Origin of the sequence: Hymenobacter segetis (assembly GCF_038448715.1) — a bacterium.
Classification (GTDB): Bacteria; Bacteroidota; Bacteroidia; order Cytophagales; family Hymenobacteraceae; genus Hymenobacter; species Hymenobacter segetis.
On record NZ_JBCEVZ010000029.1, the window covers coordinates 1 to 56744 of the forward strand.

Annotated in this window: 48 protein-coding genes (1 of these 48 running past the window's edge); 25 read left to right on the forward strand and 23 right to left on the reverse strand. The window is 61.3% G+C overall.

What is annotated here, in order from left to right:
- The first annotated feature begins 245 nt into the window (after positions 1-245).
- Positions 246-863, forward strand: a complete 618-nt coding sequence (gene rsmG, locus AAFH49_RS12730) for a 16S rRNA (guanine(527)-N(7))-methyltransferase RsmG (protein WP_342298606.1) — start codon at positions 246-248, stop codon at positions 861-863.
- Positions 864-875: 12 nt separating this feature from the next.
- Here the strand turns inward: rsmG and AAFH49_RS12735 are convergent, their stop codons facing one another.
- Together AAFH49_RS12735 and AAFH49_RS12740 are read right to left on the reverse strand one after the other, a co-directional pair.
- Positions 876-2633 (reverse strand): hypothetical protein, encoded by a 1758-nt coding sequence (locus AAFH49_RS12735; protein WP_342298607.1) that lies wholly within the window; start codon positions 2631-2633, stop codon positions 876-878.
- A gap of 145 nt (positions 2634-2778) precedes the next feature.
- A complete protein-coding gene (locus AAFH49_RS12740; protein WP_342298610.1) occupies positions 2779-3759 on the reverse strand; it encodes a YheT family hydrolase in 981 nt (326 codons plus the stop codon).
- A 286-nt stretch (positions 3760-4045) separates the two neighbouring features.
- Here AAFH49_RS12740 and rpsT point away from each other — a divergent pair, with 286 nt between their 5' ends.
- A complete protein-coding gene (gene rpsT, locus AAFH49_RS12745) occupies positions 4046-4297 on the forward strand; it encodes a 30S ribosomal protein S20 (RefSeq protein ID WP_168674786.1) in 252 nt (83 codons plus the stop codon).
- Positions 4298-4498: 201 nt separating this feature from the next.
- On the forward strand, positions 4499-6034 hold the full coding sequence (locus AAFH49_RS12750) for a hypothetical protein (RefSeq protein WP_342298613.1): 1536 nt from the start codon (positions 4499-4501) through the stop codon (positions 6032-6034).
- A gap of 82 nt (positions 6035-6116) precedes the next feature.
- Here AAFH49_RS12750 and pyk read toward each other — a convergent pair whose 3' ends face one another.
- The gene (gene pyk, locus AAFH49_RS12755) at positions 6117-7556 is read right to left on the reverse strand and encodes a pyruvate kinase (protein WP_342298614.1); all 1440 of its coding nucleotides are present in this window, start codon (positions 7554-7556) and stop codon (positions 6117-6119) included.
- Between the two features lie 268 nt (positions 7557-7824).
- Positions 7825-8253 carry an IPExxxVDY family protein gene (locus tag AAFH49_RS12760; protein WP_342298616.1) on the reverse strand — a complete coding sequence of 143 codons (429 nt, stop codon included), beginning with the start codon at positions 8251-8253 and terminating at the stop codon, positions 7825-7827.
- A gap of 162 nt (positions 8254-8415) precedes the next feature.
- Between AAFH49_RS12760 and AAFH49_RS12765 the strand changes: the two genes are divergently transcribed.
- The 7 genes from AAFH49_RS12765 (at position 8416) to lgt (ending at position 15342) form a co-directional block, all read left to right on the forward strand.
- The gene (locus AAFH49_RS12765; protein ID WP_019948606.1) at positions 8416-8652 is read left to right on the forward strand and encodes an acyl carrier protein; all 237 of its coding nucleotides are present in this window, start codon (positions 8416-8418) and stop codon (positions 8650-8652) included.
- A gap of 168 nt (positions 8653-8820) precedes the next feature.
- Positions 8821-10071, forward strand: coding sequence for a beta-ketoacyl-ACP synthase II (fabF, locus tag AAFH49_RS12770; protein WP_342298632.1), 1251 nt, complete (start codon positions 8821-8823; stop codon positions 10069-10071).
- A 177-nt stretch (positions 10072-10248) separates the two neighbouring features.
- Entirely contained in the window at positions 10249-10974 is a 726-nt protein-coding gene (gene rnc / locus AAFH49_RS12775; protein WP_342298634.1) for a ribonuclease III, read from the forward strand.
- Between the two features lie 214 nt (positions 10975-11188).
- Positions 11189-13105, forward strand: a complete 1917-nt coding sequence (gene nadE, locus AAFH49_RS12780; protein WP_342298637.1) for an NAD(+) synthase — start codon at positions 11189-11191, stop codon at positions 13103-13105.
- A gap of 212 nt (positions 13106-13317) precedes the next feature.
- On the forward strand, positions 13318-13959 hold the full coding sequence (locus tag AAFH49_RS12785; RefSeq protein ID WP_342298639.1) for an RNA polymerase sigma factor: 642 nt from the start codon (positions 13318-13320) through the stop codon (positions 13957-13959).
- Entirely contained in the window at positions 13952-14233 is a 282-nt protein-coding gene (locus AAFH49_RS12790) for a hypothetical protein (RefSeq protein ID WP_342298641.1), read from the forward strand. Before AAFH49_RS12785 ends, AAFH49_RS12790 begins: the two co-directional genes overlap by 8 nt.
- Positions 14234-14331: 98 nt before the next feature.
- Entirely contained in the window at positions 14332-15342 is a 1011-nt protein-coding gene (lgt, locus tag AAFH49_RS12795) for a prolipoprotein diacylglyceryl transferase (protein ID WP_342298644.1), read from the forward strand.
- Between the two features lie 101 nt (positions 15343-15443).
- Here the strand turns inward: lgt and AAFH49_RS12800 are convergent, their stop codons facing one another.
- Genes AAFH49_RS12800 through AAFH49_RS12810 form a run of 3 tightly spaced genes read right to left on the reverse strand, consistent with a single transcriptional unit; the run spans position 15444 to position 17373 of the window.
- On the reverse strand, positions 15444-16349 hold the full coding sequence (locus tag AAFH49_RS12800; RefSeq protein ID WP_342298645.1) for a hypothetical protein: 906 nt from the start codon (positions 16347-16349) through the stop codon (positions 15444-15446).
- Between the two features lie 44 nt (positions 16350-16393).
- Positions 16394-16618, reverse strand: a complete 225-nt coding sequence (gene yidD / locus AAFH49_RS12805) for a membrane protein insertion efficiency factor YidD (RefSeq protein WP_198066967.1) — start codon at positions 16616-16618, stop codon at positions 16394-16396.
- Between the two features lie 20 nt (positions 16619-16638).
- Positions 16639-17373 carry a M48 family metallopeptidase gene (locus AAFH49_RS12810; protein ID WP_342298648.1) on the reverse strand — a complete coding sequence of 245 codons (735 nt, stop codon included), beginning with the start codon at positions 17371-17373 and terminating at the stop codon, positions 16639-16641.
- Positions 17374-17479: 106 nt separating this feature from the next.
- Here AAFH49_RS12810 and AAFH49_RS12815 point away from each other — a divergent pair, with 106 nt between their 5' ends.
- The 3 genes from AAFH49_RS12815 (at position 17480) to AAFH49_RS12825 (ending at position 24641) form a co-directional block, all read left to right on the forward strand.
- The gene (locus AAFH49_RS12815; RefSeq protein ID WP_342298649.1) at positions 17480-18430 is read left to right on the forward strand and encodes a PorV/PorQ family protein; all 951 of its coding nucleotides are present in this window, start codon (positions 17480-17482) and stop codon (positions 18428-18430) included.
- Positions 18431-18501: 71 nt separating this feature from the next.
- Positions 18502-20595, forward strand: coding sequence for a ComEA family DNA-binding protein (locus tag AAFH49_RS12820; RefSeq protein ID WP_342298651.1), 2094 nt, complete (start codon positions 18502-18504; stop codon positions 20593-20595).
- 554 nt (positions 20596-21149) lie between these two features.
- Positions 21150-24641 carry a T9SS type A sorting domain-containing protein gene (locus tag AAFH49_RS12825; RefSeq protein ID WP_342298652.1) on the forward strand — a complete coding sequence of 1164 codons (3492 nt, stop codon included), beginning with the start codon at positions 21150-21152 and terminating at the stop codon, positions 24639-24641.
- A gap of 103 nt (positions 24642-24744) precedes the next feature.
- On the opposite strand, the gene AAFH49_RS12830 is transcribed toward AAFH49_RS12825, so the two are convergent.
- The 9 genes from AAFH49_RS12830 to AAFH49_RS12870 all read right to left on the reverse strand — a co-directional run bounded on the left by AAFH49_RS12830 (position 24745) and on the right by AAFH49_RS12870 (position 36563).
- Entirely contained in the window at positions 24745-26685 is a 1941-nt protein-coding gene (locus tag AAFH49_RS12830) for a DUF3857 domain-containing protein (protein WP_342298654.1), read from the reverse strand.
- A gap of 45 nt (positions 26686-26730) precedes the next feature.
- A complete protein-coding gene (locus tag AAFH49_RS12835) occupies positions 26731-28707 on the reverse strand; it encodes a DUF3857 domain-containing protein (protein ID WP_342298656.1) in 1977 nt (658 codons plus the stop codon).
- A 68-nt stretch (positions 28708-28775) separates the two neighbouring features.
- Positions 28776-30827: a DUF3857 domain-containing protein gene (locus tag AAFH49_RS12840; RefSeq protein WP_342298657.1), complete on the reverse strand. Its 2052-nt coding sequence runs from the start codon at positions 30825-30827 to the stop codon at positions 28776-28778.
- A gap of 56 nt (positions 30828-30883) precedes the next feature.
- On the reverse strand, positions 30884-32944 hold the full coding sequence (locus tag AAFH49_RS12845) for a DUF3857 domain-containing protein (protein ID WP_342298660.1): 2061 nt from the start codon (positions 32942-32944) through the stop codon (positions 30884-30886).
- A gap of 141 nt (positions 32945-33085) precedes the next feature.
- A complete protein-coding gene (locus AAFH49_RS12850) occupies positions 33086-34330 on the reverse strand; it encodes an MFS transporter (protein WP_342298662.1) in 1245 nt (414 codons plus the stop codon).
- Positions 34331-34415: 85 nt separating this feature from the next.
- Positions 34416-34649, reverse strand: coding sequence for a GDCCVxC domain-containing (seleno)protein (locus tag AAFH49_RS12855; RefSeq protein ID WP_425293331.1), 234 nt, complete (start codon positions 34647-34649; stop codon positions 34416-34418).
- A gap of 10 nt (positions 34650-34659) precedes the next feature.
- On the reverse strand, positions 34660-35283 hold the full coding sequence (gene merTP, locus AAFH49_RS12860; RefSeq protein WP_342298664.1) for a mercuric transport protein MerTP: 624 nt from the start codon (positions 35281-35283) through the stop codon (positions 34660-34662).
- 68 nt (positions 35284-35351) lie between these two features.
- Positions 35352-35741, reverse strand: coding sequence for an eCIS core domain-containing protein (locus AAFH49_RS12865; protein WP_342298666.1), 390 nt, complete (start codon positions 35739-35741; stop codon positions 35352-35354).
- Positions 35742-35756: 15 nt separating this feature from the next.
- Complete coding sequence (locus tag AAFH49_RS12870; protein WP_342298668.1) at positions 35757-36563, reverse strand: DUF4468 domain-containing protein; 807 nt, start codon at positions 36561-36563, stop codon at positions 35757-35759.
- Positions 36564-37051: 488 nt separating this feature from the next.
- On the opposite strand from AAFH49_RS12870, the gene AAFH49_RS12875 reads away from it, so the two are divergent.
- Positions 37052-37633, forward strand: a complete 582-nt coding sequence (locus AAFH49_RS12875; protein WP_342298669.1) for a phage tail protein — start codon at positions 37052-37054, stop codon at positions 37631-37633.
- 186 nt (positions 37634-37819) lie between these two features.
- On the opposite strand, the gene AAFH49_RS12880 is transcribed toward AAFH49_RS12875, so the two are convergent.
- Together AAFH49_RS12880 and AAFH49_RS12885 are read right to left on the reverse strand one after the other, a co-directional pair.
- Complete coding sequence (locus tag AAFH49_RS12880) at positions 37820-38239, reverse strand: hypothetical protein (RefSeq protein ID WP_342298670.1); 420 nt, start codon at positions 38237-38239, stop codon at positions 37820-37822.
- A gap of 124 nt (positions 38240-38363) precedes the next feature.
- Entirely contained in the window at positions 38364-38936 is a 573-nt protein-coding gene (locus AAFH49_RS12885; protein ID WP_342298671.1) for a helix-turn-helix domain-containing protein, read from the reverse strand.
- A gap of 528 nt (positions 38937-39464) precedes the next feature.
- Here AAFH49_RS12885 and AAFH49_RS12890 point away from each other — a divergent pair.
- Positions 39465-39743 carry a DUF1294 domain-containing protein gene (locus AAFH49_RS12890; protein WP_342298673.1) on the forward strand — a complete coding sequence of 93 codons (279 nt, stop codon included), beginning with the start codon at positions 39465-39467 and terminating at the stop codon, positions 39741-39743.
- A gap of 211 nt (positions 39744-39954) precedes the next feature.
- On the opposite strand, the gene AAFH49_RS12895 is transcribed toward AAFH49_RS12890, so the two are convergent.
- Positions 39955-40455, reverse strand: a complete 501-nt coding sequence (locus tag AAFH49_RS12895; protein ID WP_342298675.1) for a hypothetical protein — start codon at positions 40453-40455, stop codon at positions 39955-39957.
- A 140-nt stretch (positions 40456-40595) separates the two neighbouring features.
- Here AAFH49_RS12895 and AAFH49_RS12900 point away from each other — a divergent pair, with 140 nt between their 5' ends.
- From AAFH49_RS12900 to AAFH49_RS12910, 3 genes are all read left to right on the forward strand, one after another.
- Complete coding sequence (locus tag AAFH49_RS12900; protein ID WP_342298678.1) at positions 40596-42479, forward strand: ABC transporter ATP-binding protein; 1884 nt, start codon at positions 40596-40598, stop codon at positions 42477-42479.
- A 221-nt stretch (positions 42480-42700) separates the two neighbouring features.
- The gene (locus AAFH49_RS12905; RefSeq protein ID WP_342298680.1) at positions 42701-43297 is read left to right on the forward strand and encodes a histidine phosphatase family protein; all 597 of its coding nucleotides are present in this window, start codon (positions 42701-42703) and stop codon (positions 43295-43297) included.
- Positions 43298-43518: 221 nt separating this feature from the next.
- Positions 43519-44133 carry a DUF4136 domain-containing protein gene (locus AAFH49_RS12910; RefSeq protein WP_342298682.1) on the forward strand — a complete coding sequence of 205 codons (615 nt, stop codon included), beginning with the start codon at positions 43519-43521 and terminating at the stop codon, positions 44131-44133.
- Between the two features lie 101 nt (positions 44134-44234).
- Here the strand turns inward: AAFH49_RS12910 and AAFH49_RS12915 are convergent, their stop codons facing one another.
- Together AAFH49_RS12915 and AAFH49_RS12920 are read right to left on the reverse strand one after the other, a co-directional pair.
- Complete coding sequence (locus AAFH49_RS12915; protein WP_342298685.1) at positions 44235-45245, reverse strand: XdhC family protein; 1011 nt, start codon at positions 45243-45245, stop codon at positions 44235-44237.
- A gap of 1 nt (position 45246) precedes the next feature.
- Positions 45247-46665, reverse strand: coding sequence for a urate hydroxylase PuuD (locus AAFH49_RS12920; protein ID WP_342298688.1), 1419 nt, complete (start codon positions 46663-46665; stop codon positions 45247-45249).
- Positions 46666-46941: 276 nt separating this feature from the next.
- Here AAFH49_RS12920 and allB point away from each other — a divergent pair, with 276 nt between their 5' ends.
- The 6 genes from allB (at position 46942) to AAFH49_RS12950 (ending at position 52948) form a co-directional block, all read left to right on the forward strand.
- Positions 46942-48279 carry an allantoinase AllB gene (gene allB, locus AAFH49_RS12925; RefSeq protein ID WP_342298691.1) on the forward strand — a complete coding sequence of 446 codons (1338 nt, stop codon included), beginning with the start codon at positions 46942-46944 and terminating at the stop codon, positions 48277-48279.
- Between the two features lie 4 nt (positions 48280-48283).
- The gene (locus AAFH49_RS12930; RefSeq protein ID WP_342298693.1) at positions 48284-49537 is read left to right on the forward strand and encodes an allantoate amidohydrolase; all 1254 of its coding nucleotides are present in this window, start codon (positions 48284-48286) and stop codon (positions 49535-49537) included.
- Position 49538: 1 nt separating this feature from the next.
- Positions 49539-50285: a (S)-ureidoglycine aminohydrolase gene (gene allE, locus AAFH49_RS12935; RefSeq protein WP_342298694.1), complete on the forward strand. Its 747-nt coding sequence runs from the start codon at positions 49539-49541 to the stop codon at positions 50283-50285.
- Between the two features lie 269 nt (positions 50286-50554).
- On the forward strand, positions 50555-51064 hold the full coding sequence (gene uraD, locus AAFH49_RS12940) for a 2-oxo-4-hydroxy-4-carboxy-5-ureidoimidazoline decarboxylase (RefSeq protein WP_342298696.1): 510 nt from the start codon (positions 50555-50557) through the stop codon (positions 51062-51064).
- On the forward strand, positions 51061-51399 hold the full coding sequence (uraH, locus tag AAFH49_RS12945) for a hydroxyisourate hydrolase (RefSeq protein WP_342298698.1): 339 nt from the start codon (positions 51061-51063) through the stop codon (positions 51397-51399). Before uraD ends, uraH begins: the two co-directional genes overlap by 4 nt.
- A gap of 109 nt (positions 51400-51508) precedes the next feature.
- Positions 51509-52948 (forward strand): DUF6986 family protein, encoded by a 1440-nt coding sequence (locus AAFH49_RS12950; protein ID WP_342298700.1) that lies wholly within the window; start codon positions 51509-51511, stop codon positions 52946-52948.
- 85 nt (positions 52949-53033) lie between these two features.
- On the opposite strand, the gene AAFH49_RS12955 is transcribed toward AAFH49_RS12950, so the two are convergent.
- Complete coding sequence (locus AAFH49_RS12955) at positions 53034-53390, reverse strand: hypothetical protein (RefSeq protein WP_342298702.1); 357 nt, start codon at positions 53388-53390, stop codon at positions 53034-53036.
- A gap of 359 nt (positions 53391-53749) precedes the next feature.
- On the opposite strand from AAFH49_RS12955, the gene AAFH49_RS12960 reads away from it, so the two are divergent.
- The gene (locus tag AAFH49_RS12960) at positions 53750-56158 is read left to right on the forward strand and encodes a glycoside hydrolase family 3 N-terminal domain-containing protein (RefSeq protein ID WP_342298704.1); all 2409 of its coding nucleotides are present in this window, start codon (positions 53750-53752) and stop codon (positions 56156-56158) included.
- Positions 56159-56286: 128 nt separating this feature from the next.
- On the opposite strand, the gene AAFH49_RS12965 is transcribed toward AAFH49_RS12960, so the two are convergent.
- Positions 56287-56744 carry the 3' portion of a hypothetical protein gene (locus tag AAFH49_RS12965; protein ID WP_342298706.1) on the reverse strand. Its footprint extends 124 nt past the window's final position, so 458 of the gene's 582 nt are visible here — the last part of the coding sequence; its start codon lies off the right edge, out of view — the gene reads right to left on this strand; it ends in the stop codon at positions 56287-56289.

The window sequence follows — 56744 nt, forward strand, 5'->3', positions numbered from 1 at the left end:
GCACACCAAGCAGATTATTTAATCGCAAAAAAGCCCCGGCGCAAGTCGGGGCTTTTTTTGTGCATTTGGGCTTGAGTAATAAAAAAAGAACGGTCATGCTGAGCGCAGTCGAAGCATCTCTACCGCAGTAGTAATCAATTCCGCCACAACGAAGCGGTAGAGATGCTTCGACTGCGCTCAGCATGACGTTCTGGTTTTGTTCTTCGAAATGAGCGAAACGGCCCAAACCGTGCACCTTTGCACCCATGAACCTCTTGCAGCACTACTTCCCCGAACTTACTCCGCAGCAGCTCCAGCTTTTCCAGCAGCTCGAAACCGAGTTCCGCGCCACCAACGAAGCCATCAACCTCGTGTCGCGCCCCGACATGGAGAATTTCACGGAGCGCCACGTGCTGCACTCGCTGGGCATCGCCAAAGTCATCCAGTTCCCCAAAGGCAGCGCCGTGCTCGACGTGGGCACCGGCGGCGGCCTGCCCGGCCTGCCCCTCGCCATCATGTTCCCCGAAGTGCACTTCCACCTCGTGGATAGCATTGGCAAGAAAATCCGGGCCGTGCAGTTCATGGCCGCCGCGCTGGGCCTGAACAACGTGACCGCCGAGCAAACCCGCGCCGAGCAGGTACGCGCCAAATATGACTTCGTGGTGAGCCGCGCCGTGGCCCGCCTCGCCACCTTCCACCCCTGGATTGCCCACCGTTTCAAGCCCCAGGGGGCACCCGGCTCCGGCCTTTACTACCTCAAAGGCGGCGACTTAACTGAGGAAATTGCCGAGTCCGGTCTCAAAACCAAAGTCACGGATTTGAGCGACTTCTACAACGAAGAATTCTACGAGACGAAGAAGGTGGTTTTCGTGCCCGCGAAATAGTTGGTTCACTGCTTATTGCTTTGTCATGACAAACCGGGCCGTGCGGCCGTCGGTGGTAGGTACCCGCACGGTGTAGCTACGCAAAGGCAGTTTCAGGCGCTGGTGAGTTGCATTATCGGCGGTGGCTTCGATGCGACCGATGAGACCACCGGAGATGTTGGCAAAAGAAATACCCGCCGGTAGCGACAGCTTGTAGCCCGAGGGAAACTTGCGGATGTAGCACGGAACGAAGCCCAGCGTGGGCGGCTGGCCGTTGTCGTTGGTCATGTAGTAGGTCGCTGCCACCTCGGGGCCGTCGGTGGCACGGGGCGGGTTTATCGTGATGATGTAATTGATGATAGTACTATCCAGCACCGTGGTGCCGCTGCGGATGTACGGCACCACGCTACGTGCTGTCCAGGAGCCCAGCAGTGCGGTTTTGTAAATGCTCATCGAATCGACCGGCGTAAAGTCGCAGCGCACGGTTACGTTCTGCTTCGTGGTGATTCCCAGCGTTGCATTTTCATACACTGCGTCGAAATTGAAGGATGTGGGCCCGGTGAGAGTGGTACTGCTGGCTACGAGCGCCAGCTTCTCGCCCACTGCCGACACGGCCAGGTTTATCGCCGAGTTTGAAATGTTGCGAATCTTCAAAATTCGGGTCGACATCGACTTGTATTTCCGGTCCAGCGCCTGCTTGATGGGGCTCACGAACGCACTCACCGGCTGCGCGTTCCCAAACCACGCCCGCACTAGGTTAAAGCCATTAATAAACCGATTCTGAACATTTTGTAGCTTCGACTGCGCCGAGAAAACGCCCTGCATAAACGCCGAGCCCGAGGCGTCGCTCGTCATCAGGGCCCGGCCCACGGTCACGGCATCACAGGTAAAAGTATTGCCCGCCGTCCACGAAAAGCCTTGGGCATTGTTCAATTCAAAGCTGTGCACCAACGAGTAATTTTCGCCCAGCTGCTTGAGCAGCTTCAGCGACTGCGTGAGCTGCAGAATGCCCGCCGTCGCCGCGCCCACCGCCAAAATCTTGGTTACGAATGTGGGGTCGGGCGTACCAACCAATAGCGCAAATGTGCCAACACAGGCCGTCGTCTTGATGGCACTACTGACGAAGGCTAAGCCGATGGCCTCAAAATCTGCGCCGGGGTCGGCGGTGGCGGTAGTAGCGGTGCCGCCAGCCGGCCGGCGCGGCACGGTCCGGAAATTTACCAAATCCATGGGCAGGTTGCGCAGCACATAAGCCGCCGCCAGTTTGTCGCTGGCCGAAAGGCTGCTTCGCATGGTGCCAAACGTTTGTTGCAGGCTGCGCATAGAAGCCACATCCTGCGCCTCTACCGGGGCTATGCTGTCACGGCTTAGCTCGGCTAGGTGGTTGATGGCGTTGGTTAGTTGGGTATTGAAATCGGTCAAGGCCTGGTCGGCATCCTTGATGGGCATGTAATTGCCCATCGTCAGCGTCGGCGACGATTTCGCATGTAGCGCCGAAAGGTCGAGCGGGAGTGGCCCGGAGGGCAGCACGGGCACCAGGAAAACAGCCTGTCGGGCGTCAATCTTCGTCAGCCGCACCGTTTCGCCGCCCACTTTTATCTGCCAGTCGCTGCCGTCTAAATCAGCAGCAGCTTCAAGAATCACCGCCTCGCCGGGAGTCACCGAGCTTTTATTAAGCGTAATGGTCTGGGTTTGGTCGGCACCCGGTTTTTCTTCTTCCTTTTTGCAGCCCGAAATTGTCAGGAAAAAAGCGGGCAGCAGTAATACAAGGAGGCGGAATAGTTTAGGCATAAGCGGATGAATAATGCGGCGGCGAATGCAGCTTGCTTCTTAGCAGCTGCATCAAGCCATGACCAACAAAACTAGATTTGCCTGTCAGCGCTTGCAATACCTGCTTTCAGGTATTTCTCACCTCACTTATGCTCTTAATGTTTCGCTAGCCGGGCACTTCCGCTGTCAGAAATTCCACCGCCCGGCGTTCCGAATAATAGTCCCCGCTACTCTCCGCAAAGCCGACGTGCCCACCCTCCGGCGGTGTTTCGAGGAACACAAAGGGCGAATCAGCCGCCGTCTCCCACGGGTAGCAGGAAGCCGGTAGAAACGGGTCGTTCTGGGCATTCACCAGCAGCGTGGGCACCCGAATGCCGCTGAGGTAGCGGCCGGAGCTGGCATATTGGTAGTAGGCTTCAGCCGAATCAAACCCGTGCATGGGCGCGGTGTATTTGTCATCAAACTGCGGGAAGTTGCTCAGTTCCTCCAGGCCTTCCAAATCGACCTGGCCAGGCATGAGAGCGGCTTTGTCACGAATTTTCTGGCGCAGCGTCTTCAAAAAGCGGCGCATATAAACCTGGTTCTGCAGCCGGCCGATGTGTACCGAGCTGGCTTTTAAATCCGTTGGCACCGAGAACACCGCCGCCCGCTGCACTTCGGCCGGTACGCGGTCCGCGTCCTCGCCCAGGTACTTCAACGTCACGTTTCCACCCGCCGAGAAGCCCAGCAGGTAGGCCCGCTGGTAGCGGCCGGAAGCCAGCGCATGACGCAGCACCAGGTCCAAGTCCTCCGTGTCGCCGAGGTGGTAGGAGCGGAGCAGGCGGTTCATCTCGCCGCCGCAGCTGCGGTAGTTCCACGCCAGCGCGTCGAGGCCGGCGCGGTTGAGGGCGCGCACCATGCCCCGCACGTAGGGCCGTGAAGCATCGCCTTCGAGGCCGTGCGATACGATGGCGAGGCCGTTGGTAGGCCGGTTTTCGGGCAGGCGGCTCCAGTCCAGGTTCAGGAAGTCGCCGTCGGGCAGCTCCAGGCGCTCGCGCTGGTAGGCCACGTCGGGCACGGTGCGCCAGAGGCTGGGCACAATGGTCTGCAAATGGCCGTTGAACAGGTAAAACGGCGCCTGATAGTGGGATTCTGCGACGAGCGGCATGGCACGTAGGGGCTAGGAAGTGGCAGGGCGCGCTGAGTGGGAGAAGGGGCTGGTAAAGTTCTCACCTAATCGGCATGCATACTAATTTAGATGCTCTAAAGTGAATTTGGAATGAGCATAGACGGATTTAGTGGTGATTTTGCGCAGTGCTATGGAATAGAAATGGAATAGAATAAGCTTTGCCTCAAGATTTTTGGCGGCAGGGTTTGAATTTGTCGGGCGGATTCGTACCTTTGCCCTCCCAAACACAGAACTCAAGCATAACGCTCTTATATATTTCCTGCTCATGGCAAACCATAAGTCGGCCCTCAAACGCATCCGCAGCAACGAAGCCAAGCGCGTGTTGAACCGTTACCAGCACAAATCCACCCGCACGGCTATCAAAAAGCTCCGTACGACGACCGACAAAACGGCCGCTCAGGAGCTGCTGAAGAAGGTGACTTCTATGCTGGACCGTCTGGCCAAGAAGAACATCATCCACAAGAACAAAGCTGCTAACAACAAAAGCAAGCTGACAAAGCTCGTCAACGCGCTTTAGTGCGAGACGAGCCTAGCGAGGCCAGACTGCGCCGCCCCAAGGTCTGGTCTCGCGCTCCTTACAAAAAGCCCTGCTCAATCTTGAGCAGGGCTTTTTGCGTGTAAACAGGTTTTTTGGTGGAGTAACATAGTTTTATTCGGGAGTAAGTACCGAATGCTTACCTTACGGGCAGTATTCCACATCAACTACCCCCCCCGCACCATGAAACACGCCTACCCCTGGGCGCGGCCTTTACTGGCCGCGCTGTTCTCGTTTATTGCCTTAGGTACCAGTGCGCAGCAGGCATGGCGGCCGTTTCGGCCGGGACTGATTTACACGTATGAAGTGCCGGGCAGTACCAGCACCGGCCCCTATACTACGGTTGGTATTTACACCTTGCGGCTCGACTCTGCTTATGTAACAGCTACGGGCGACTCGGCTTGGGCATTCAACCGGGTGCTGCGCGAAACGACGGGCCAGGTACCCGCAGAAGGACTTTACGGCCGATTCCGCAAGAGTCGCAACAACTTGTTTGGTCAGCGCCTGCGCTGGCAGCCGGGCTCCACGGAATACACCCTGGAAACCGTGACGGAAGGAACTGCGCAATCGGCTACGTCGCTGCTATTGCGCCCGCAGGCTGCCGTGGCCAGCACTTGGGTGGCCAATGCGGCATCAAATATTACTGCTACGCTGACCAGCCGGGGCTTGCAAACGGTCAATGGCCAATCTGATATGGTGGCCACCATAACCCTGAGTACGGGGCCGGTGATACGGCTAAGCCAGAATTACGGGCTGATAGAAGGACCGCAATGGTTGACTCTCAACGGCAGCCCGCGACAATGGGTGGCGACGCAGCTGCCCGCTACGGTGGCGCAATCGCCCTACAGCCCTCTGCGCTTGTTTGATTTGCAGCCGGGCGACGAAATAGGCTATCAGGCTTTTCCTATTATCATCACACCCTTCGAATGCTCACAAGTACGTAGCCTGCGCCGGTTTTCGGCACGCAGCCAAGTGGGTGATTCGCTCATTTACACGTTTCAGGAGCAAACCCGAACGGAAAATCTTAGTGTTGGAGCTCCCGGTTGCTCTGCCACTCCAGGTACTTATTACAGTGGCATCGCAACCTACCGCTGGGCCTTTTCGCTGAGTACGGGTAAATCAAGGCAGTTTACAGACACTCCCATGCTGACAGGAGAGTACCGCATGAGCAGTGGTGGTGTTTTCCTGAGCCGTGGAATTGTTCAGATACAGCCCGGGGGAAGCGGGTGCACCGGAAGCCAACAGATAGTGTACGACCAGCTTTTTACGTATGGAGCTAATGACAATACCTTTGGGCGGCTTCCCGACATTGACCCCTTGGTATGTTTTTCACCAGACCTTGGTTTGGGGGCTATAAGAAGCAGAAGTACTGCAATCACCTACTATCGCCGCACCCGGAACGGCACTACCACCACCTGCGGCAGCCCTTCCAGCTTCGTAAACCTGCTGCCCACCCGCGCCGCCCAGGCCGCCGCCATCGCCACGCTGCACCCCAACCCTGCTACCGAAGCCGCCACGCTCACGCTGGCCATGCCGGCCCGCCCCGGCACCACGTTGCGCCTCACCGACGCGCTGGGCCGCGCCGTATGGCGCGCGCCCGTACCCGTTGGCCAAACGGCCGTGGCCGTGCCGCTGGCCGGGCAGCCCGCCGGCCTCTACCTGCTGCACCTCACCGGCCCCGATGGCGCTAGTGCCACCTGGAAGCTGACCCACGAATAGCCCGATTATCACCACAAAAAAAGAGCCCGCTACTTTCGCAGCGGGCTCTTTTCGTATCCGGCCAACTGGCCGGCGGTATGATTTAGGCGATGCTCACCTTCACCATATTGGCTTTGCCTTTGTCCTGGATGGGCATCGAGCCGGTGGTGATGTACACGTCGCCGGCCTCCAGGTGGCCGGTGGTGGTGAGGACGTAGCGGATGTCGGCCACGGTGCTGTCGGTGCTCACGAGGCGGTCGTAGTAGAAGCCGCGCACGCCCCACACCAGGCTCAGGGCCGTGAGCAGGGGGCGGTTGTCGGTGAAGATGAAGATGTTGGCTTTGGGGCGGTACTTGGCCAGTTGGAAGGCCGTGTAGCCGCGGTGCGTCATGCCGGTAATGGCTTTGGCCCCGGTGTTTTTGGCCAAGTGGCACGAGGCCGACAGGATACTATCGGCCATGAAGTTGGTGCCTTTGGGGTCGACGGGCCACCACTTGTGGAACAGCTGCGGGCTGCGGCTTTCCACGCTCAGGATGGTGCCCACCATCGAGCGAATGACCTCGGCGGGGTAGGCGCCCACGGCGGTTTCGGCCGAGAGCATCACGGCATCGGCCCCGTCGAGCACGGCGTTGGCCACGTCGCTGGTTTCGGCGCGGGTGGGGCGGGGAGCCGTAATCATCGACTCCATCATCTGAGTAGCTACGATGACGGGCTTGCCGGCCGCATTGCACTTGGCAATAATCATCTTCTGGGCCATCGGCACCTCTTCCATCTTCACTTCCACGCCGAGGTCGCCGCGGGCCACCATCACGGCATCGGTGATGGCGATGATTTCGTCGATGTTGCGCAGGCCGTCGGGCGTTTCAATCTTGGCTACCACGCGCGTGGTTTTGCCGGCGTCGGCAATCAGCTTTTTGATGAAGCGAATGTCGTCGGCTTTGCGGGCAAAGCTCAGCGCCACCCAGTCCACGTCGTGCTCCAGGCCGAATTTCAGGTCTTCGATGTCCTTTTCCGTCATCGACGGGGCCGAAACTTCCGAGTCGGGCAGGTTGATGCCTTTGCGGGGCTTCACCAAGCCGCCGTAAACCACTTCCACGTCCACTTCCTTGTCGCGGTCGGTGGCCAGCACTTTCAGTTCGATTTTGCCGTCGTCAATCAGAATCTGGTCGCCCGCTTTCACGTCGCGGGCCAGGCCCAGGTAAATAGTGCTCAGGCGTGTGGCGGTGCTGATTTCCTTCTCGCCGCACACCAGCTTGATTTTATCCCCGGCCTTGATTTCCACGCCGCCGCCTTCTACCTCACCCAAGCGAATTTTCGGTCCCTGCAAATCCTGCAACAAGCCCACCGACGTCCGCATGTCCTTGTTCAGCCGCCGCACCGTGTTGATAACCGACAGGTGCTCCTCGTAAGCGCCGTGCGAGAAGTTGAGCCGGAACACGTCCACGCCTTCGCGCATGAGAATGCCGAGGCGCTCATACGTATTGGAAGCGGGGCCGACGGTGGCCACGATTTTGGTTTTGTTAAATGAATTGGGGGTTTCCATGCGTTGGGATGAAATGTCGGAACAAAAAAACTCCCCTCCTTAAAGCAGAAGGGGACGCTGGCGCGGCGCGCAAGCTTGGGCCTTTGGCGGGGCTGGCGACGGCACCCGTCACCGCAAAAGTCGTTTAATTTAACCGAAAACCCTACCGTTCGCCGCCGTACTTAGCAGGAGTTTTTCGGGGCAAACGTTTGTTTGTCGCCTTGTTGAGCGTGCTGGCGCTTTGGTTTATTCCGGTAATGCAAAGCGCCGCGCTGCGCCAGCCCGGCAATCACATTATCAAGTTCTCCTTATACTTGAGCGAATTCGGGTCGAACTGGCAGGCGTACTGCACGGCATCGAGCGCGGTGAGGCGCTGGAGCAGCTCATCGTCGGCGAGGTGGCCGCTGCCGTTGGTCACGGCCAGCAGGTAGTCGTATTCCTTGATATCGGGGGCCAGGTAGGGCTTTTTGAGGCTGGACGGGGCGATGGAGCGGTTGCGCAGCAGCCGCAGCGTGAGGCTCTCGGTGGTGTATAAATAGTTCGTAAATAACAGCCGGCCTTGGCTGAAGAGATTCAGCAGCAATTCGGGCTGTTTGACGAGGCGCAGGCGCAGGGCGCGGTTCAGCGTCCAGGCCAGGGTATAGTCGCGGGTGCTGCTCACCAGCCCGAACAGGGCGAAGTCGCACTCGTAGTCAACATCCAGGGTGAAAGTTTTCATAGCGGCCACAAAAGGGGCACCCGCGGGCGGGAAGCGGCAAAGCTACGGCCCACAACGGGCCGTCGCCATAATGTTGTACCCGCATTTCAGAAGCGCGGCCGTGGGTTAGTTGGAAAATCTCTCGTTACTTTGTGCCGTAGTTTTCCCTAAACCCCCACGGAAATGTCTGAAATCGCAGAAAAAGTAAAGGCCATTATTATTGATAAACTGGGCGTTGAAGCCTCCGAGGTTACCCCCGAGGCAAGCTTCACCAACGACCTGGGTGCCGACTCGCTGGATACCGTCGAGCTGATTATGGAGTTCGAAAAGGAATTCAACGTGAGCATCCCCGACGACCAGGCCGAGAACATCGGTACCGTGGGCCAGGCCATCAGCTACCTCGAAGAGCACGCTAAGTAGTTTTCCCTCATTCTGAGCAATACGAGCAATTTGCGTAAATAATCTTTACCCGATTTCCGCGTTTTGCCTGGAATGAATACCTAAGTTCTGCGCATACCGGCCGGCTAGCCGCCGGCCGGTTTTGCTGTTTAATCCCGCTTCACCTTTCGCGCCTCTGGCGCCTGACTTATGTCGTCCATCCGACGGGTTGTCGTTACCGGCCTTGGAGCCATCACACCGCTGGGCAATACTGCCCCGGCTTACTGGGAAGGCCTGCGCACGGGCGCCAGCGGCGCGGCCACCATCACGCGCTTCGACCCCACCAAGTTCAAAACCCGCTTCGCCTGCGAAGTGAAAGGCTACGAAGCCGACAATTTCTTCGACCGCAAGGAGCACCGCAAAATGGACCTGTTCACGCAGTTCGCCGTGGTGGCGGCCGATGAGGCCATCGCTGACTCGGGCCTGCTGGAAAGCGGCGTTGACAAGGACCGCGTGGGCGTGATTTGGGGCTCCGGCATCGGCGGCCTGAAATCATTGCAGGAAGAATGCTTCCAGTTTGAGCGCGGCGACGGGACGCCCCGTTACTCGCCCTTCTTCATCCCGCGCATGATTGCCGACTCCTCGTCGGGCAACATCAGCATCAAAAACGGCTTCCGTGGGCCGAATTTCGTGACCACGTCGGCCTGCGCCTCGTCGAACGACGCCATCATTGCGGCCTTCAACAACATCCGCCTCGGCCTCGCCGATGCCGTGATTACTGGCGGTTCCGAAGCGGCCATCACCGAATCGGGCGTGGGCGGCTTCAACGCCCTCAAGGCCATGAGCGAGCGTAACGACGACCCGGCTTCGGCCTCGCGGCCTTACGATAAGGACCGCGACGGCTTTGTGCTAGGCGAAGGGGCCGGCGCGCTGGTGCTCGAAGAGTACGAGCACGCCAAAGCGCGCGGTGCCAAAATGTACGCCGAGCTGATTGGTGGCGGTATGTCGTCGGACGCCTACCACATCACCGCGCCCGACCCCAGCGGCAGTGGCGTGGTGCTGGTGATGAAAAATGCCCTGCGCGATGCCGGCATCACCACCACCGACGTGGACTACATCAACACCCACGGCACCAGCACGCCCTTGGGCGATGGCGCTGAAATCAAGGCCATTGAGCAGGTTTTTGGCGAGCACGCCGAGAAGCTGAACATTTCCTCGACCAAAAGCATGACCGGCCACCTGCTGGGCGGTGCCGGCGGCATCGAGGCCGTGGCCTGCCTGCTAGCCATGCAAAACAGCCTGGTGCCCCCCACCATCAACCTGCACACGCCCGACCCGGAAATTAACCAGGCGCTGAACTTCACACCGAACGTGGCGCAGCCCCGCGAGGTGCGCGTGGCTATGAGCAACACGTTTGGCTTCGGCGGTCACAATACGTCGGTGATTTTCCGCAAGCTGTAGGTTGACGTTGTCAGCGAACAGTTTTCCGAACGTCATGCTGAGCGCAGTCGAAGCATCTTTACCTTGCAACTAATCATGCTGTTTGATTTAGTATTGCGGTAGAGATGCTTCGGCTACGCTCAGCATGACGTTCTTTTTTGGGCTTTCTTTTCTGCCGAATCTTTAAAATCCTTCCCTTTGCTCGGTTTCGTTTCCCGTTTTTTTGCTTCTGATAAAGCGTTTCGGCAGGCGGTAGCCACCGTGACGGGCCAGACGCCCAAGAATGCCCGGCTCTACCGACTGGCGTTCACGCACTCATCGGCGGTGCGGCAGCAGCCCGCTATTGGCAAGCACCAGACCAATGAGCGGCTAGAGTTTCTCGGCGATGCCGTGCTGGGCACGGTGGTGGCCGAATACCTGTTCAAAAAGTACCCCTACGAGCAGGAGGGCTTCCTGACGGAGGTGCGCTCGCGCATCGTGAACCGCGAAAGCCTGAACGGCATCGCCCTCAAACTGGGCCTCGACGGACTGGTGCAGCTGGATGCCGCGCAGGGCCGCGCCGCCCGCTCGCGCTCCGTGAACGGCAACGCGCTGGAGGCGCTGGTGGGGGCGGTGTACCTGGATTTGGGCTATAAAGCGGCCCGGAAATTCATCCTCACGCGCCTCGTGAAGGGCTTTGTGGACGTGCACACGCTCACTACCACCACTGCCAACTTCAAGAGCAAGCTGGTGGAATGGGCGCAGCGCCAGGGCAAGGTCCTGCGGTACGACATCACGGGCGAGGCCCGGCCGGGCGGTATGATGGAGTTCACGGCTAACGTGCTGCTGGATGAGGAAATCATCGCCACCGGCATGGGCCTGAGCAAGAAGCAGGCGGAGCAGCTGGCGGCTGAGCGGGCGCTGACGGAGTTGGGCGTGGCTTAACGCTTCAATCGTTTCACTCGTTGACTAGCCCCAGCGGGGCGGCATATTGGTAGTTAATTGCTCTCCTGAAATCAAAAAAGCCCCAGCGGGGCGACACTCGCACAACGAGTGTCGCCCCGCTGGGGCTTTTTCCGTTTGATATTCGTCGATTTCTACCAACATGTCGCCGCTCTGCGGCTTTTACATTGTATCCACGCACTTAAATCGGAACCCCATGCGTATCGCCGGAGCTGCCCTCAACCAGATTCCTATTGACTGGAATAACAACCTGCGGAATATCCAAACAGCCATTGAGCAGGCCAAAAGCGCGGGCGTGGAGCTGCTGTGCCTGCCCGAGCTGTGCCTGACTGGCTACGGCTGCGAGGACCTGTTTCTGAGCGACTGGATGCCCGAGGCGGCGCTGGCCCACCTACAAAAGGTGCGCGAATGGACGCACGGAATTTGCGTGGTGGTAGGCCTACCGGTGCGCCTGCCGGGCCGCACCTACAACACGGCGGCGGTGCTGCGCGACGGCCATATTCTGGGCTTCGCGGCCAAGCAGTTTCTGGCCAATGATGGCGTGCATTACGAAACGCGGTTTTTTGCGCCGTGGGTGGCGGGCGAAACCGGCACCGTGAGCTGGGAAGGGGAGACGTGGCCGTTGGGCGACCTCGTTTTTGAGCACCAGGGCGTGCGCTTTGGCTTCGAGATTTGCGAAGATGCCTGGCGGGCGGATAATGTGCGGCCAGCGTGCCGGCTGATGGGCAAGGTGGATTTGATTGTGAATCCGTCGGCCAGCCACTTTGCGATGAGCAAGACCGATGTGCGCTACCAGCTGGTGATGAAGGCCTCGCGCACGTTTGATTGCACGTATCTGTACGCCAATTTGCTGGGGAATGAGGCCGGCCGCATCATCTTCGACGGTGAAATTCTGGTGGCCCGCAATGGGCATTTATTGAAGCGCAACCAGCTGCTGAGCTTCAAAGAAGTGGATTTGGAATGGGTGGACGTGGACTTCACGACCAAGCCGGAGCCGGCGGCCGAAATCGTGCCGCTGCCTGCGCCTGATGAGTATAAGGAGCTGAACCAGGCCATGAGCCTGGCACTGTTCGACTACCTGCGCAAGGCGCGCAGCCGGGGCTTCGTGCTGAGCTTGAGCGGCGGGGCGGACTCGTGCTTTTGCGCCGTGGGCGTGGCCGAAATGGTGCGCCTGGGTGTGGAAGAGTTGGGTCTGGATGAGTTCAAGCGGCGCAGCGGCTGCTTCCCGGCGGCGAGCGAAACGGTGGTGCAACAGGCCGGAGCGGGCGGCAGCGCGGCTCAGGTTGTGGAAACGCCGGAAGCTCAAAGTAACTTAAGCACCAATCAGCAGCTGGTGCGGCAACTGCTGACGTGCGCTTACCAAGGCACCGTAAATTCTTCTGATGACACCTTCAACTCGGCTAAGGATTTGGCCGATAGCATCGGGGCGCGGTTTTTTAACTGGGAAATTGATGAGGAAGTAGCTGGCTACGTGGGCAAAATTCAAGGGGCGCTTGGCCGCGATTTAACCTGGCAAACCGATGATTTAGCCTTACAAAACATTCAGGCGCGGGTGCGGGCTCCCGGCATCTGGCTGCTGGCCAACGTGCAAAACTGTCTGCTCATCACCACTTCCAACCGCTCGGAGGCCAGCGTGGGATACTGTACTATGGACGGCGATACGGCCGGCAGCATCTCGCCTATCGCGGGCGTAGACAAGGACTTTGTAAAAAAGTGGCTGCGCTGGGCCGAAACTGAGTTGGGCTACCCGGCCCTGCGCCACGTCAACGCCCTGCAGCCCACCGCCGAGCTGCGCCCCCTAGCCGATAAGCAGACCGACGAGCGCGACCTCATGCCCTACGTCCTGCTAAACCGCATCGAACGGCTGGCCTTCTACGACCGCCTCAGCCCGCGCCAGGTGTTGGCCGCGCTGGATGGCGAGGCCACCGGCTTCGACCACGAGCAGTTGAAAGCCTTCGTGCGCCGCTTCTACAGCCTCTGGAGTCGCAACCAGTGGAAGCGGGAGCGGTACGCGCCCTCGTTTCACCTCGATGATTATAACGTGGACCCACGCTCCTGGCTGCGGTTTCCGATTCTCAGTGGCGGGTTCAGTGAGGAGCTGGCGGCGCTGTAGCGCGTGCTCATATGTTGGCCAGCGGAGAAAGCCGCAGAATGTAAATGACTGTGTATTATATATTGATGGTCAGTAAATTGGCTGAAATGTGTCGTGAATGGCGCAAGTTTTCCGCGTTGAGTGGTCCTAACGCTGTGTAACTTCTTCAAGCGCGGCACTTAGCCGCTGCGGAAGCTGCGAAGACATCTTGCCAACATTTAGTGCCGGAGCCTGTGACTTGTGCTATTCCACTGTTTTCGACTCCTGAATCATCGGCTTGCGCCGAAGTGGTTGCGCCGGTAATTGATGCGGATGCCGAACTTATCGAGCAGTTGCAAAGTGGAAGCGAAGTTGCCTTTCGGACCCTAGTCGACCGTTATCAGAACCGCGTTTACCGCACCGCGCTTTCGCTGCTGCGCAACGCGGAAGAAGCGGAGGACGTGGCCCAGGAGGTTTTTGTGGAGGTGTATCAAACCATCGGACGGTTTCGGGGCGAGGCGGCGCTGAGCACTTGGCTCTATCGCCTGGCTACGTCCCGGGCCCTGAAAAACCGCCGCCGGGCGCAGGCCAAAAAGCGCTTCGCCTTTTTCACCAGCCTGCTGGGCTTCGGCAATGAGGTGCTACACGAGCCACCCGACCACGCCCACCCGCTCACGCTGCTCGAAGGCCGGCAACAGCTCCAGTTGCTGATGGCCCACATCGCCCGGCTGCCCGACCAGCAACAGGTGGCCTTCACACTACGCCACGAGCAGGAGCTGAGCTACGAGGAGATTGCGGCCGTGCTCGGTACCACCGTGGCCGCCGTCGAATCGCTGTTGTTCCGCGCCCGGCAAACCCTTCGCAAACACATTCAACCGTCTTTTCGCCATGTCTAATTCCGATGCCCGCCCCGGTACTGACCAAGAATGGGAAGACCTGATGGCGCAGCTGCGCACCCAGCCACTGGCGCAGCACCGGCCCTTTTTCTACACCCGCGTGCAGGCCCGGCTGGCTACCGCACCCCCCCCAGCCTGGCGGCCGGGCTGGATACGCCGGCCCGCCTATGCCCTGCTGCTCGGGGCCCTGGTGCTGCTTCTGGGCGGCGACGACGCGGCTATCGCGTCGGCGGGGGGCGCGACGGTGGCGGCCAGCGCACCCGCCCCGCGCTGATTACGCTGCCGCGGCCATTGCATCGACTTCCGTTTTTTGCTGCCCGGTGCCAAGCCGGGGGCTGAGTACCTTTGACCTTCTATTTCATTTTCGCCCGCATGTTTCCTTCTCTCGACGCCATTCTTTGGAACGTCAACCCCATTATTGCTCACCTCGGGCCGGTCACGCTGCGCTGGTACGGGTTGTTTTTCATGCTGCCCTTCGTGGTGGGCACGTTCATTCTCACGCACATCTACCGCTCGGAGCGGGTGTCGCCGCAGTGGGTCGATGTGATTACGATTTACATGCTCATCGGCACCATCGTGGGGGCGCGGCTAGGGCACATGCTTTTTTATGATTTCGATGCTCTGAAAGCCGACCCGATGGTCGTGTTTAAAATCTGGCAGGGCGGCTTGGCCAGCCACGGTGCGACCATTGGCATCCTGTTCGCCTGCTGGCTGTTTGCCCGCAACAACAAGTTCGATTACCTGTGGGTGCTCGACCGGATTGTGATTGTGGTGGCGCTGGGCGGGGCGTGCATCCGCACCGGCAATCTGATGAACTCCGAAATCGTGGGCAAGCCCAGCAGCGCGCCGTGGGCCTTCACCTTCCCGCGCGACGTGGACCATCTGCTGCCCGTGACGCGCCCGCTGCCCGCCGGGGCCGTGCAGGTAGCCGCCGAGCCCGTGCGCTTCCAGGACGGCACTACCAGCTACCGCCTGCTGCCCGAAGGCACGGCCGTCGCTCCCGAGGCGCCTATGGCCGTGCCGCGCCACCCCACCCAGATTTACGAGGCACTGTTCTGCATTTTCCTGCTGGCCCTGCTCTACTCGATGTGGAACCGCACGAAGGAGCGCACGCCGCGCGGGCAGCTATTTGGGCTATTCGTGGTGCTGCTGTTTACGCAGCGCTTTCTGGGCGAATATCTGAAGGAAAACCAAGTGGCGTTTGAAAACGGTCACCTGTTCAACCAAGGCCAGCTGCTGAGCATTCCGCTGATTTTTATCGGTATCTGGGTGCTGTGGCGTGCCGGCAAGGACCCGGAAAACCCCTACGGCTACGCTCCGCGTGACCTGGGCAAGGAGGGCGACTCGCAGCCCACGTCCGGCCTGGACCAGCCGCGCGCGTAGCTCGGGTTAGATTCTGACAAAGTAAAGAGAGGTTTCGCAGGGACTAGCACATTGCCCGTCCTTGCGAAACCTCTCTTTATTTCGTGAAGCTCCGTGTGTGCTTACGGCAGCTTGTACTCGTATAAATCGCCTTTCTCAGTGCTGATTAGCAACGTACTGTCGTCCTTGAAAACCGCGCCTTCCGTCTGGCCGGCCCCGGCGAGAGAAATCTGGCGGGGCGTGGCTTTCAGGATTTCAGCCCAGGAATTTCCATCGAGAATGAACAGCTCGCCGCGGCCCAGCAACACCAGGCGGTGGCCGTCGGCACGGAGGGCGGCATCGGTCACTTGACCCGGAATGGCTAGCGATGTTACCTTCTTGGCGGTGTAGGTGCCGGGTTGGTCGGGCACGGTGTACACGTTGCTGGCGCGGTCCTGGCCCCGGTCTTTGGTGAAGAGGTATACCTGGCCATCGTGCCAGAGGCTGGCTTCGCAGTCGAAGTTGCGCTGCTTTTTCTTGGGCGGAAACTCGCGCTGGTCGGAATATGTGAAGGCGATGGTGCCGACGGATTTGGGGCTGTCGGGCCGGAACTTGAAGATTTTGAGGTTGCGGCGCGTGCTTTCGTTGTTGCCGCAGTCGCCGATGTAGTAGTTGCCGCTGCCGTCGCGGCTCAGGCTTTCCCAGTCGGTATTGGTGGCCGGCACGTCGATGGTGCGGATGAGCTGGCCCGAGCCGCTGATTTCGTAGAGCGTGGGCGAGTTGCCGTCGTCGCCGAAGCTGAAATAGTTGCCGCTTTCCGGGGCGGGGGCCAGGCCCGAGCTTTCGGGCACTTTGCCCTTGAGTGAGCCGACTTTGCTGAGGCCTGCGATTTCAGCCGCCGCGTTTTTATCCTTGCGGCGGTCGCCGCCTTTAGGCATATCAACCCCCGCGGATGTCGGCGAATCGGTGGTTTTATCGGGTTGAGCCTGCGAGCAGGCTGCGGTGAGCATCAGGACCAACGCGGCCGGCACAAGGGGAATAAAGCGCATTAACGTAAAGCAACTGGTGAGCTTACCTATACGCAGGCCGCGGTTTAGGGTACGGGGTCGTAGCCGTGGCCGCCCCAGGGGTGGCAGCTGGCAATGCGCCGCAACGCCAGCCACCCGCCCCGCCACGGCCCATACTTGTTGATGGCCTGCACCGCATATACCGAGCATGTGGGCGCATAGCGGCAGCTCGGCGCGGTGAGCGGCGAAATGAAGCGCTGGTAGAACCAGACGAGGCCGAGAAAAAGGGCGCGGAAGAAGCGGGACAGCATAGCGAATATGAAAACAGCAGCTACTTCGGCAGCGCATTCAGCTCCTGCTTCCACCGTTCCCAGTCGGGCAGCAGCCGGGTTTGCAGGTCATAAAAGGCCTTGGAGTGGTCGCCTACTAGCAGGTGGCAGCACTCGTGTAGCAGCACGTAGTCGAGGCACTCGGGGCGGGCGCGCACCAGCTCCGGCGAGAGGCGGATGCGGGCCGAGCGCGGCGTGCAGCTGCCCCAGCGCGTCTGCATCTGGCGCACGGATAGGGTAGGGCGCATGAGATTGAATTCGGTGAAGCGCGGCCACACCCGCACCAGTGCTTCGGCGAAAAGCGGCCCGGCCTGGCGGGCGTACCAGGTGTGGAGCAGGGCTTCGGTTTGGGCCGACGTTAGGGGCGCGGGCGTGGCGATTATTAACTCATCGCCTTCCACCGTCACAGTCGCCCGGCGGGCTTCGGCGAAGCGCAATTGATAGGGCTGGCCTTGGTAATAATGCGGGCTGCCGGCCTCAAAATGCCGGGTGGGAGCGGGCGCGGGCCGGTTGGCAAACGCTTCCTGGTGCTTGATAATCCAGTCGGCTTTTTTCAGCACCTGCTGGGCCACCCATTCGGGCGAAGTGCCGGCCGGGGCGCTGATGTGCACGCTGCCATCGGGCCGCACGGCGAAGCCGATGGTGCGCCGCGACCGGAACACAAGCGTGTAGCTGAGGGATTGATTTCGGTAAGCAATGGTTTCGCGGCGGGGCGCGGCAGAGAAGGAGCGGGGCATGGGACGGCAAGTTCGGCAGCGGTGCCGGAATGCTTAACCGCTTGGGCCGGCAAAATAATTTCGGGTCGAATTGAGCCAATCGCAGCCAAGTTGCTACCTTACCGTTATGAAACACGGTTTACCTAAATATATTTCTACTTTCTGTTTTCTTGTTGTTGTCTCGGCTCTGTGGCCGGTGGCTTCGGTGCGGGCGCAGGGCAACGGCCCAGGCGTGCGCGGGGCCCGCGCCGCCGCGCTCAGCAACGCCTCGGTGGCCCTTTCCGGCGAGGTATGGAGCATGGGCAACAACGTGGCCGGCATCAGCGAAATCCAACGGCCCAGCGTGGGCTTCTACGCTGAAAACCGCTATTTCAGCTCGGCCCTGAACGTGGGCGCGCTCACGGTGGCCCTGCCCCTGGGCCGCACCACCGCTCCCGACGCGGGCGGCGTGATGCAAGGGGCCGAGGGCGCCGCGCCGTCGCTGAGCCCCGCAGTTGCGCCCACCTGGGCGCGCAATGGTGTGGTGGCCTTGGAAGTCCAGCGCTTCGGTGGGGTGCTATACAATGAAACCCGCGTGGGCGCGGGCTACGCCTACCGCTTCGGCCAAATCAGTCTGGGGGCGCGGGCCGATATGCTGCAAGTGAGTATCGAGGGGCTGGGCAGCCGGCGCGTGGTGCTGGGCACGCTGGGCGGCCAGATTGAAATAGTGCCCCGCCGGCTCAGCTTCGGGGCTTCGCTCTACAACCTTGGCCAGACCAAGCTGGCCAGCTACCAGGACGAGCGGGTGCCCACTATCCTCAAAGCCGGCCTCGCCTACCGTCCCGGCAGCCAGGTGCTGCTGTTGGTGGAAACCGAAAAGGACGTGGAGCGCGCCGCCAATTTCAAGGTGGGCCTGGAATACCGGCCGGTGCCGGTACTGGCCGCCCGCCTGGGTCTGGCCTCGCTCACCGAGCAGGCCAGCGCGGGCATTGGCGTGCTGGCCGGCGCGTTTCAGATTGACTACGCGGCGGCGTTTCAGCAGGCGCTGGGTTTCAGCCAGCATTTGAGCGTGAGTAAATCGTGGGGCGGGAAGCAATGAGGAAAAATCTACGCTTACGCCCTGGTTTCAGCCTGCGGAATGGGTTGGCCGGGCTCATAGTTTGCGGGGCCTTGCTAATCGGGCAAACCGCAAATGCCCAGGACTACGTGCGCCGCGCCCCGGATTTGGACCGCCTGACGCAGGAATTGTTTGCCGAAATTCAGTCGGACGAAGTGCCTTATGAGGACCTCTACGAGACGCTGCTCCAGTATTATCAGACACCCATCAACCTTAATACCGCCACCCGCGAAGAGCTGCGCTCGCTGCTGCTGCTCAATGAAAACCAGATAACCACGCTGCTCAACCACCGCCAGGCCAACGGCGACCTGCTGAGCGTGTATGAGCTGCAAAGCATTGAGGGCTACGACCTGCGCACGATAAACCGCATTCTGCCCTTCATCGGGGTGCAGAGCAGCGGCCGGAACTCGGCCCGCGGCTCGCTCTGGCAGCGCATTGCTCGCGAGGATAATAATGCGCTTTACCTGCGCTACGAGCGGGTGCTGCAGCAGCGCCAGGGCTACACGCCGCCCACGCTCTACCAGGGCCAGCCTACCACGCGCTACCTCGGCTCGGCCGATAAGATGCTGATTCGCTACCGGGTGAGCCACACCAAGGATTTCAGCGTGGGCTTTTCGATGGAAAAGGATGCCGGCGAGCCCATTGTGTGGAACCCTAAGAATGGGCAGTTTGGGGCCGATTATGTGTCGGCGCACCTGCTCATTCAGGAGCGGGGCAAGCTGAAATCCCTGGCGCTGGGTGATTATCAGCTGCAATTTGGGCAGGGCTTGCTGCTATCGTCGGGCCTGGGCGTGGGCAAGGGCGCGGAGACGATTACGACCCTGCGGCGCTCGTCGGTGGGCGTGCGGGCGTATTCATCGCTGCTCGAAAACTCGTTTTTTCGGGGCGGCGCGGCTACGTATCAGGTGGCGCCTACGGTGCAGGCCACGGGCTTCGTGTCGCACAAGAACGTGGATGCCAACCTGCAGCAAAGCCAGGATTCGTTGGCGCAGTACGACGAGTTTACCTCGGGCCTGCTCTACACCGGCTTCCACCGCACGGCCTCGGAAATTGCCAACCGGCACCGGCTGGCCGAAACCATCGGGGGCGGCAATGCCACCTACACCAGCCGCGACGGCAACCTAGCCATCGGAGCTACCGGCGTGTTCACGCACTACGGCACGCCCATTCTCAAACGGCCCGAACCTTATAATTACTTCGAGTTCAGCGGCCGCGAAAACCTGGCCCTGAGCCTGAATTACAGCTACGTCTACCGCAACTTCCTGCTCTTTGGCGAAACGGCGCGTAGCACCGGCGGCGGCCTGGGCACCGTGAACGGCTTGCTGGCCAGCCTCGGCTCCAGCGTGGACGCGGCCCTGCTGGTGCGGCACTACGATTCCAATTTTCACACCCTCTACGGCAACGCCTTTAGCGAAAACACCCGCAACATCAACGAAACCGGTGTTTACATCGGCCTGAAAGTGCGGCCCGTGGCCCGCTGGGAAATCTCGGCCTACTACGACCAGTTCCGCTTCCCGTGGCTGCGCTACCGCGCCAGCGCCCCCACCGACGGCCACGATGCCCTCGTGCGCGTGGCCTACTCGCCGACCAAAACCAGCCTGCTCTACGTGCAGCTGCGCCAGCGCCTCAAGCCCCGCGACCTAGCCAGCACCGACCTCCTCAACCTCGACCCCAACCGCGCCCTGCCGCTGCCCGGCGAGCAGTTGCGCCAGAGCATTCTGGTGTACTACAATACCGTCATCTCGCCGCAGCTGGAGTTGCGCACCCGCATGCAGGCCCTGCGCCTGCGCGACGACGACGGCCTGGCCTGGCGCAGCGGCTACGTGCTGGCCCAGGACGTGGCCTACCATTTCAACCGCACCCTCAAGCTCACGGCCCGCTACTCCATCTTCGATGCCGATGACTACGACTCGCGCCAGTACGTGTATGAGCAGGATGTGCTATTGGCCGTGTCGGTGCCGGCCCTCTATGGCCAGGGCACGCGGGTGTACGGCATCGCCGAAATCCGCGTCAACCGCGCCCTGACGCTCTGGCTGCGCTACGCCGAAACCCGCTACCGCCACCAGGACGTGGTGGGCACGGGCCTGGAATCCATCCAGGGCTCACTGCGTGGCGAGGTGAAAGCGCAGCTGCGGGTGAAATTTTAGCGCGAAAATTCCGGCCCGTACTTAGTCATCGCCCGTCTGGCATTGCCCGGCGGGTGGTGGCACAAGTACGGCATGTTGTAGCAAATAGTCATTTGATTTATTCCAATTAATAGTTGTTGTCTTTGAATTAATCAATGATACATGCCATGGTTTAATAAAAAACTGATAAAAGCAATATGTATTCTATTTATTTTGCATTATGTATCGTATTATCAGGTAATTATAGGTGAATAGCGTCCAGCTAATGGTCGTAAATAGTTACATGGCGCGAAAATGACGTTTCAACCTCCGATAATAGGGTTTGGTCGAATAAGCAGCTGACCCAGCAGTCAGTGAGGCTAGTTTTGTATTGACTAATTCATAGGTAAGTTGATGTTTTTTGCTGAAAGTCGCTTGCAAATTCAAGGGCTTTTCCTCCCCATCATTAAGGTGATAAACGAGGAAAGTCACGATTTGTAGAGCGACTTTTCTTGTGCTTACGAAAGCCCAAAAAATAACGCCAACGACTGATTGAGCTCTACAAACAGCAAACTTATATGCAGAAAAGATTACCATTGTGCCAAGTACTGTCGGGAGGAACTGGCAGGAGACATTTCGGACACATACTGCGCATCAGCTCCCTAATCTTATTACTACTAGGTGCGGGCCATCAGCAGGCCGCCGCCCAAGCGGGTAAAAGCGGCCCGGTTGCCATTGCCACTACCGGCACCATCGTCAACGAATACACCGCTCTCACGGCCAACGCGGCCATGGGTGCCACCACCATCACAGTAGCCGCCAGCGCGCTGAATGCCAACAGCCGCTTTGCCGCCCCGCTGGCTGCTGGCGACCTGCTTCTTCTGGTGCAGCCCCAGGGTGCCGCCATCAGCACCGCCGATGATGCTACCTACGGCACCGTAACGGCCCTTAATAATGCCGGCCGCTACCAGCTAGTAGAAGTGGCGTCGGTGCCTTCGGGTACAACCATTGCCCTGAGCTGCAAGCTGTACAGCGCGTACACTACGGCCGGCCATGCCCAGGTGGTGCGCGTGCCGCGCTACACCACGCTCGCCGTGAACACCAACGTGAGCGTGAAGGCACAGGCCTGGAACGGGACCACGGGTGGCGTGCTAGCTATCGAAACCACGGGCAACGTGACGCTGGCCACCGGCGCTACGTTGGACGTATCGGCCCTGGGCTTCCGGGGTGGGGCGCTGGAGCAGAATACCGACGCGGCTGGCAATAACGACTTCGGCTACCGCTCGGCGAACGATACCTACGGGGCCGAAAAAGGCGAAAGCATCGCCGGCACCATTGCCGAATATGACGCGCTGAACGGCCGCTACGGGCGCGGCGCGCCGGCCAACGGCGGCGGCGGCGGCAACTCACACAACGCCGCTGGCGGCGGCGGGGCCAACGTGGCCGTGGCCGGAGCCACCTATACCGGTACCGGCAACCCCGACCGGGGCACCGGCAACGCCTACGACGCGGCCTGGAACCTGGAAGCGGCCAACTTTGCTACCTCCACATCCACCGGCGGCGGGCGCGGCGGCTACAGCTACTCCAGCACCAACCAGGATGCCCTGACGCTGGGGGCAGGCCAAACGGCCTGGGGCGGCGACAACCGCCAGAACAAGGGCGGCCTGGGTGGCCACCCCATCGTGAGCAGCGGCCGGGCCTTCTTCGGCGGCGGCGGCGGGGCCGGCGATTCGAACAACAACAGCGGCACCACCGGCGCGGCCGGCGGCGGCTTTCTTTACCTGGTATCGGGCGGTGCCGTAACCGGCGGCTCGCTGCTGGCCGATGGCGGCTCGGTAACGACGGCCAGCAACAATGACGGCGCGGGCGGCGGCGGCGGCGGCGGCAGCGTGGTGGTGGTTTCCACCAACCTGACCACGACTTCCCTGCTGGCGCGCGGCGGCAAAGGCGGCAACCAGAGCGCCATTGGCGCAGAGGCCGAAGGCGCGGGTGGCGGCGGCGGCGGCGGCCTGGTGAGCTACACCACCGGCACGCCCACCACCGACGTGAGCGGCGGCCTGAACGGCACTACGCTGTCGTCATCCCTCACCGAATTTCCGCCCAACGGAGGCACCCGCGGCGGCGCGGGCCGCGCCGATGCCAGTGCCTGCTCGGTGGCCCTGTGCCCGGCGGTGGCCGACGTGGCCACCAGTATCAGCTTCGGTACTAACCCGCTGCCGGCTAACCAGCAAGCGGTTATCAATGTGACGTTTATCAACAACGGGCCCGATGCGGCGGGCACCGTAACCCGCTTTGTGCAGCTGCCTTCCGGGTTGGGCGGCAACACCGTGACGGTGACCACCAGCGCGGGTTCGGGCAGCTACAATAATGGCAATGGCCGGGTAACCTTCACCAATGTCGGCACGCTGGCCAACGGGGACAATGCCAATGCGACCATCACCTACACGCCTTCGGTGGCGGGCACCATCGACGTGTCGTCCAGCATCAGCACCACGACTTCGGAAGCGTGCCAACTGAGCGACGACAACTCGGGGACCAATACCCTGGTGGTGATTTACCCGGCTGATTTGAAGGTGACACTGAGTGGCCCTGCTACAGCGGATGCCAAAAGTAGCATTACGTACACGGCTACCGTTCAGAATATTACGCCTAACAATCCTGGTACGGCCGATGCCACCAGCACGGTGCTTACGGTGCAGCTGGCCAAGGGCTTGCTGACCACCAGCTTTCCGGCCGGCACCACGTATGATTTCGATACCGGCATTGCCACGCTGGCCATCGGGCAGGTGAACCGGGGCGCGGCCGTGCGAAGCTTTGCTTTCACCTTCACGCTGCCCAACAACAACCAGCCCGTGGCAGGCATAGCCTCGGCCACCGCCTTCGAGCCCGACCCGGACGCAACCAACAACAACGGCGTGGCCGGCACCATGCGCGTGTCCACCACCGTGGCGCTGCCCGCCGGCACCGGCAGCTGCGCCGGTACCACCTACGATGGCTCAACGGCTACGCAGGGCCTGTATGCCGAGTATTTCAAGGGTTATTTCAACGATGTGCTCACGTTCTTCGATTCGCCCAGAACGGTCGATATGAAGCGCTCGGAGGGCACCGTGAACTACACCGCCAGCAATGCCTGGGGCGATACGTCGGGCGCTTTCGGCAGCGGCTCGGTTACCAATCCCGATTCGTACAGTGCCCGCTACCGGGGCTACCTCACCATCACCACGGCCGGCAACTATACGTTCTCGATGCTCAGTGATGATGCCGCCTACCTCTGGCTCGATAACTCAGCCCGCGCCAACCCGCTGGTTGCCGCTAATACCGTGGTGAAGGACGTGGGCACCCACGGCCCGCGTACCGCTACCGGCACGGCCGTGTACCTGCGCGTCGGCTCGCACCCCTTGCTGGCGCTGTACGGTGATAATGGCGGCGAAAACCAGTTCCGCCTTTCCTACTCCGGCCCCGATACGGGCGGTGCCACGGTCGTCATTCCAACCAGCGCGATGTGCAGCCGGCAGTTTAGCGGTCCGCTGCCGGTGACCCTCACGGCCTTCACGGCCCAGGCCGAAGGCCGCGCCGCCCGCCTGAACTGGAACACCGCCACGGAACTGCACAACGACCGTTTCGACCTGGAGCGCAGCCGTGACGGTGTGGCTTTCCAGAAATTTGCCGAAGTGAAAGGCGCGGGCTCCAGCACCAGCGCCCACAACTACAGCTACCTCGATGCCAACGCTGCCGAAATGGGCGGCGGCAAGGTTTACTACCGCCTGCGGCAGGTGGACCTGGACGGCAGCAGCGAATACTCGCCGGTGCGGACGGTGGCGTTTGGCGTGGGTGCGGCCGGCCCGGCGGGCTTCGTGCTGTTCCCCAACCCGGCGCAGGAGCGCGTGAGCCTGCAGCTGAGCCTGGCCACGGCCGGCACCATCAACCTCACCGATTTGGCGGGCCGCGTGATATTGCGGCAAACCATTGAAGCTGGAGCTACGCAGCCTTCGCTCGACCTGAGCACCCTGGCCACCGGCACCTACGTGGTGCAGGTGCTGCAGAATGGCCAGCGCTTCACGCAGAAGCTGGTGCACTCCGGCAACTAAGCCGAATAGTCATTCTGATATTCTGCCATCAAGACAAAAAAAGCCGTTTCCAGATTGGAAACGGCTTTTTTTGTCTTGATGATTTCCAGCTCCAGAAGCCCGCTTAGCTTTCCGTTTTCAGCAAGACCACCTGTGTCTTATCCGCTACGCTGATTTTGCGGCGGAAATCGAGGTAGCCAGCGTAGGCGGTTTTGGGCAGGTGGCCGCGCTTCAGCTCCAGCCGGCGGATGTACTGGATGGTGCCATCGGGCAGGGTGGCATACTGGCTGGCGTAGGTGCCGTAGGCGGTGCTGAGCTGCACGGGAGCGGGCAGGTTTTCGGGGTGGAAGCCGGCGGGCAGGTGCAGGCGGACGGTGTCGGCGTGCAGGCTGGCGTGGTCGAGCCACAGGTCGGCCTGGCGCTCGCCTACCTGCGCGGGCAGGGCGGGCAGGCGGCTCAGCAGGTTGGGGTTGATGAACACGCGCTTGCCGCTGGGCGGGGCAAAGCCCGGCAGCGCCAGCGCCAGGTTCTCGACCACGCCCGGCAGCGGGCCGGCCGGGGCCGCCGTCAGGTTAAATTTGGTGAGGGTGAAAGTGGGCAGCTTGAGGCGGTCGGTGATGTATTTTTTCTGTTCCACCAGCCCCAGCCCGTGCATTAGCTGGGCATACAGGTCCTGCTCCTGGCCGGTGCGCAGGGTGCGGGCCGTGGCCGTGGCGCTGCCCGTGGCGTCAAGAAACAGGTCGAGCCGGCGTAGCTGGCGGTTTTCGGCGGTGCTGTAGCGGGGCGTGGCCACCAGCTTGCCGCCCTCAGGTGTGAGCAGCAGCGCGTGGCGGTTGCCCGTGAAACTGCCCATGTAGCCGAAGGCTTCGGTCTGGCTGGTGCATTCCAACCACAGCGTGTCGGCCTGGCTGCCTTTGGCTGGCGGCACGCACACGATGACGTGGTTGAACTGCGTACTGGGAAAGTCGGCCCGAATGTCGGGCTCGTCGGAGCCGGCTTTTACCAGGGCCACGTAGGCTGGTACGCTCGCGGCATTCAATAAGGCCATCGTGTAGTTGCTCAGGGCCTTGCAGTCGCCGTAGCCATTGCTGGCCACCGAGCTGGCCGGGAACGTTTGCCAGCCGCCCAGGCCCAGCTGCACCGAGATGTAGCGGGTGCTGCCCTGGAGCAGCTCATACACGCGCTGCGCCCGGATGCGCGGGTCGGTGATGCCGCTGACCAGCGCGGCTACTTTGGCCGTAGTGGCGGGCGGTAGCACGTCGCGGCCGGCATTCAGCTCGTAGCTCCAGCGCCCCAGGTTCTGCCAGGAGGTGGCCGAGCCTTTGTGGCCCTGCACCTCGAAGATGCCGGGGGCCATGGCCACGGACGGCGTCAGGGTGGCCAGCGGCGGCGCGGCCTCTTCCTCGTCCACCGCCGGCAGGTTATCCAGGTGCCACTCGTAGGTTTCCTGGCCGTTGGTGCTGGTGTGGGCCACGGCGGTGCCGGCAGGCAGCTGCCGCTCCTGGTAGCGCAGGGGCAGGGCCGTGGGCGTGGTCACGCGCAGGGTAGCGCTTTGCACGGCCAGGCCTTCGGCTTCCTGCGGCTGCCAATGCGGGTAGAATAAGGTGTTGTCCGACACGGTTTCGTAGTCAAACTCTACCGTGTAGGGCGTTTGGGGCTGGCGCAGGTCGGCGTAGCGCACCCGCACATCGGTCATTAAATCATTGCTGCCCACGCCTTGGTCGTGGATTTCGGCGGCCCGCAGCTGGTGCAGCAAGCGCCCGTCGGCATCGTACACCGCCCCGCGCAGGTAGCTCAACGATTCGAGGTCGTAGTAATACTCGCCGTGCCGGCCAAAGTCATCGCCCGCCGCATCGAGCACGGTGATGACGCGGTGCACGGTGTGCACCAGCCGGCCGGCCGATTTCACGGTCACCACCTCATCGTCGGCCCGCAGCACGGCGCTGGCGCCTTCGCGCAGGGCCGCCGGAATGTCGGCCACGGCATATTTGGGGGCGGGCGCGGCCGGGGGCATCAGGAAACTGCCGAGCGGTAGGGCCGCCAGCAGGGTCAGGAAAGCTTTCATAAGGAAAGGACTGTTGGAAAGAAAATTAAGCCTTCTTTTTGATAATCAGCTTCTCGCTTTGATAATCAGCTTCTCGCTCTGCTTGGTCAGCATGAGGCGGTACAGCTCGCGCAGGTACTGGTAGTCGGTGGCCGCGTACACGGGTTTGCGCAAGCTCAGGCGGCTGGTAATATTGACGGTGGCACCGGTGGCGGCGATGGTGTAGAAAAACCGGCCGCCGTTATCGGGCAAGTCCACCACGGCGGGCTTGGGCAGTTCGGCCAGCTCGTAGCCGGCCGGCAGCGTGAGAGTCATCATCATGGTTTCCTCGGTGCTGGTTCCGAAATCGACGGGGAACGTGCGGGTTTCGTGGCGGAAGGGGTTTTGCTCCGCAACAAACTCGCTGAACGGGTTCAGGTAGAGGCCACCGGCGGCCGCTTGCTCGGCGGGCTGGGCAAACTCGTAGTCAACCACCAGCGGCTTCAGCAGGTTGGTGCGTCCCGACACGGCGAAGCTGGGCACCGTCCAGGCCGTGTGCTTGCCGGCAAACTGGGTGCGGTACTTGGGCTCGCCCACTTTTTCGAGCTCGGCGCGGGCCGTGGCCCCGGCGTAGCCGCTGTACTCTTCGTGCACCTTGCCGCTGAGGGCGCCTTCGGGCGTGAGGGCCAGCTGCACCTGCTGGTAGTGCACGCGCCGCTGGCTGGGCGTGAGGTCGAGCCAGCGCGAGGCCTTGCCGTCAGGCATCACCAGGCGGCCCACCTGGTTGAGGCAGCGCTCGGGCAGCATGCCGCCGGGCAGCAGCGGCTCGGTGGCATCCAGCAGCAGGTCTTTGCCATCGGGCAGGGCCACGTGGGCCACCACGTAGTTGAAGCGCGTGGCGAGCGGAAAGTCCGTGGTGAGGTGGCCGTGGCTGCGGGTGCTGAGCAGCACGGGGTTGGCATCGACATTGGCTACCCGCAGCGCGGCAATCAGCAGCATATTGATGTCGGCCGCATTGCCGAGGTGCAGCTCCCCAAAGGTTTTGCGCAGCGGGTTCGAGGTATAAATGGTTTCGTAGCCGTTGTATTTCACCGCATCGCGCACCAGCGCGTGCACGGCAGCGGCCCGCGCCTCCACCGTAGTGGCGGGCGTGAAGGCCAGCCTGGCCACGGCATCCTTCATAAAGCCGCCCTGGTCCAGCTGCAGGCCAAAATTTTTGTCCTGCAGCAGGGTAGCGTCAATCTTTTCCCAGGTGCCGGTGTAGTCCTTGCCCCCCACGCCGGGCACGTAAACGCTGGCCAGCTCCAGGTCCATGCTCGCCGCGTAGTCGTTCATGGTCGTGATGTAAGGCTCCTCGCGCAGGGCGGGCACGTCGCGCATGGCCCAGCGGTAGAGCCAAGTGCGGGTGGCCCGGTTGCCCATGATGGTGCTGCCCTGCGTTTGCTCGCGCACGGTGAGGGGCAGGTAGCCCCGCATCACGGTTTTGTAGTTGAAATAATCGGGAAAGTTGACCCGGTACTCGCTCCAGCGCACCGGAATAGCATGCTGAAACGTCCAGTCCGGCAGGCTAATCGAAACATCGGATATCACCGAGTAGGTAAATTCGATGACGGAGCCTTCGCGCACGTTGGGCATGGTGAACTTGCGAATGCGCAGGTGTGCGGTCACATCATCCGTGAACTTGCCGTCGTCTTCCAGCTTGATTTTTTCGACCGCCCCATTGGTCAGGTTGTAGGTGAAGCCGCGCAGCCCCACCAGCTTCTGGCTCATGCTGAACAGCGGAACCTCGACCGTGGCCCACCCATAACCAGCTTTTGTGAGGATTTTGATGCGCGTGGTGCGGTCCGTTATGGCTTGCAGGCTCCCATTAGCGCCCATTTCTACCCGGGAGCTGCCATAGTCGCACAGCATCACCGCGGCGGCGCTGTCGCCCACAAACGGCGCTGCCGTGAAGTCACCGGGGTCAGGCTTGCCAAATTTGATGGGTTCGGTCTGGGCCCGGGCCGTTAGGGTGGCTAGTACCAGGGCGGCCAGCATCGCCGGGTAGCGTAACGAGTGCTTCATACTATTCAGAGAGCAGGGAAAGGGCGGGGATTAGTTGACGGCAGAAAAACTGGCTGCTCAGTTGCCGGCTAGGCTTTTTTCTTGATAATCAGCCGCTCGTTTTGCTTTTCCAGCATCAGGCGGTAAAACTCGCGGAGCTGGGCGTACTCCTCGGCCGCGTACACGGGCTTGCGCAGGCTCATTCGGCTCATGAGCTGCACCACGCCGGGCGCGCCGGCCGTGACGGTGCAGATGAAGCGCCCGCCGCCCTCAGGCAGGTCCACAATGGCGGGCTTGGGCATTTCGGCCAGCTCGTAGCCGGCGGGCAGCGTCAGGGTCACCATCGTGGTTTCATCCTGCGGCGCGCCAAAGTCCACGGGAAACAGCCGGTCGTCGTGCCGGAAGGGGTTTTGCTCGGTGCCGAACTCGCGCAGCGGGCTCAGGTAGAGCATATCGGCGGTGGCGTTGTCGTCGGCGGCCTGGGTAAACTCGTAGTCCAGGGCCAGGGGCTTGGCCACGTTTTCGCGTTCGCCTACGGTCAGCTTGGGTACGGTCCAGCCGCTGTGTGGGCGGGTCATCTGGGCCAGGTATTTCTTCTCGCCCAGGCTGCTTAGCTCCTCGCGGGCCTCGGCCCCGGCGTAGCCGCCGTGCTCCTCGTGCACCTTGCCCGTGAGGCCGCCTTTGGCATCCATAGTCAGGGCCACTTGCTGGTAGTGCACGTAGCGCTGTTCCGGGTTGAGGTTAACCCAGCGGCCCAGTTCCGAATTTTTCATGATGAGGCGGCCGGCCTGGTTCAGGCAGCGCTTGGGCAGCACGCCGCAGGGCAGCAGGGGCTCGGTGGCATCCACCAGCAGGTCTTTGCCATCGGCCAGCGGCACCAGGGCCAGCACGTAGTTGAAGCGCGAGAGCATGGGCTGGCTCTGGTCGACGCGGCCGTGGCTGCGGGTGCTCAGCAGCAGCGGATTGGCCGGAATGCCGGCCATGCGCAGGGCCGAAATGAGCAGCAGGTTCACATCGGCCGAGGTGCCGTGGTGGGCATCAAAGGCCTTGCGCAGCGAGGCCGTGGTGGCGTAGTGGTTGGTGCCGTCGTAGCGCACGGCGGCCATCACTACTTCGCGCACGGCGGCGGCGCGGGCCGACAGGTCCGGGTATTGGGCCACCAGCGGCATAATCTGGTCCTTCAAAAAGCCGCACCGGTCCAGCTGCCCGCCAAAATCGTCGCTGTTCAGCAGCTCCATATCGATTTTGGCCCAGGTGCCGGATACGTTCTGGTAGGGCTGGTTCGGAAACTGCTCGCCGGCCAGCTGGAAGGTGATGCGGTCCAGAAAATCTTCCGACGTGGTCATGTACGGCTCGCTGCGGAACGCCGGCACGTCCTTCATGGCCCAGTCGTAGTTGGTGGTCCGCGCCGATATGGCATCGCTGCTGCCGGCCTGGTGCGTGGTACCGAAGCCGCTGCCTACCGTGCTGCCAGACGTGCGCACGGTAAACTGTATGGCACCCTCGCTCTGGCTCTGCACGGCCATCGGGTGGTAGCCCTGCTGCAGCATCTTGTAGCGGAAATACTCCGGAATGCTGGCCCGGAACTCGCTCCAGCGCACGGGAATGTCGCGCTGAAACGTCCAGTCCTGAAAGTTGAACAGGAAGTCGGAAATCACCGTGTAGTTGTACTCAATCACCGACCCCTCGCGCACGTCGGGCAGCGTGAACTTGCGCACCCGCACGTTGGCCGTCTGGTCTTCGGTGAAGGTGTTGGTGCCGTCCAGCTTGGTTTTCACCACCTGGCCATTCACCAGGTTGTAGGTGGTGCCGCGCAGGCTCGACATCTTCTCCTGGTTTTCGCCGCGGTGGTAGAGGGGGACTTCTATCGTGGCCGCATCGTAGCCGGCCTTTTTCAGGATTTTGATGCGCGTGGTGCGCTCCGATATCAGCTGGAAATCGTTGTTGTTGTACTGGAAGTTGGTGGTACCATAGTCGCACAGCACCACGGCCGCCGCAGCCGAGTCGCCCACAAATGGCGCGGCCGTAAAGTCCTTGGGGTCGGGCTTGCCGTATTTGATGGGCTCAGTTTGGGCCTGAGCCGTGAGACTGGCCAGTACCAGGGCAGCCAGTGCTGCCGGGTAGCGTAAGGAGTGCTTCATAGAAAGCGGGTTAGGAAAGGTTAAAGAGATAATTAATTGCAGAAAAGACCCGCCGCTCAGCTGCCGGCTTTCTTTTGAATGATGAGCTTCTCGCCCTGCTTTTCCAGCATCAGGCGGTAGAGCTCGCGCAGGTTGGGGTACTGCGCGGCACCGTACACGGCCTGGCGCAGGGTCAGGCGGCTGGTGAGCGTTACCGCGCCCGGCGTGGCCGCCACGCTACACATAAAGCGGCCGCCGCCCTCGGGCAGGTCCACCACGGCGGGCCTGGGCACGGCGGCCAGCTCGTAGCCGGCCGGCAGCGTCAGGTTCACGACCAGCGTTTCTTCCTGCGGAATGCCGAAATCGACGGCAAAGGCCCGCTCCTCACGCCGAAACGGGTTTTGGCCCAGGCCAAACTCGCTCAGTGGGCTCAGGTAAATGGGGCCGGCGGCCGTTGCGCTTTCGGCGGGTTGCGCGAATTCGTAGTCTAGCAGCAGGGGCTTGTTCACGTTATCGGTCTGGGTCAGGGCGGGCCTGGTCAGCGTCCAGTTTTCGTGGCGCTGCGTGGCGGCGGCCAGGTATTTTTTCTCGCCCTGGCCGGCCAGCCGGGCGCGGGCCTCGGCACCGGCATAGCCGCCGTGCTCGTCGTGCACCTTGCCCGTGAGGCCACCCTGGGCATCCAGCACGAGGGCCACCTGCTGGTAGCGCACCCGGCGCAGGGCGGGGGCCAGGTCCACCCAGCGGCCGTCTTCGGGTTTTTTGGTGATGAGGCGGGCTACGCGGTTGAGGCAGCGCGGGGGCAGCACGCCGCAGGGCAGCAGGGGCTCGGTGGCGTCCAGCAGCAGGTCTTTGCCATCGGCCAGCGGCACCAGCGCGGCCACGTAGTTGAAGCGCTCCAGCAGCGGGTATTCCTTGCTCACGGAGCCGTGGTCGCGGGTGCTCAGCAGCAGCGGGTGGGCCTCGATGCCGGCCTCGCGCAGGGCCGCCAGCAGCAGCAGGTTCACATCGGCCGAGGTGCCGTGGTGGGCATCGTAGGCCTTGCGCAGCGGGTCGGGGGCGTAGTAGCGGTCGGTGCCGTCGTAGCGCACGGCGGCCATCACCAGCTGGCGCACGGCGGCGGCGCGGTCCGTCACGGCCGGGTATTTGGCGGCCAGGCCCTGCAGCTGGTCCTGCATAAAGCCGATGTGGCCCAGGCGGCCGCCAAACTCATCATCAGCCAGCAGGCGGGCGTTGATTTTCTCCCAGGTGCCGGTCAGGTCGTGGTAGGGCGCGTCGGGCCACTGCTCGCCGGTCAGCTCAAAATCGAGCCGGGCCACGTAGTCCCCGGCCGTGGTCATAAACGGCTCTTCGCTGAAGGCCGCCACGTCTTTCAGCGCCCAGATATGCTCCTCGGTAGGCGCACTCACGGTGAGGGTGCCCGTGGTTTGGCCGGAGCTCAGCCCCCCGCTCGCAGGCACTTTACTGTCCAGCAACAGGTTGGTCGAGCCCACCGAAGTCTTGTTCACGGCAAAAGCCTGCGCGCCCTGATAGATAATTTTGTAGCGGTAAAACACCGGAATGCTCACCCGGTATTCGCTCCAGCGCACCGGAATATCGCGCTGAAACGTCCAGTCCTGAAAATTGAAGAGGAAATCCGAAGTCAGGGTGTAAGCAAATTCCACCACCGAGCCCACCCGCACGTTGGGCAGCGTGAACTTTTGCACGCTGACGGTGGGCGTGCGCTTTTCCAGAAATGCGCCGCTGGTTTCGAGCCGGGTTTTCTCCACGGCGTTGTTCACCAGGTTATAAGTGAAGCCCCGCAGGTTCGATATCTTTTCCTGGTCGTCGTCGCGGTGGTAGAGCGGGATTTCAACCGTGGCGTACTCGTAGCCGGGCTTTTTGAGGATTTTGATGCGCGTCACCCGCTCAAAAATTACCTGAAACCCGCCGCCCTGGCCTTTCAGGCGCGAGCGGCCAAAGTCGCACAGTACCACAGCCGAAGCCGCACTATCGCCCACAAACGGCGCGGCCGTGAGCTCCCGGCTATCAATCACTCCGAACTTAATGGGTTCGTTCTGGGCGCGGGCCGAATAGCTGATAATCAGCAAAAGCGCCGACAGTAAGCCCCGCCAGCGGCTGGCGAGTAGAGATGCTTGCATGCAGAAAAAAGAATGGGATAGACAATCTTTGAACTGCTAAAACTACTGAAATTCAGTTAAAAATCATCTATTTTTCATCTTATTTCTCTAAATGAAATGGTGTAGGGGCGGCGATAAGCCCTACCGGGTACGCCTCCGCCCCTACACCACTTCCTCGGCCGAGGGCTCGGGGACTTCATCGGCCGCGGCCGAGTGGCCGGCTGGGCGGTCGGCGGGCACCCGCATCAAATACACCAACGCCGCCAGCACGCACGCCAGGCTGAGGCCGTGCACATAGGGCAGGTGCGTGGCGTGGTTGCTGAAAATCCAGCCCGCCGCCAGCGCGCCCAGCCCGATGCCGGCTTCGAGGGCGATGTACATGGTGGCCACGGCGCGGCCCCGGCGGGCCGGCTCGCTCAGGTCGATGGTCCAGGCGTAGAGGGTGGGCGAGTTCAGGCCCGTGCCCAGCCCAAATACCACCGCGCCCAGCAAAAACACCGGCACCGAGGGCGTGAGAACCAGCAGTACCAGCCCCAGGGCCAGCATAGCCGTGGACCAGCGCAGCACCGGCACCCGCCCGTACTTATCTGATGACTTGCCCGCAACCAGCCGCACCGCCAATGACGATATGGTGTAGCACAGATAAAACCAGCCCTTGTGCGAGCCCGTGAGGCCCAATAGCCGGCTCTGGTCGGGTATCACGGTGAGCACCGCTCCGAACGGAAACAGGCACAGCAGCGTGGTGAGGGCCGCCGGCAGCACCTTGGGCTCCAGCACTTCGCCCCAGTTCAGCTTCAGCAGCCCGAAGCTGAATTTCTCCCGTTGGGCCACCGGCAGCGTTTCGGTGAGGGTGCCCTGCACCACCAGCGAGAGCAGGGCCGCCGCGCTGGAGCAGTAAAACATGGTGTTGAGGGAGAACGTGGCCGCCACCCACGAGCCGAATGCCGGCCCGGCCGCCATGCCCAGGCTGCCCGTCACGCCCAGCAGGCCCATGGCCTCGCCGCGCCGCTCCACGGGCACGATGTCGGCGATGAAGGCGGCCGTGCCCGTGGGCTTGAAGCCCGTGCTGAACCCGTGCAGCAGCCGCAGCCCCAGAAACCCCGTGACCGTGAGCGCCCACGGGTAGAAAAACCCGCATACGAAGCACACCAGCGAGCCAAACACCATCACCGGAATGCGGCCCACGGTATCGGCCAGCTTGCCCGAAAACGGCCGGCTCAGCCCCGCCGTGAGCGTAAACAGGGCAATGATGAAGCCTTTGTACTCGCCCCCGCCCAGCCGGGTGAGGTGGTCGGGCAGCTCGGGCAGCAGCAGGTTGAAGCTGAGAAAAAACAGGAACGACGACAGGCACATGAGCCAGAAGCCGGTGGAGTAGGGGCGGGAAGCGGGGGCAGCAGTTGCGGGCATGGGTGCCGCAAAGGTCGGCAGGAATGGCCGGGCGGCAGCGGTGCGCCGGTTCCTGCGGGCCTAGCGGCAAGGTCTTGCGGTCCCGTTAGCAGCAGCCGCAGGTGCCCGGGCCTTGCTCCTGAATGGGAGGGCAGGGCACAGAGCCGTATGAGCAGAACACGCAGCAGTCGCCGGCCAGCGGTTTCAGCACGGTGCGGCAGCTCGGGCACTCGTAGAAATACTGGCAGGCATTGGTCGGCATCTGCTCGGAGTGCGGCTGCTGGCAAACCGGGCAGGTGAGTACGGAGGTGAGCGTGACCATGGGCGGCGTGGGCGACATTATCGGGTAGTTAGTGGCTGGTGGGGTTCAGAATGTGGTAGCCGGTGCTGTTGATGGCGCTTTCTACCTGGGCCGGCTGCGCCTGCGCTGCGTCGAAGCGCACTTGCGCGGTGGCCTGGTCGTAGGAAACGGACACGGCTTGCACGCCGGGCACCTGCTGCACCGCCTGCTCAACGTGCTGGGCGCAGGCCGCGCAGGTCATGCCCCCGATGCGATACGTGCGGGTCTGCCAAGTGGGGAGTGCGCCGCTGGTCGCGGACAGTGCTGCTCGGGCCTGGGGCCGGGGGTAAAGTATGGCTGCATAATAGGGAAACGTCAGCAGCGCCGCCGCCAGCACCGTCACCAGTCCCAAAAAGCCCCGGGACTGCAAAAAGGTCAGCTTTTGCGGGGCTGCGCAGCAGTCGGCCGCCGGCTTCGGCCGGAGCTGCTGGTACCAGGCCACGACAAACGCGGCCACCGTGAGCCCCACCAGATAGGGCCGATAAGGCTCGACCCAGGCGAAGGCCCCGGCGGCTCCGCTCAACCCACCAATTACCGCCAGCAGCGGCGTAATGCAGCAGAGCGAAGCCGCAACGGCGGCCAGCAGACCGGCCCCAAAAACAGACTTAGCGGAAGCGAGGGAAGCGTTGTTCATCGGGATAGCATGCGTTTAGCTGCCAGCCGGGGCCGGCAGCGTCCCGGCTCTTACTTCGGGCCGGGAAATTAAGCCGATTCCACTTGTTGCGCCGCATCCGAGGCGAAAGCTGCGCCCGTTGGCCGCCGCGCCGCTTTCGAGCCCATATTATCGGCTTCCCGTTCCAGGGTGGCGTCATCACTGACCCTCTGCCCAGCCAGCTGGGCGGTTGGCCGAACGCGGCCCTGCTGCTGTTGTACCACATGCCAGGCTTCGTGCGGCAGGTGCTGCTCCGGCCCCGGCGCTACGTGAATATCCGTGCCCTGCGCATAGGCCAACGCCTCCAGCTGTGCGGGCCTGGCCGAGTTGTAATGCACCCGCACCTCATCCAGCGAGTAGCCCGAGAGGCTTTCTACGCCTGCTTTGAGCTGGTCGGGCAGGCCTGTGGTATTGCGTTTTGGTGGGCTGGGCTTCTTCATGCTATCCGGAGCTGGTTAAAACTTGCTGGGGTCTTTGCCCTTGGCCTGCATGGCCTGTTCCAGGTCGGCAATCATGGCTTTCACCTTCGCGTTGGTGCCGGCCAGCATCTCAAACCAGAGTTTGTCGCGAAAGCCTTCGGGCGGGGTGGCTTGTTCCAGCGCCCCCATCGAGCCATCGCGGGCCACGGGGCCGTTGGTCAGCAGGTTCTGATGCCTGAAGCCGGTCATGACGTACTTGTAGCGGCCATCCTTCACGTAAATGGTTTGGGTGTGCACCACGAAACCCATGGGCGTGCCGTGCGAAAAAAACAGGATGCCGCCCTTGGCCAGCAGCTTGCCCTGCTCCTTGTCCTTGATTTGCACCACGTCGTTGGCCGACTGGTAGGTTTTGGCCATCCACTCCAGGGCGCGGTCGTAGAGCTGGTTCTGGGTAGCGCCGGGCACTTCCACCACGCCCTCGTAGGTGACGTGCCGGGTTTGCTCATCGAGCGGGAGCGGGGTGCCATCGGCCAGCCTGGGTACCGCCGTCGGCCCCAGCGCATCGGGGTCGATGAGCTGCCTGCTGGCGGCCAGAAACAGAAACCCCGTGCGCTTCACCACCAGCCAGCGCGGCGAGTAGCGGCCCACTACCGTGACCGTTTCGTTGGGGGCCAGGGAGGTGCCGGAGGCCCGCGCGGTATCGGCCGGGCTGCGGTAGAGCAGTACCCGCTCACTGCCCGCCCGGTAGGTTTTGGGCGGGTCGGAGGCGGGGAGCTTCTGGGCAACCACGGCCGCGGGCAGCAGCAGGGCCGCCAGCAGCCCGATGGATAGCAATCGATTCATGCAGGGAAAGAAGATAAGTCGGGGCTGCTGATAGGGGCGTGCCCCGGCTGAGGGACCAGGGAGGTAAAAAAGCAAGGAGCTGCTTTGCACGCCGGCCCAAAAGGCTGCCGCTGGAAATGATGGAGCAAGATAAGGCCGGTTAGCGTATTGCGGGGCGTCATCTGGCGCGAGTTTAGCGCTGTTTAACTCGTGACGGTTTTTCGGGCGAGGCTGTGCCTCGCAATAGCACGAATCGCCAGTAGAAGCTTATGTCCACAGTGCCAAATTGCCGCTGGCGCAGCCCCACGTCATGGCTGGTCACGAGTTATGCTCCGCGTAAACTCGCGCGAGTCAAGGGTTGGTACACGAGTAACGCTACGCCAAACCAGCGCCGGATGTGAGGGCAATGAGTGCTGGATTTGGCATCGATTTCAGTGCCAACACTGATGCAATTCAGCTGGTGTGGAGGGTATTTTTACGAACACTCCAACCCTTTTTACTCTTGAGCGATGGAACAGCCAATAATCCCCGTGCCGGTACAAGTCCCCATAGGTTCAGTCGTGGCTTTTGCCGGGCCCACCAATAAAATTCCAGAAGGCTGGATGGTCTGCGAAGGGCAAACGATGAATTCAGAAGGTTACCACGACCTATTTCAGCAAATCGGCACCTCCTGGGGCGGCGATGGCGCGCCCAACTTCTATCTGCCCGACTTGCGCGGGGCATTCCTGCGGGGCGTTGATAATGGCAAAACGGCCAGATACGACCTCGAACGGGAGAAGCGGGTTGCACCCCGGCAAGACGCAAACCCGAACAACGGGAATTCCGGCATCAACGTGGGCTCGATGCAGGCCTTCAGCACGGCAAAACCAAGCGGCGACCCGTTCAAAACCAACGTTGCCGGTGAACACAGCCACGGTGGTATAATAGGTCAGGGTCCTGGTCCTCATGACCATGGAGGCGAAGTGCTCTCTCCTGACTTAGCCATTGCTATGCCAGTAGCAGGCAACCATGAGCATACCATCACTGCTGGCGGCGACCAGGAAACCCGGCCGGTAAACGCCTACGTGTACTACATCATCAGGGTGAAATAAAGCTCGCCCGGCAATGCACGCTCATGAGGCATGAGTGCTACAGCAGTTGAGCTATGTGGCGTTTGGCTACTGACCGCACAAGTTTAGCGCCGCGTAGTAACGCATGCCAGGTGTGGGACGGACAAGGCACAAAAAAGCCCCGCGCGGCAGGGCCGGCGGGGCTTTGGGTACTGCGAACCGATGCGGTTAGGTCGTCAGCGTGGCACGGTGCGTGGCAATGCCGGCCTTCACGGTGTTGAGGGTGGCAATCTGGGTGCTCACCTGCTCGGCATCCACGTCGGCCAGGAAACGGGTGAGGCCCGAGCTGAGGCGGTTGCGCTTGGTGAGGCGGGTTTGCTGCACCACGAGGGCTGCGCGCTCGTCGGTGGTGGTTTCAAGCAGCTCCGCGTCGATGCCGGGGGCCGCCAGCACGGCATCGGCCGAGGCAATTTTGGCGTTCACCTTGGCCAATTGCGACGTGGTATCGGATTTTGCACGGGTGGCCCGGTCGTCGGCCAGCTCGCCCACGGCATCGCGGGTAGTGAAGGTTTTGAGCTCGAACTCAACTTCGGCGGTGGCGGCGTCGCACAGCGCCCGGTCGGTCAGGGAGGAGTAATCCAAGGCCATAAATAAGGTTGGGGAAGAAAAATGGGGTTGAGAATGGGCCAAAGCTAACGGCACTCAGGAGGGGCAGAAATGACCAGTGTCATTTCTGAAAATGATACTCGTTGTCCCCGCTGAGCAGTGCCGACTACCTGCCCGGCCCCTCCGGCGCCGCCACCAGCGCCGCCGTCTCGGCCGCCAGCCCGGCCAGCCGCGCCCGCAGCAGGTGGGCCCGCGTGGCAGCCTCGGGGGGCAGCGGGCGGGCCTGCCGCGTTAGCCAGTCGGCCAGCCAGGCGGGGCGGCCGGGGTTGTCGGGGGCCGGAATGGTTTCGGCGGCGGCTTGCAGCAGGGCGGGTAGGGCCTGCGCCCAGCGAGTCGCCACCCGGGCGCGGGCCTCGATGGCGGCCAGCTCGCGCCCCAGCTTCGCCGCCTGCTGCGCGCACACCCGCCGCCGGAAATCCAGCTCCGCCGCCTCGGGGGCGGGCAGGGCGGGCTGCACTTCGGCGGCTGGGGTAGCGGGCGCATCGGCCGGCGGCAGGTGCGGCAGCAACGGGCGCAGGGCCATCAGCACGTCGGACGTAAGGTTGCGCCGGCCCGCCTCAATGGCCCCCACTAGCTCAGGACTCACACCCAGGTACAGGGCCATTTCATTTTGTTGCAGCCCAAACCACACCCGCACGCGGGATAGCAGGTTGGTCGAAGGAGTAGCGCGACGAGGCATGTGTACGGTATTATTGTAAAATGAAAAATACCGTACAGATTCGGAATAGAAAGTGTACGGTATTTTTTTATTTTGCAATAATACCGTACAGGTTTGATGCATCTGTGGTTTCCGGCGGGCTGTGACACGAAGAAGCCCCAGCCGCTGGTGGGGTTGGGGCTTAGGCTACTTCATTGGATGCATGATGCCGTATCTGGCGCGAGTTTAGCGCATCGTAACTCGTGACGGTTTTTCGGGCGAGGCTGTGCCTCGCAATAGCACGAAGCACTAGTGGAAGCCTGTAGCCACAGTACCAAATTGCCGCTGGCGCGGCAGCGGAGGCACAGCCTCCGCGTCATGGCTGGTCACGAGTTACGCTCCGCTAAACTCGCGCCAGTCGAGGGCCATAACTTGCGGCTCCGCTGGTGCCATCTTCGTCGGCCAAACTGCGATTAGCCCGTCTACTTCGCCCCTTGTTGAACCCGCCTAACCCGTGCCGCGACCACCCCGGCCAAAACCCCGCCCAGCCCAAGCCGCAAGGCCCGCCCCATGAAAATCCTCCTGAATTGCCTGTTGTTTTTCAATCTACTGTGTTTCCTGCTCTTCTTCCTGGATAAACGCAAAGCCCAACGGGGCCAGCGGCGCATTGCCGAAAACACGCTGCACCTCGCCACGCTGCCCGGCGCGGCCCCCGGCGCGTGGGCCGCAATCTGGCTGCTGCACCATAAAAACCGCAAAGCCGCTTTCTGGGGCATTACCCTGGGGCTGACGCTGCTGCAAGGGGCAGTGCTCTATTTCACGTGGCCCTATTTTCAGGCAACGCTTTAAACGGGTCAACCGGCTGCCTGCGGGGAGTTGGCGCATGCAGCAGCGCCCGCATCGGTGGAATCATTCGTACCAAGGTTGGGGCCGATAGCGGCTTTCGGCGGGCCGTGCCATGCAGATGCCCCAGCCGCTGGCGGGGCTGGGGCTTCTTGGGAGTATTGTGGGTGGAGCGTATTGGTTGATTGGTTTGTAAGATAGATTAATTCAACAATTGCTAGGGCTGAACATTGGTAAAAATACCTGTCGTAATGGCGCTGCTAGGGTCGCCAGCAGCGGGAACTCCTGCGGAGGACAGTGCCGAAAAGGTGCCAGTAAACCCACCGCCAGGGATGTCAGCCAGTGTGAAATTGACATTGGTTGAGTACCACCTGCTTTGCGGGTAGGCCCCATTGTTCAGAATAACTCTGGAAAGTCGATAAGCGGAGGTGGGGTCGCCGGTTTGCTTGACGAAGTTAAATAAGAGTGTTTCTGCTCCGGCTTGCGGTACAGGAATGGTGAGGAGTTGTAATTCCAGCACATCGAAGCTACCAAGTGGGGAAGGAGTACCAGGATGTATATACACTTTCGCGTTGCACGTTTTGGCACTGCCATCCAGTACGTAACTCCCGGTATTCGGGGCAGGAGCTGCAGCTGGAGTTTCCTTTTTGGAGCAACCAACTACCCCAACAAGTGACATCATCACTAAGAAACGAATAGGGCTGCTGAAGTAAAGCACTGAGGTGTTAAGTAATTCGTGGATGGATGTAAAGCTAAGGGGGGCTAAAATGATGTCGCAATATATTGGCTTGCAGTAAACTTCCCCTGCCAAAACGGCCGCCCCCCAAACCCGGCCCCAAGCTTGCCCCAGCCCGGGCCATGTTTGAATTCCTGAAATCCATTTCCGCCAAGAATCCCAACGGCGGGCGCGGCCCCGAAAAGCCCGCCGTGAGCGTGCGCGAGCGGGTATCGGCCCTGCGCCACCTGCCCGCCTTCCTGAAACTAATCTGGCACACCAGCCCCGGCCTGGCGCTGGGCAACATCGCGCTGCGCCTGCTGCGGGCGTTTCTGCCGCTGGCCACGCTCTACATCGGCCGCCTGATTATCGACGATGTGGTGGCCCTCACCAAGCTGCCCGCGGCAGCGCGGCAGCTCACGCCCGTGCTCACCCTCGTGGCGCTGGAGTTCGGCCTGGTGCTGCTGGCCGATGCCCTGGGCCGCGGCGTGGCCCTGCTCGACAGCTTGCTCGGCGACCTGTTCGCCAACCAGTCGTCCATCCGCCTCATGGAGCACGCCGCCGAGCTAGACCTCGACCAGTTCGAAGACAGCACCTTCTACGACAAGCTGGAGCGCGCCCGCCGCCAAACCCTCTCCCGCACCGTGCTCATGAGCCAGGTCCTCAGCCAGGGCCAGGACTTCGTGACGCTGCTGCTGCTGGCCGGCGGCCTCGTCGCCTTTCAGCCGTGGCTGCTGGGGCTGCTGCTGCTGGCCGTGGTGCCCGCCTTCCTCGGCGAGTCGCACTTCAACGAGCGCAGCTACTCCCTCTCGCACTCCTGGACGCCCGAGCGCCGCGAGCTTGACTACCTCCGCCAGACCGGCGCCAGCGACGAAACGGCCAAGGAAGTGAAGATTTTCGGCCTCTCCGATTTCCTGATAACCCGCTTCCGCGAGCTGTCCGACGACTTCTACCGCCAGAACAAGAGCCTCGTGCTGCGTCGCGCCAGCTGGGGCACGCTCTTCGCCGCCATCGGCGCGGCCGGCTACTATGGCGCATACGTCTACATCATTGCCCGCACCGTGGCTGGGCAGATTTCGCTGGGCCAGCTCACCTTCCTGGCTGGCTCGTTTGCCCGGCTGCGGGGGCTGCTCGAAGGCATCCTCAGCCGCTTCAGCTCGGTGGCCGACGGGGCCTTGTATCTGCAGGATTTCTTCGACTTCTTTGCGCTGCGGCCGCGCATCGTCACCCAGCCGCTCTACGGCGAGCGGCCCATTCCCTTCCCCCGGCCCATTAAGCAGGGTTTCGAGTTTGAAAACGTCGGATTCCAGTACAAGAATGGTACAAAATGGGCCATTCGCAACCTGAGTTTCACTCTGCAAGCCGGTGAAAAGCTGGCGCTGGTGGGCGAAAACGGGGCCGGTAAAACCACGCTGGTGAAGCTCCTGGCCCGCCTCTACGACCCCACTGAAGGCCGAATCCTGCTCGATGGCTACGACCTGCGCGAGTACGACCCGGCCGAGCTACGCCGCGAAATTGGCGTCATCTTCCAGGATTTTGTGCGCTTCCAGCTGCCGGCTGGCCAAAACGTGGCCGTGGGCCGCATTGAGGAGCGCCACAACCAGCCCCGCATCGAAACCGCCGCCCACCAGAGCCTCGCCGATACCGTCATCGCCAAGCTGCCCGGCGGCTACGACCAGATGATTGGCCGCCGCTTCAACGGTGGCGTGGACCTGAGCGGCGGGGAGTGGCAGAAAATCGCCCTCGGCCGCGCCTATATGCGCGACGCCCAGCTCCTCATCCTCGATGAGCCCACCGCCGCCCTCGACGCCCGCGCCGAGTACGAAGTCTTCCAGCGCTTCAAGGAGCTCACCCAGGGCAAAACCGCCGTCCTCATCAGCCACCGCTTCAGTACCGTCCGCATGGCCGACCGGATTCTGGTCATCGAAAACGGTCAGTTTGTGGAAATCGGCAGCCACGAGGAGCTGCTGAGCCGGGGCGGGCGCTACGCGGAGCTGTTTGCCTTGCAGGCCGCCGGGTATCGGTAGAAGAAGGAAGCGGGGTAGTGGAACGTCATAAAAGGACGTCATGCAGAGCGCAGCGAAGCATCTTTACCGCGCAACGTAATCCAATCAAAAGGATTAGTGGTGGCGGTAAAGATGCTTCGCTGCGCTCTGCATGACGTTCTGGGTTTTTTTGAATAAGCCCTCGGCACCACCCACCCGCTACCTTGCGGCCGTCCCGGCCGTTTTCCCGTATCGCTTCCACCATGCCAAAACTCACCGATTCCGATAAAGCCCGGCTGTATCTGATATCCAAACTCCCGCCGTTTGCCCCGAAAGCGGCAGTCGTGCCGCCCGCGCCCGTGCTGCGCATCGTCATCATCCGGCACGGCGAGAAGCCGCCCGAGGGCGATAATCTTTCCTGCGCCGGCCTGAATCGGGCGCTGGCCCTGCCCGCCGTGCTCAATCAGCTCATGCTCTCGCCGCCCAACCTCACCTTCGTGCCCGTCATCGGCACCAACGACAAGGACACGACCCGCGTGCGGATGCTGCAAACCGTGATGCCCTACGCCGTGCAACACAACCTCACCATCAACAGCGACTTTATGGTGGAAAACACCAAAGCCTTTGCCCGGCAGCTGCGGAAGCTCCGGGGCACGGTGCTGGTGGTGTGGGAGCACGATAACATCGTGGAAATCACCAAAGACCTGGGCCTCGAAAACGTGTCGGACTGGCCCGATACCGATTTCGACAGCATCTGGACCATCAGCTTCAGCGGCGGTGGGGCTAAGGGCAAAGCCAAGCATCCGGTTTTGGCCAAAAGCCGGCAGCACATCCGCCCTTCGGCAATTTGCCCGGGCTAAGCCTGGCATGCCGGTCCGGGGAGCTTGGCGGGCGCGAAGCCCGGCCGGCCAGAGCAGGCGCTGCGCCGGGCAGCTCGTGATGTAAGCTGCCGGTTGCCGAGTAATCGGGGCTGGCAGGCCGTGGGGCGGATGTTCATAATTTTTTCGCCGGGTGTAAGCGCCTAAGTGCCTAAGGTTTCGTAAATTGGTAATTCCATCGCCTCACGAGAATTCCCTTAGTCATGAAGCCTGTTACTACATTATTGGCACTCGTCGTGCTGGCCCTCACAGGCTGCATGGCCACCCGCGAAGCCCGGGTTGATTCGGATTATAGCTACCGGGGCAATTTTCGCCACTACCGTACCTACGATTTCGTGACCGGCACCGGCCTCACCTCCGACAGCAGCGCCCTGGGCCAGTCGGTGCGCGAAGCCATTCAGCAGCGCTTCCTGGCCCAGGGCTACCGCCGGGCCAAGCGCCGGCCCGATATGCTGGTGAATTTCCGGGTGTATCAGGGCGATATGAAATTCCACGGCTTCCAGCAGGAAGACCTCAGCCAGTGGATTAAGCGCAACATCGAGGAAACCGACGACACGCCCAAGGAAGAGCGCCAGGGCTACGAGCCCATCCGCTTGCTACTGGCCGAGGGCACGCTTCTGGTCACCCTCATCGACGTGAAAACCAACCGCGCCGTCTGGAACGGCTACGCCTCGGGCGTGACCGTACCCGAAGGCCCCATGGGCGAAGTTGTGCTCCGCCGCTCCGTGCGCTCCATCCTGGACCGCTACCGCATTTTCACCGAAGAATTTGCCAACGGCACCGTCCCCAACAACGAGGCCAGCGACACAGACCGCTAAGCACGAGTACCCCGAAATTTTATTTCGGGCCGTGTGAACGATGACGTTCCGACAACAATGATGTTCTGACGGGCCGAAATAAAATTTCGGGGTACTCGTGCCTAGTGCCTCGCCCGCCGCACCTGAATCAGCTCAGCCGCGATGCTGATGGCAATTTCCTCTGGCGTCTGGCTCTGGATGGGCAGGCCAATGGGGCCGCGCAGCCGCGCAATCTCCGCTTCCGAAAAGCCTTCTTCCCGCAGGCCCCGGCGCAGCTCAGCTATTTTGGCCACGCTGCCCATCACGCCTAAGTAGTGGTAGGAGCGGCGCAGTAAATGGCGCAGCACTACGGCATCGGTGCGGTAGCCCACGGTCATCACCACCACGTACCGGTGCGGGCCGGCAGGTACTTCGGCGGCCACCTTTTCGTAGTCGATGACGCGGCGGTGGTGCGCCGCTTGGTTGCTTTCGAGCGTGGGCAGGTTGGGCCGGTCGTCCAGCACGGTTAGCTCAAAATCGAGCGCCGCCGCCACGTTGGACAGCGCCAGGCTGACGTGCCCGCCGCCCACGATGGTAAGTTGGTCGCGGAAGCCCAGCCGCTCGCGGTAGCGCCACGCCGCGCCCGGCTGGTAGTTGTAGAAATGGGTTGATTCCGTTTCCGTTGCAACTTCATCAGCCAATTCAGAAGCCGTGGCGGCGGGAAGAAACCGGAACCCATGAGCCGCGCTCAATTCCAAAAAGCCGCCGCTGAGCGTTTGCAAAGCATTTCCGATGGCGGATACGGTCGCTAAGTCGTTTGCAGTCAGGGGCCAGAGCAGCACGTCCTGCTCGCCCGAGCACATCATGCCGGAGCGGTCGGCCGGCGCTTCCCGCCGATGAATCTGGGGTCGCAGCAGCGGTGTGATTTCGCCGGTTTGCAGGCGCTGGCGGGCCAACTCCACAAACTTGTGCTCCATAATGCCCCCGCCGATGGAGCCGGCCACGGTATCGGCCGTCACGGCCATCTTGAACCCCTGGCGGCCGGGACTGCTGCCCTCGCTACGCAGCACGGCCAGCAGGGCCACGGGCGTGCCGGCCTGCTGGCTGGCAGCGGCGAGAGTCCAAACGGGCAGGTCGCGGGGCGAGGCGGGCATCTTACTTGTTCTGGGCGCCCTGATTAATCCAGCACGCAATCAGGTCGCGCTCCTCCTGCGTAATCTGGGTTTTGTTGTTCTGGGGCATCGTCTTGGTAACGACTACGCGCTGCATGATTTTGTCTTTCAGGCGAATGATGTCTTCCGGCGTGTCATACACCACGCCGTTAGGCGGTGATTTGAACACGTCGTCCGTCGGGTGCGCGGAGTGGCATTGGATGCAGCGCTTCTGCACAATCATGTTCACCTGGCTCATCGTCACCTGCTCGGTGCAGGCGCTGCCGCCGGCCGCGCTGCCCGACTGGGCCGGCGGGGCCGTCACGAACACCACGCCCAGCAGCAGAGCCACGGCGGCGGGCAGCACCCACACCGCCGTATCGGTCTGATGCTTTTCGCGCAGGTTCAGCCAGTGTTTCACGCCGGCCGTGCCCAGCGTGATGGCCGCCAGAATGGCCCACGGATATGAGTGCCCAAAAGTGCTGGGAAAGTGGTTGCTGACCATCACAAACAGCACCGGCAGCGTGAAGTAGTTGTTGTGCAGCGAGCGCGCCAGGGCGTTTTTGCCCAGCTGCGGGTCGAGCGGCGTGCCTTCGGTGGCAGCCTTCACCATGGCCTTCTGGGCTGGGATGATGGTGAAAAACACGTTGCCCACCATCAGCGTGCCCAGCATGGCCCCGAAGTGGATGTAGGCCGCCCGCGCACTGAACACCTGCGCATAGAAAAACGCAAACGCCGTAGCGATGATAAATCCAGTGACAATGAACCACTTGCTGCGTACCAGCGCCGTGCGGCACAGTCCGTCATAAATCAGCCAGGCCGCTACAAACGAGCCCACGCCAATGCCCACGCCCGCCAGCGGCGAAATATCCAGCACGCGCGGGTCAATCAGCATCGAACTGGCGTTGAAATAATACACCACAAACAGCAGGCTGAACCCCGAAAGCCAGGTAAAATACGCCTCGTACTTAAACCAGTGCAAGCTTTTGGGAATGACCTTTGGGGCCGACTTATATTTCTCCAGATAATAAAAACCGCCGCCGTGCACGGCCCAGAGGTTGCCGGCCAGCTCCTCGCGCACGTTGTCGGTGCGGTTGAGGGCGTTTTCGAGGAATACGAAATAGAACGACGCCCCAATCCAGGCGATGCCGAAGGTGATGTGCATGAGGCGCACCACGATGTTGAGCCATTCCAGAATGTGCCCGGCCCAGGGCGTATCACGCGCCAGCACGTAGGCGATGCCCACCGCCGCGATGACGGCCAGCAGAATCAGTAGGTAAGAATAGCCTTGCAGCGTAGAGCCGCCTTCGCCCACCACGCCGCCATCGGGCCGGGTTTTGGCCACGCGCTGGAGGGCGAAAATGACGCCCAACAGCAGCAGAAACGCCAGTATCAGGGAGAGCAGGGTAATGTATTGAAGCATATGGTAAGCGGGTAATAGGGGAATTTTGGGTAGAGGGAGTAGGGAGTATCAAGGAAAAACCTGGAACGTCATGCTGAGCGTAGCCGAAGCATCTCGCGTGCCGCAACTAAATCTTTTCATTGACCGATTAGATGTTCAACGATTAGATTACTACTGCACGCGAGATGCTTCGGCTGCGCTCAGCATGACGTTCTTTCAAAAGGATGCCACCATGTGGCCCCTGCCAATTAATTAAACCGGGAAAAAGCCCCCAATTTAGCGCCAAATTCCCTACTCATGTCAACTCTTGCTTTGCGCAGCCAGCGCGTCGTCACGCCTGAAGGCGAGCGCGCCGCCACCCTCCTCGTCGAAAACGGCCGTATCAGCGCCGTGCTGCCCCATGATGCCGACGTGGCCGGCGCCACGCTCATCGATGTCGGCTCCCACGCCATCCTCCCCGGCGTGATTGACCCGCACGTTCACATCAACGAGCCCGGCCGCACCGACTGGGAAGGCTTCGATACGGCCACCCGCGCCGCACTGGCCGGCGGCCTCACCAGTTTGGTAGATATGCCGCTGAACTCCGCGCCAGTCACCACATCGGTGGCCAATTTAGAACTGAAAAAAGCCGCTACGAAGGGCCAGTTGCACACCAACGTGGGCTTCTGGGGTGGCGTGGTGCCGGGCAATGCCGAGGAGATTGAACCGCTGATTGCGGCTGGCGTACTCGGCTTCAAGGCCTTTCTCACGCACTCGGGGATTGATGATTTTCCGAATGCCACGGAGGATGATTTGCGGCGGGTGATGCCCATTCTGGCGCGGTATAAGTTGCCGCTGCTGGTGCATTGCGAGCTGTCGGAAGACAACGACGAGTGGAAAAAAAACGACCACCGCTCGTACCCGAACTACCTGGCATCACGCCCCAAAAAGTGGGAGGACGATGCCATCGCCATGATGATTCGCCTGTGCGAGGAGTTTAATTGCCCGGTGCACATCGTGCATTTGTCGTCGGCCGATTCCATTGCGCCCATTGCCGCCGCCAAGGCCAAGGGCCTGCCGCTGACGGTAGAAACCGGCCAGCACTACCTCTACTTCAACGCCGAGGACATTGCCGACGGCCAGACGCAGTTCAAGTGCGCCCCACCCATCCGCGAGAAGGCGAACAACGACCAGCTATGGGCGGCGCTGCAGAGCGGGGTTATTGATTTCGTGGCCACTGACCACTCACCCGCGCCGCCCGACTTGAAGCAGCTCGAAAACGGGGACTTCACGACGGCCTGGGGCGGCATTGCCTCGCTGCAATTTGCCCTGCCGGTGCTGTGGACGGCCGCCCGCCAGCGCGGAGCCAGCTTGTCCGATATTGTGAAATGGCTGAGCACGAACCCGGCAAAGCTGGCCGGCCAGAGCGGGAAAAAAGGTCAAATCGCGCCCGGCTTCGATGCGGATTTAATCGTTTTCGACCCCGAAAAGAACTTTGAGGTGAGCGAAGACATGATTCTGCACAAACACAAAGTGTCGCCTTACATTTGCCAGGAATTGGCGGGCGTGGTGGAATTAACTTTTCTCAAAGGCGAACAGGTTTTTCAGCGCCCCAATTTCACTCACCTCAACCACGGCGAATTTTTAACCCGGTAGCGGAATGCAGCAGGAATACACGGCACGCGCTGAGCGAATTATGCAGCGCATCAACGAGTTGGCGGCCATCAGCGAAGACGCGGATGGCGTGACGCGCACCTTCGGCACGCCCGCCTTCCTCGAAGGCCGCGACCTGGTGCAAAGCTGGCTCGAAGCCGCCGGCCTGCCCACCCGCGTCGATGGCATTGGCAACCTGCGCGCGCGCCTGGAAAGCCCGAACCCCGATGCCAAGACCTTCGTGCTGGCCTCGCACATCGATACGGTGGTGAACGCCGGCAAATTCGACGGCCCGCTGGGCGTGCTCATGGGGCTCGATTTGCTGGAAAACCTGCTGGCACAAAAAGCCGAGCTGCCCTTTCACATCGAGCTGATTGCGTTTAGCGACGAGGAAGGCGTGCGCTTTCACACCACCTACTTGGGCAGCAAAGTGGTGACCGGGGCTTTCGACCACGCCCTGCTGGCCCGGTGCGACGAAGCCGGCATCTCCCTAGACCAGGCGCTGGTGGCCATGGACGCCGATGCCTCGCAGCTCACGCTGGATGCCATTCCGGCCGCCGAGTGGCTGGGCTATTTTGAGATGCACATCGAGCAGGGCCCGGTGCTCTGGGAACGGAACGTGCCGGTGGCTCTGGTGACGGCCATTGCCGGCCAGCAGCGCGTGGAACTGACTTTTAAAGGCATGGCTGGCCACGCCGGTACCGTGCCGATGAACATGCGCCAGGATGCCCTCTGCGCCGCCGCCGAGTTCGTGCTCATCGCCGAGCAATTTGCCCAGGCGCACGGCCAGGGTTTGGTGGCCACGGTGGGCAAGCTGGCCATCAGCCACGCCGCCAGCAACGTCATTCCCGGCGAAGTAACGTGCAGCCTCGACCTGCGCAGTCCCGACGAGCAGCAGCTGGCCCAGGCCTACGACTTCCTCCGCAGCCACGCCGAAGCCTTGGCTGTGCAGCGCAACGTGGTGCTGGAGTGGAAGTTGATTCAGCAAACCGCGCCCGTCGCCTGCGATGCTAATCTGAACGTTTTGCTGGCTCAGGCCATCGCCGACAGTGGCTACGAAACCATCCCGTTGGTGAGCGGCGCGGGCCACGATGCCGTGCCCGTTTCTTTCGTGGCGCCCGCTACGATGCTATTCATTCGCTGCTACAAAGGCATCAGTCACAATCCGCTGGAGAATGTAGAACTGGCTGATTTGGCCGCCGCCATCGCCGTGGCCGACCAATTCATCACCCTTCTCCGCACTCAAAATCCCACCCGTTAATATGGAAATGTCCGCCCTGACGCGCTCAGTTGTGAAGCGCAACCACGCCATCATCGCCCCCGATGGCTACATCAACAGCAACGTGCCCGGCTGGACCGGCTGCACCACCAACGTCATCATCAACGAGCAGATGGGCGCGCGCCTCTGCCAAACGCTCATCACCCTCACCGAGGCCGGCAATGTGAAGGGCGAAACCGAGGCTTCGCAGATTTTCTTCTACGTGGTGCAGGGCGGCTGCACGGCCACCGTGGGCGGCGAAACCCGCACGCTGAAAGTGGGCGAGTACGTGTATGTGCCCGTAAGTCAGACTTATGAATTCAGTCAACCCGAAGCCGGCACGCAGCTTTTGACCTTTCATAAAGTGTATGAGCCGCTGGCCGGCCACGCCACGCCGGGCATCTTCTGGGGCGAGCGCGACTACAGCAAAGCGCCCATCTACATGAACGACGAGGCCCTGCGCATCCAAGAGCTGCTGCCGAACGTGCCGGGCTTCGATATGGCCGTGAACATCTTCACCTACGGCATCGGCGGCAACCTGCCCATGGTGGAAACCCACATCATGGAGCACGGTCTAATGTACCTTGAAGGCCAGGCCATTTATATGCTTGACCAGTGCTGGTACCCGGTGAAAAAAGGCGATTCCATCTGGATGGGGCCGTATTGCCAGCAGTGGGCCACGGCCATGGGCCAGGAGCCGTCGGTTTATATCTATTACAAGAATGTAAACCGGTTTCCAACGATGGTTTAATTATATCACCATGGGAAATTGGCCGCCCGAGGAATTTTGGTTTGACTTGTCAAGCGCAACAGACGGTAAGTATCTGTGTGCAGAGGTGTATTACGCCAAATTTTATATCTGCGCTATTGATACTGAAATAGGTGAATTCAGTGTCAGTTTTCACAACCACGCTAGTGTCAACTACGGTCTGCCGGACTCTATTACCATCAATTTAAATGAATTCATAGCTACGCTGGAAGAAGCTAAAGTGGAGCTGCTGAAACGTTATAATGGAATAAATGACCCTCTCTGAACTCAATAATCTTCCCAAACCCGCCCTCGCCGAAGCCCTGCAAAAGTGCTGCGGCTCGACTGCCTGGGTGAAAAATATGCTCGCCGCCTTCCCCGTGTCCGATGCCGAAACGCTGATGGACGAGGCCAACACCGCGTGGAATAAGCTGGACGAAGCCGACTGGCGCGAAGCCTTCACCCACCACCCCAAAATTGGCGGCGATGTGGAAGCGCTACGCGCCAAATTCGCCAGCACCAGCACCTGGGCCGAGGGCGAGCAGGCCTCTGTGAAACAGGCTTCGCAGGAAACGCTGGAAGCGTTGGCGACTGGTAATGAAGACTACGAGCGCAAGTTTGGCTACATTTTCATCGTGTGCGCCACAGGCAAAACGGCCGACGAAATGCTGGCCCTACTGCAAGCCCGCCTCACCAATGACCCCGCCGACGAAATCCTTATCGCCGCCGGCGAACAGAACAAAATCACCCGCCTTCGCCTCGAAAAACTCCTCGCCGCATGAGCCAGATAACCACTCATATTCTCGACACCACCAAGGGCAAGCCGGCGGCCAATGTCAGCATTGCGCTGCTGCAACAAGTGGGGGAGGACTGGCAGGAAATTGCGCGCGGCAAAACAAACGCCGATGGCCGTATTCCCGACTTATTGCCGAAGGAAAAACAGGTGGAGTTGGGGGTGTATAAAATGAAGTTCTACACCCAGCAATATTTCGCCCAAGACGGCACGGCGAATTTTTATCCCTTCGTGGAAATCGTGTTTAACGTGGCTGAAAACGCGCATTACCACGTGCCGCTGCTGCTGAATCCATTCGGGTATTCCACCTACCGCGGCTCGTGAGAACGATGTAGCGCGAAGCTCCAGCTTCGCGTTTCGTCCGCGCCATTACCACGATTATCGTTCAACGACACGCGAAGCTGGAGCTTCGCGCTACATCTTAATTCCCACCATGAAACTCAGCTTACCCGAATCCGACAAAGCCGCCCTGCTCGACCAGCTGGGCGCGGCCAATATCAAATTCCAGCACACCTACCCCGGCGACCGGCCCGACCGCCAGCCCGTGCATACCGTGTACGGCGGTGCCAATCTTTTCAAGGCCGATACCTGCGTGAAAATGGGCGAAATCGCCCTCAACAACCTGCTCACCTACGCTCCCAATTTCGTGGAGCTGGCCCGCGCCCTCCAGTTTAAAAACCACGAGCACCTGCCGCACCTCGAAGCCGACGTAGCCGCCCTGACGGCGAAACTCGACGCCATGAGCCCTGAGGACCGCAAGCAGGAGCCCGCCTGGCTGGCTTACTCGGTCTACAATAAAATCGTGGCGAAGCTGAAGCGCGAGGCCGTGGAAGACTTCCGCGTCGATTTTGAAGATGGCTTCGGCAACCGGCCCGATGCGGAGGAGGACGAAACCGCCGTGCGTGCTGCCAAGGAAGTAGCCAAAGGCATGACGCAGGGCACGCTCTCGCCGTTTATCGGAATCCGCATCAAGCCCTTCACTGAAGATTTGAAGCAGCGTGGCGTGCGCACGCTCGACATTTTCCTGACCGCATTGCTGGCCGAAACCGGCGGCAAGCTGCCCGACAACTTCGTGGTGATGCTGCCCAAAGTGACCATCCCGGAGCAGATGACCACAATGGTGCGCCTGTTTGAGCTGCTGGAAAAGGCCAACGGCCTGGCCCCCGGCACCCTCAAAATGGAGACGATGGTGGAGGCCACCCAAATCATCATGGACGAGGAGGGGCGCAACCCACTTATGCGCATCATCCGGGCCAGCGAGGGGCGCTGCATCGCGGCCCACTTCGGCACCTACGACTACACCGCCAGCTGCGGCATCACGGCCAAGTACCAGACCATGGGCCACCCGGTGAATGACTTCGCCCACCACATGACCAAAGTGGCGCTCGGCGGCACCGGCATTTTCCTCTCGGATGGGGCTACCAACGTGATGCCCATCGGCCCGCACCGCGGCGACAACCTGACGTTTGCCCAGCTGCGCGAAAACCGCGAGTCGGTACACAACGCCTGGCGGCAAGCGTACCACCACAGCACGCACTCGCTCATCAACGGCTTCTACCAGGGCTGGGACCTGAACCCCGCGCAGCTGCCGATGCGCTACGCCGCCACCTACAACTTCTTCCTCAGCAGCTACGACGACGCGGTTTTCCGTCTGAAAACCTTCGTGGAGCGCGCCGCCATTTCTACCCTTACCGGCGACATCTTCGACGATGCCGCCACCGGCCAGGGCCTGCTCAACTTCTTCCTGAAAGCCCTGAACTGCGGCGCCATTTCGGAAGAGGAGATTTTGGCGACTGGCCTGACGCTGGAAGAGGTGCAGACCCGCTCGTTCTTCCGCATTCTGGAAGGACGTCGCGCCAAAGCAGCGAAGTAGCCAGCCGGCATGCGCAAAGCCCCCGTCGCCTTGGTTCCTGCTACGCGGGGACTGGGGCAACGGGGGTTTTTGTTGGCGCAAGGACTTAGAAGCGAGACTGCACCACCGCGTACTGCTTCTGGGGCCGGGCCAGGCTTTCGGTGAAAAGCTTGTTGTATTCGGCTGCTTTGGTCTTGCCGTATCCCTTTTCAAGCAGTTTCAGGATGTCATAGCTGTGGCCATGCAGCACGGGGTCCATGATAAACATGTAGGAGTATGTGCCGTCGGTTTCGGGCCGGTACGCATTCAGAACGCGCGTCTGACGGAAAGTGCGCTGGTCGGTGGCGCTCATCTTCGCCGCCAAAGGCCAGAAAAGCTCGTTGACAAACCGCTCGTACTGGGCGCGCTTGTCGGGCTTCACCGAGTTCACGATAACCCAGACCGTATCGCCAGTAGTGGCCATTGCGCGAGCGGACGGCATTTTCTGCGCAACCGCGGCCGGCGCAAATATCAGGGAAAGAGCCAGGACGGCGCTAGCTGCGAAGAGTTGACGTAGTTGCATGTGAGCGAAAGTGTTAAAGTGAAAAAATATGTTGGCGGGGTGCCCTGAGGCAGCAGTAAACATATGTTGTATAGGTGAATAATAAAATATTTAACCCAAAAAATTATATTGTTCCAATCGCAGTGCCGCTGGCCAACATACTGACTGCCAGCCAGGGGTAGGCCGTAAACGTTTGCGCAGAAAAGCGTTGGTTTCGGACCATTATGGCGGGAAGTTTACAGCTGATTCCAGCTTCCTCAAATCCCACCCGACTGCGCTTTATGAACCGAAAACCCCTGCTGCTGGCCCTGGGCTGCCTGCTGGCCACCACGGCGCACGCCCAGAAAAACCTCTACCACAAGGGCTGGGTCGACTTCAACAAAAACGGCCGGCGCGACGTGTACGAGGATGTGATGCAGCCGCTGGAAAAGCGCGTGGACGACCTGTTGGCCCAGATGACCCTGGACGAAAAAACCTGCCAGATGGCCACGCTCTACGGTTTCGGGCGGGTGCTGAAGGACGAGATGCCCACGCCCGGCTGGAAAAACGAAGTCTGGAAAGACGGTATCGCCAACATCGACGAGGAGCTGAACGGCGTGCGCAATACCCCGAAAGCCGCCAGCAAATACACCTACCCGTTCAGCCAGCACGCCGTGGGCATCAACAACGTGCAGCGCTGGTTCGTGGAGGAAACGCGGCTGGGCATCCCCGTCGATTTCACCAATGAAGGCATCCACGGGCTGAACCACGACCGCGCCACGCCCTTGCCGGCGCCCATCGGCATCGGCAGCAGCTGGGATAAGGCCCTGGTGCGCCGCGCCGGCGAAACCGTGGGTCGCGAAGCCAAAGCCCTGGGCTACACCAACGTGTACGTGCCCATTCTGGACCCCGCCCGCGACCCGCGCTGGGGCCGCGTGGTGGAGTGCTACGGCGAAGACCCCTTCCTCATCGCGGAGCTGGGCAAGCAGATGGTGCTCGGCGTGCAGGGCCAAGGCGTGGCCGCCACGCTCAAGCACTTCGCCGTGTACAGCGTGCCCAAGGGCGGGCGCGACGGCAACGCCCGCACCGACCCGCACGTGGCGCCGCGCGAGCTGCACCAGCTGTTCCTCTACCCGTTCCGGCGCGTCATTCAGGAGGCCCACCCGCTGGGCGTGATGAGCAGCTACAACGACTGGGACGGCGTGCCCATCACCGGCAGCCATTATTTCCTCACCGAGTTGCTGCGCCAGCAATACGGCTTCGATGGCTACGTAGTGTCCGACAGCCGGGCGGTGGAATTCATCTCCGAGAAGCACCACGTGGCGCCCGATTTCCTCGACGGCACGCGCCAGGCCGTGGAGGCCGGCCTGAACGTGTGGACCAACTTCTACACCCCCGCCACCTACATCAACAACGTGCGCGAGCTGGTGAAAACCGGCCGCCTGGCCCAGGCCACCGTCGATGCGCGGGTGCGCGAGGTGCTGCGCGTGAAATTCCGCCTCGGCCTCTTCGACCAGCCCTACGTGCCCGACCCCCGGCAGGCCGACAAAACCGTGCACACGCCCGCCGATGAGGCCTTCGCCCTGCAAGCCAACCGCGAATCACTGGTCCTGCTGAAAAACGAAAACGCCCGCCTGCCCCTGCAAAAAAGCCAGCTCAAAAACCTGCTCGTAGTAGGCCCGCTGGCCGATAATCCCGACCCCGCCATCAGCCGCTACGGCCCCTCGAACAACCCCGTCACCACCGTGCTCAAGGGCCTGCAAGCGGCCGCCGGCCCCGGCCTCACGGTGCAGTACGCCAAGGGCTGCGACGTGGTGTGCCCCGGCTGGCCCGATACCGAGCTGGTGCCCACGCCCCTGAGCGCCCCCGAGCAACAGGGCATCGCCGAAGCCGTGGCCAAAGCCCAGGCCGCCGACGTCATCGTGGCCGTGCTGGGCGAAGACGACAAAACCGTGGGCGAAAGCCTCTCGCGCACCTCGCTCGAGCTGCCCGGCCGCCAGCAACAGCTGCTGGAGGCCCTGCACGCCACCGGCAAGCCTGTGGTGTTGGTGCTCATCAACGGCCAGCCGCTCACCATCAACTGGGCGGCGCGCCAGGTGCCGGCCATTCTGGAAGCGTGGTTTCCGGGCCCGTCGGGCGGCACGGCCATCGCCGAGGCGCTGTTTGGTAACTACAACCCCGGCGGCAAGCTCCCCATGACCTTCCCCAAAAGCACCGGCCAGATTGAGTTCAACTTCCCCTTCAAGCCCGCCTCCCAGGCCGACCAGCCCATCGGCGGCGACCCCAACGGCGGCGGCAAAACCGCCACCAACGGCCCCCTCTATCCCTTCGGCTTCGGCCTGAGCTACACCACCTTCGCCTATTCCAACCTCCAGATAACGCCCCGCGAAGCCGCCCCCAAAGCTCCCATCGAAATTGCGGTGGACGTGGCCAACACCGGCCCGGTAAAAGGCGACGAAGTGGTCCAGCTCTACCTGCGCGACAAGCTCAGCACCGTCATCACCTACGACAGCCAGCTGCGCGGCTTCGAGCGCGTGAGCCTGGCCCCCGGCGAGAAGAAAACCATCCACTTCACCCTCCGCCCCGACGATTTGGCCCTGCTCGACCGCAACATGAACTGGGTAGTCGAGCCCGGCGAATTCGAAGTGCTGGTCGGCAGCTCCTCGACGGATATTCGGGCGAAGCAGACGTTCGTGAGCAAGGCGGAGTAGCTCAGCGCTGCCCAACTCCTTCCCCAAAGCCCTGCGCTGCGACAGAAACGAAAAGAGGCTGAAGCTACGGGAGCTTCAGCCTCTTTTGCGTTGAATAATAAATATGAAATGTCATTAGTAGAACTAAATCACATTTTGCTGACGATTTTTTGAACGATACTCTTAAGCTCAGATTCTAACGCAGTTGCTTTTCTCGTGACATTATCAAAATAGCTCTGATTTACGTCATCGGGGTCTGTTGCAATTTTATTTAATTCTAAAAATTTATCAACTAATTTCTGTTGTATTTCTCTATAATGTGAATTGTAATTCTCTTTTAATGCTTCGCAAAATATGTAAATTCTTTGGTCAACATAGTTCAGTTGAAAATTGATTGACTGTTGTTGACTGTTGTCAAATTCATTTTCTTTTACTTCGCTCCTGAGTTTACTGAATAAGGAATTAGATTTGTGTAATTCTGATATAATGAATTTGACATCATCAATCAGCATTGATTTAATAGTTTTGTTGTTTTCAAAATCGTTTTTTAAACGATAGCCAACCCAAAATCCGATAAAAATTGTTATTAACCAATTTATTAGCTCTG

Excerpts from the sequence above, each read along its gene's own strand:
- rsmG (WP_342298606.1), top strand. The coding sequence starts at position 246 with ATGAACCTCTTGCAGCACTACTTCCCCGAACTTACTCCGCAGCAGCTC.
- AAFH49_RS12735 (WP_342298607.1), bottom strand. The coding sequence starts at position 2,633 with ATGCCTAAACTATTCCGCCTCCTTGTATTACTGCTGCCCGCTTTTTTC.
- AAFH49_RS12740 (WP_342298610.1), bottom strand. The coding sequence starts at position 3,759 with ATGCCGCTCGTCGCAGAATCCCACTATCAGGCGCCGTTTTACCTGTTC.
- rpsT (WP_168674786.1), top strand. The coding sequence starts at position 4,046 with ATGGCAAACCATAAGTCGGCCCTCAAACGCATCCGCAGCAACGAAGCC.
- AAFH49_RS12750 (WP_342298613.1), top strand. The coding sequence starts at position 4,499 with ATGAAACACGCCTACCCCTGGGCGCGGCCTTTACTGGCCGCGCTGTTC.
- pyk (WP_342298614.1), bottom strand. The coding sequence starts at position 7,556 with ATGGAAACCCCCAATTCATTTAACAAAACCAAAATCGTGGCCACCGTC.
- AAFH49_RS12760 (WP_342298616.1), bottom strand. The coding sequence starts at position 8,253 with ATGAAAACTTTCACCCTGGATGTTGACTACGAGTGCGACTTCGCCCTG.
- AAFH49_RS12765 (WP_019948606.1), top strand. The coding sequence starts at position 8,416 with ATGTCTGAAATCGCAGAAAAAGTAAAGGCCATTATTATTGATAAACTG.
- fabF (WP_342298632.1), top strand. The coding sequence starts at position 8,821 with ATGTCGTCCATCCGACGGGTTGTCGTTACCGGCCTTGGAGCCATCACA.
- nadE (WP_342298637.1), top strand. The coding sequence starts at position 11,189 with ATGCGTATCGCCGGAGCTGCCCTCAACCAGATTCCTATTGACTGGAAT.
- AAFH49_RS12790 (WP_342298641.1), top strand. The coding sequence starts at position 13,952 with ATGTCTAATTCCGATGCCCGCCCCGGTACTGACCAAGAATGGGAAGAC.
- lgt (WP_342298644.1), top strand. The coding sequence starts at position 14,332 with ATGTTTCCTTCTCTCGACGCCATTCTTTGGAACGTCAACCCCATTATT.
- AAFH49_RS12800 (WP_342298645.1), bottom strand. The coding sequence starts at position 16,349 with ATGCGCTTTATTCCCCTTGTGCCGGCCGCGTTGGTCCTGATGCTCACC.
- yidD (WP_198066967.1), bottom strand. The coding sequence starts at position 16,618 with ATGCTGTCCCGCTTCTTCCGCGCCCTTTTTCTCGGCCTCGTCTGGTTC.
- AAFH49_RS12810 (WP_342298648.1), bottom strand. The coding sequence starts at position 17,373 with ATGCCCCGCTCCTTCTCTGCCGCGCCCCGCCGCGAAACCATTGCTTAC.
- AAFH49_RS12815 (WP_342298649.1), top strand. The coding sequence starts at position 17,480 with ATGAAACACGGTTTACCTAAATATATTTCTACTTTCTGTTTTCTTGTT.
- AAFH49_RS12830 (WP_342298654.1), bottom strand. The coding sequence starts at position 26,685 with ATGAAAGCTTTCCTGACCCTGCTGGCGGCCCTACCGCTCGGCAGTTTC.
- AAFH49_RS12835 (WP_342298656.1), bottom strand. The coding sequence starts at position 28,707 with ATGAAGCACTCGTTACGCTACCCGGCGATGCTGGCCGCCCTGGTACTA.
- AAFH49_RS12840 (WP_342298657.1), bottom strand. The coding sequence starts at position 30,827 with ATGAAGCACTCCTTACGCTACCCGGCAGCACTGGCTGCCCTGGTACTG.
- AAFH49_RS12845 (WP_342298660.1), bottom strand. The coding sequence starts at position 32,944 with ATGCAAGCATCTCTACTCGCCAGCCGCTGGCGGGGCTTACTGTCGGCG.
- AAFH49_RS12850 (WP_342298662.1), bottom strand. The coding sequence starts at position 34,330 with ATGCCCGCAACTGCTGCCCCCGCTTCCCGCCCCTACTCCACCGGCTTC.
- AAFH49_RS12855 (WP_425293331.1), bottom strand. The coding sequence starts at position 34,649 with ATGTCGCCCACGCCGCCCATGGTCACGCTCACCTCCGTACTCACCTGC.
- merTP (WP_342298664.1), bottom strand. The coding sequence starts at position 35,283 with ATGAACAACGCTTCCCTCGCTTCCGCTAAGTCTGTTTTTGGGGCCGGT.
- AAFH49_RS12865 (WP_342298666.1), bottom strand. The coding sequence starts at position 35,741 with ATGAAGAAGCCCAGCCCACCAAAACGCAATACCACAGGCCTGCCCGAC.
- AAFH49_RS12870 (WP_342298668.1), bottom strand. The coding sequence starts at position 36,563 with ATGAATCGATTGCTATCCATCGGGCTGCTGGCGGCCCTGCTGCTGCCC.
- AAFH49_RS12875 (WP_342298669.1), top strand. The coding sequence starts at position 37,052 with ATGGAACAGCCAATAATCCCCGTGCCGGTACAAGTCCCCATAGGTTCA.
- AAFH49_RS12880 (WP_342298670.1), bottom strand. The coding sequence starts at position 38,239 with ATGGCCTTGGATTACTCCTCCCTGACCGACCGGGCGCTGTGCGACGCC.
- AAFH49_RS12885 (WP_342298671.1), bottom strand. The coding sequence starts at position 38,936 with ATGCCTCGTCGCGCTACTCCTTCGACCAACCTGCTATCCCGCGTGCGG.
- AAFH49_RS12890 (WP_342298673.1), top strand. The coding sequence starts at position 39,465 with ATGAAAATCCTCCTGAATTGCCTGTTGTTTTTCAATCTACTGTGTTTC.
- AAFH49_RS12900 (WP_342298678.1), top strand. The coding sequence starts at position 40,596 with ATGTTTGAATTCCTGAAATCCATTTCCGCCAAGAATCCCAACGGCGGG.
- AAFH49_RS12905 (WP_342298680.1), top strand. The coding sequence starts at position 42,701 with ATGCCAAAACTCACCGATTCCGATAAAGCCCGGCTGTATCTGATATCC.
- AAFH49_RS12910 (WP_342298682.1), top strand. The coding sequence starts at position 43,519 with ATGAAGCCTGTTACTACATTATTGGCACTCGTCGTGCTGGCCCTCACA.
- AAFH49_RS12915 (WP_342298685.1), bottom strand. The coding sequence starts at position 45,245 with ATGCCCGCCTCGCCCCGCGACCTGCCCGTTTGGACTCTCGCCGCTGCC.
- AAFH49_RS12920 (WP_342298688.1), bottom strand. The coding sequence starts at position 46,665 with ATGCTTCAATACATTACCCTGCTCTCCCTGATACTGGCGTTTCTGCTG.
- allB (WP_342298691.1), top strand. The coding sequence starts at position 46,942 with ATGTCAACTCTTGCTTTGCGCAGCCAGCGCGTCGTCACGCCTGAAGGC.
- AAFH49_RS12930 (WP_342298693.1), top strand. The coding sequence starts at position 48,284 with ATGCAGCAGGAATACACGGCACGCGCTGAGCGAATTATGCAGCGCATC.
- allE (WP_342298694.1), top strand. The coding sequence starts at position 49,539 with ATGGAAATGTCCGCCCTGACGCGCTCAGTTGTGAAGCGCAACCACGCC.
- uraD (WP_342298696.1), top strand. The coding sequence starts at position 50,555 with ATGACCCTCTCTGAACTCAATAATCTTCCCAAACCCGCCCTCGCCGAA.
- uraH (WP_342298698.1), top strand. The coding sequence starts at position 51,061 with ATGAGCCAGATAACCACTCATATTCTCGACACCACCAAGGGCAAGCCG.
- AAFH49_RS12950 (WP_342298700.1), top strand. The coding sequence starts at position 51,509 with ATGAAACTCAGCTTACCCGAATCCGACAAAGCCGCCCTGCTCGACCAG.
- AAFH49_RS12955 (WP_342298702.1), bottom strand. The coding sequence starts at position 53,390 with ATGGCCACTACTGGCGATACGGTCTGGGTTATCGTGAACTCGGTGAAG.
- AAFH49_RS12960 (WP_342298704.1), top strand. The coding sequence starts at position 53,750 with ATGAACCGAAAACCCCTGCTGCTGGCCCTGGGCTGCCTGCTGGCCACC.